General features: G+C 70.3%; 51 protein-coding genes (1 of these 51 running past the window's edge). 34 read left to right on the forward strand and 17 right to left on the reverse strand.

The annotated features are described in order from the left end of the window. The 5 genes from UA75_RS07120 to atpD form a co-directional block, all read left to right on the forward strand. Positions 1-211: the 3' portion of a F0F1 ATP synthase subunit B gene (locus tag UA75_RS07120; protein ID WP_232237661.1), read on the forward strand. Its footprint begins 332 nt before the window's first position; the window shows 211 of its 543 coding nt (coding positions 333-543); its start codon lies beyond the left edge, outside the window; the stop codon is at positions 209-211. A 55-nt stretch (positions 212-266) separates the two neighbouring features. Next, complete coding sequence (locus tag UA75_RS07125) at positions 267-1,094, forward strand: F0F1 ATP synthase subunit delta (RefSeq protein WP_075739577.1); 828 nt, start codon at positions 267-269, stop codon at positions 1,092-1,094. A 70-nt stretch (positions 1,095-1,164) separates the two neighbouring features. Then, positions 1,165-2,814, forward strand: a complete 1,650-nt coding sequence (atpA, locus tag UA75_RS07130; protein WP_075739578.1) for a F0F1 ATP synthase subunit alpha — start codon at positions 1,165-1,167, stop codon at positions 2,812-2,814. 11 nt (positions 2,815-2,825) lie between these two features. Beyond that, positions 2,826-3,764: a F0F1 ATP synthase subunit gamma gene (locus UA75_RS07135; RefSeq protein ID WP_075739579.1), complete on the forward strand. Its 939-nt coding sequence runs from the start codon at positions 2,826-2,828 to the stop codon at positions 3,762-3,764. A 1-nt stretch (position 3,765) separates the two neighbouring features. Next, on the forward strand, positions 3,766-5,187 hold the full coding sequence (atpD, locus tag UA75_RS07140) for a F0F1 ATP synthase subunit beta (RefSeq protein ID WP_075739580.1): 1,422 nt from the start codon (positions 3,766-3,768) through the stop codon (positions 5,185-5,187). A gap of 80 nt (positions 5,188-5,267) precedes the next feature. Here the strand turns inward: atpD and UA75_RS07145 are convergent, their stop codons facing one another. Both UA75_RS07145 and UA75_RS07150 read right to left on the reverse strand, forming a co-directional pair. Next, the gene (locus tag UA75_RS07145; RefSeq protein WP_075739581.1) at positions 5,268-6,671 is read right to left on the reverse strand and encodes a hypothetical protein; all 1,404 of its coding nucleotides are present in this window, start codon (positions 6,669-6,671) and stop codon (positions 5,268-5,270) included. Next, the gene (locus UA75_RS07150) at positions 6,668-7,234 is read right to left on the reverse strand and encodes a SigE family RNA polymerase sigma factor (protein WP_075739582.1); all 567 of its coding nucleotides are present in this window, start codon (positions 7,232-7,234) and stop codon (positions 6,668-6,670) included. The genes UA75_RS07145 and UA75_RS07150 overlap by 4 nt, the downstream gene beginning before the upstream one ends. A 114-nt stretch (positions 7,235-7,348) precedes the next feature. Between UA75_RS07150 and UA75_RS07155 the strand changes: the two genes are divergently transcribed. Next, complete coding sequence (locus UA75_RS07155; protein ID WP_075743507.1) at positions 7,349-7,714, forward strand: F0F1 ATP synthase subunit epsilon; 366 nt, start codon at positions 7,349-7,351, stop codon at positions 7,712-7,714. 30 nt (positions 7,715-7,744) lie between these two features. Further along, positions 7,745-8,179 (forward strand): DUF2550 domain-containing protein, encoded by a 435-nt coding sequence (locus tag UA75_RS07160; RefSeq protein ID WP_232237662.1) that lies wholly within the window; start codon positions 7,745-7,747, stop codon positions 8,177-8,179. Between the two features lie 718 nt (positions 8,180-8,897). Here UA75_RS07160 and UA75_RS07170 read toward each other — a convergent pair. After that, a complete protein-coding gene (locus UA75_RS07170; RefSeq protein ID WP_075739584.1) occupies positions 8,898-9,473 on the reverse strand; it encodes a cob(I)yrinic acid a,c-diamide adenosyltransferase in 576 nt (191 codons plus the stop codon). Between the two features lie 61 nt (positions 9,474-9,534). On the opposite strand from UA75_RS07170, the gene murA reads away from it, so the two are divergent. The 5 genes from murA (at position 9,535) to ehuA (ending at position 14,746) form a co-directional block, all read left to right on the forward strand. Then, positions 9,535-10,803, forward strand: a complete 1,269-nt coding sequence (gene murA / locus UA75_RS07175; protein ID WP_075739585.1) for a UDP-N-acetylglucosamine 1-carboxyvinyltransferase — start codon at positions 9,535-9,537, stop codon at positions 10,801-10,803. Between the two features lie 798 nt (positions 10,804-11,601). Further along, complete coding sequence (gene ehuB / locus UA75_RS07180; protein WP_075743509.1) at positions 11,602-12,519, forward strand: ectoine/hydroxyectoine ABC transporter substrate-binding protein EhuB; 918 nt, start codon at positions 11,602-11,604, stop codon at positions 12,517-12,519. Positions 12,520-12,537: 18 nt separating this feature from the next. Beyond that, on the forward strand, positions 12,538-13,236 hold the full coding sequence (gene ehuC / locus UA75_RS07185; RefSeq protein WP_198042950.1) for an ectoine/hydroxyectoine ABC transporter permease subunit EhuC: 699 nt from the start codon (positions 12,538-12,540) through the stop codon (positions 13,234-13,236). Next, positions 13,233-13,898 carry an ectoine/hydroxyectoine ABC transporter permease subunit EhuD gene (gene ehuD / locus UA75_RS07190; protein WP_075739587.1) on the forward strand — a complete coding sequence of 222 codons (666 nt, stop codon included), beginning with the start codon at positions 13,233-13,235 and terminating at the stop codon, positions 13,896-13,898. The genes ehuC and ehuD overlap by 4 nt, the downstream gene beginning before the upstream one ends. Positions 13,899-13,930: 32 nt before the next feature. Beyond that, the gene (ehuA, locus tag UA75_RS07195) at positions 13,931-14,746 is read left to right on the forward strand and encodes an ectoine/hydroxyectoine ABC transporter ATP-binding protein EhuA (protein ID WP_075743510.1); all 816 of its coding nucleotides are present in this window, start codon (positions 13,931-13,933) and stop codon (positions 14,744-14,746) included. 245 nt (positions 14,747-14,991) lie between these two features. Here ehuA and UA75_RS07200 read toward each other — a convergent pair whose 3' ends face one another. Next, entirely contained in the window at positions 14,992-15,582 is a 591-nt protein-coding gene (locus tag UA75_RS07200; RefSeq protein ID WP_083682996.1) for an NUDIX domain-containing protein, read from the reverse strand. Between the two features lie 154 nt (positions 15,583-15,736). Here UA75_RS07200 and UA75_RS07205 point away from each other — a divergent pair, with 154 nt between their 5' ends. From UA75_RS07205 to dhaM, 9 genes are all read left to right on the forward strand, one after another. Further along, positions 15,737-17,026: a S8 family peptidase gene (locus UA75_RS07205; RefSeq protein WP_232251171.1), complete on the forward strand. Its 1,290-nt coding sequence runs from the start codon at positions 15,737-15,739 to the stop codon at positions 17,024-17,026. Positions 17,027-17,105: 79 nt separating this feature from the next. Then, positions 17,106-17,765, forward strand: a complete 660-nt coding sequence (gene nucS, locus UA75_RS07210) for an endonuclease NucS (protein ID WP_075739589.1) — start codon at positions 17,106-17,108, stop codon at positions 17,763-17,765. A 196-nt stretch (positions 17,766-17,961) separates the two neighbouring features. Continuing rightward, a complete protein-coding gene (locus UA75_RS07215) occupies positions 17,962-19,635 on the forward strand; it encodes a sodium:solute symporter family protein (RefSeq protein ID WP_232237813.1) in 1,674 nt (557 codons plus the stop codon). Positions 19,636-19,681: 46 nt separating this feature from the next. Further along, complete coding sequence (locus UA75_RS07220) at positions 19,682-19,969, forward strand: hypothetical protein (protein ID WP_075739590.1); 288 nt, start codon at positions 19,682-19,684, stop codon at positions 19,967-19,969. Positions 19,970-20,054: 85 nt separating this feature from the next. Beyond that, entirely contained in the window at positions 20,055-21,074 is a 1,020-nt protein-coding gene (locus tag UA75_RS07225) for a DUF3558 family protein (RefSeq protein WP_198044232.1), read from the forward strand. 116 nt (positions 21,075-21,190) lie between these two features. After that, positions 21,191-22,765 carry an aldehyde dehydrogenase family protein gene (locus UA75_RS07230; RefSeq protein ID WP_083682998.1) on the forward strand — a complete coding sequence of 525 codons (1,575 nt, stop codon included), beginning with the start codon at positions 21,191-21,193 and terminating at the stop codon, positions 22,763-22,765. 107 nt (positions 22,766-22,872) lie between these two features. Continuing rightward, positions 22,873-23,871 (forward strand): dihydroxyacetone kinase subunit DhaK, encoded by a 999-nt coding sequence (gene dhaK, locus UA75_RS07235; protein ID WP_075739592.1) that lies wholly within the window; start codon positions 22,873-22,875, stop codon positions 23,869-23,871. Next, a complete protein-coding gene (dhaL, locus tag UA75_RS07240; RefSeq protein ID WP_075739593.1) occupies positions 23,871-24,581 on the forward strand; it encodes a dihydroxyacetone kinase subunit DhaL in 711 nt (236 codons plus the stop codon). The genes dhaK and dhaL overlap by 1 nt, the downstream gene beginning before the upstream one ends. Further along, positions 24,578-25,423 carry a dihydroxyacetone kinase phosphoryl donor subunit DhaM gene (dhaM, locus tag UA75_RS07245; RefSeq protein ID WP_075739594.1) on the forward strand — a complete coding sequence of 282 codons (846 nt, stop codon included), beginning with the start codon at positions 24,578-24,580 and terminating at the stop codon, positions 25,421-25,423. Before dhaL ends, dhaM begins: the two co-directional genes overlap by 4 nt. Before the next feature lie 160 nt (positions 25,424-25,583). Here the strand turns inward: dhaM and UA75_RS07250 are convergent, their stop codons facing one another. Then, positions 25,584-25,898, reverse strand: coding sequence for a hypothetical protein (locus tag UA75_RS07250; protein WP_075739595.1), 315 nt, complete (start codon positions 25,896-25,898; stop codon positions 25,584-25,586). Between the two features lie 207 nt (positions 25,899-26,105). On the opposite strand from UA75_RS07250, the gene UA75_RS07255 reads away from it, so the two are divergent. Both UA75_RS07255 and UA75_RS07260 read left to right on the forward strand, forming a co-directional pair. Then, positions 26,106-26,855 (forward strand): alpha/beta hydrolase, encoded by a 750-nt coding sequence (locus tag UA75_RS07255; RefSeq protein ID WP_075739596.1) that lies wholly within the window; start codon positions 26,106-26,108, stop codon positions 26,853-26,855. Between the two features lie 520 nt (positions 26,856-27,375). Further along, entirely contained in the window at positions 27,376-28,161 is a 786-nt protein-coding gene (locus tag UA75_RS07260; protein ID WP_157434042.1) for an alpha/beta fold hydrolase, read from the forward strand. A 185-nt stretch (positions 28,162-28,346) separates the two neighbouring features. Here UA75_RS07260 and UA75_RS35065 read toward each other — a convergent pair whose 3' ends face one another. Both UA75_RS35065 and mce read right to left on the reverse strand, forming a co-directional pair. Continuing rightward, positions 28,347-29,837 carry a hypothetical protein gene (locus UA75_RS35065; RefSeq protein WP_075739598.1) on the reverse strand — a complete coding sequence of 497 codons (1,491 nt, stop codon included), beginning with the start codon at positions 29,835-29,837 and terminating at the stop codon, positions 28,347-28,349. A gap of 592 nt (positions 29,838-30,429) precedes the next feature. Further along, a complete protein-coding gene (gene mce / locus UA75_RS07270; RefSeq protein WP_075739599.1) occupies positions 30,430-30,900 on the reverse strand; it encodes a methylmalonyl-CoA epimerase in 471 nt (156 codons plus the stop codon). 292 nt (positions 30,901-31,192) lie between these two features. Here mce and UA75_RS07275 point away from each other — a divergent pair, with 292 nt between their 5' ends. The 3 genes from UA75_RS07275 (at position 31,193) to meaB (ending at position 34,737) form a co-directional block, all read left to right on the forward strand. Beyond that, positions 31,193-32,050 (forward strand): DUF1028 domain-containing protein, encoded by an 858-nt coding sequence (locus UA75_RS07275; protein WP_198042952.1) that lies wholly within the window; start codon positions 31,193-31,195, stop codon positions 32,048-32,050. A gap of 526 nt (positions 32,051-32,576) precedes the next feature. Then, the gene (locus UA75_RS07280) at positions 32,577-33,764 is read left to right on the forward strand and encodes an acetyl-CoA C-acetyltransferase (RefSeq protein ID WP_075739601.1); all 1,188 of its coding nucleotides are present in this window, start codon (positions 32,577-32,579) and stop codon (positions 33,762-33,764) included. A gap of 19 nt (positions 33,765-33,783) precedes the next feature. Continuing rightward, the gene (meaB, locus tag UA75_RS07285) at positions 33,784-34,737 is read left to right on the forward strand and encodes a methylmalonyl Co-A mutase-associated GTPase MeaB (RefSeq protein WP_404799964.1); all 954 of its coding nucleotides are present in this window, start codon (positions 33,784-33,786) and stop codon (positions 34,735-34,737) included. A gap of 102 nt (positions 34,738-34,839) precedes the next feature. Here the strand turns inward: meaB and UA75_RS07290 are convergent, their stop codons facing one another. Further along, a complete protein-coding gene (locus UA75_RS07290; RefSeq protein WP_412459535.1) occupies positions 34,840-36,396 on the reverse strand; it encodes a DNA polymerase IV in 1,557 nt (518 codons plus the stop codon). A gap of 276 nt (positions 36,397-36,672) precedes the next feature. Here UA75_RS07290 and UA75_RS34375 point away from each other — a divergent pair, with 276 nt between their 5' ends. Further along, positions 36,673-37,008 (forward strand): DUF3817 domain-containing protein, encoded by a 336-nt coding sequence (locus UA75_RS34375; RefSeq protein WP_075743513.1) that lies wholly within the window; start codon positions 36,673-36,675, stop codon positions 37,006-37,008. A gap of 65 nt (positions 37,009-37,073) precedes the next feature. On the opposite strand, the gene UA75_RS07300 is transcribed toward UA75_RS34375, so the two are convergent. Beyond that, positions 37,074-37,592 (reverse strand): MarR family winged helix-turn-helix transcriptional regulator, encoded by a 519-nt coding sequence (locus UA75_RS07300; protein ID WP_075739603.1) that lies wholly within the window; start codon positions 37,590-37,592, stop codon positions 37,074-37,076. 330 nt (positions 37,593-37,922) lie between these two features. Between UA75_RS07300 and UA75_RS07305 the strand changes: the two genes are divergently transcribed. The 4 genes from UA75_RS07305 to UA75_RS07320 all read left to right on the forward strand — a co-directional run bounded on the left by UA75_RS07305 (position 37,923) and on the right by UA75_RS07320 (position 42,390). Further along, positions 37,923-38,222, forward strand: a complete 300-nt coding sequence (locus tag UA75_RS07305) for an MTH1187 family thiamine-binding protein (RefSeq protein WP_075739604.1) — start codon at positions 37,923-37,925, stop codon at positions 38,220-38,222. 206 nt (positions 38,223-38,428) lie between these two features. Next, on the forward strand, positions 38,429-40,348 hold the full coding sequence (locus tag UA75_RS07310) for a methylmalonyl-CoA mutase (protein ID WP_232237664.1): 1,920 nt from the start codon (positions 38,429-38,431) through the stop codon (positions 40,346-40,348). An 83-nt stretch (positions 40,349-40,431) separates the two neighbouring features. Further along, positions 40,432-41,451 carry a tetratricopeptide repeat protein gene (locus UA75_RS07315; RefSeq protein WP_198042953.1) on the forward strand — a complete coding sequence of 340 codons (1,020 nt, stop codon included), beginning with the start codon at positions 40,432-40,434 and terminating at the stop codon, positions 41,449-41,451. A gap of 96 nt (positions 41,452-41,547) precedes the next feature. Continuing rightward, positions 41,548-42,390, forward strand: coding sequence for a TrmH family RNA methyltransferase (locus tag UA75_RS07320; protein ID WP_075739605.1), 843 nt, complete (start codon positions 41,548-41,550; stop codon positions 42,388-42,390). Positions 42,391-42,607: 217 nt separating this feature from the next. Here the strand turns inward: UA75_RS07320 and UA75_RS07325 are convergent, their stop codons facing one another. From UA75_RS07325 to UA75_RS07340, 4 genes are all read right to left on the reverse strand, one after another. Then, a complete protein-coding gene (locus tag UA75_RS07325) occupies positions 42,608-44,071 on the reverse strand; it encodes a neutral zinc metallopeptidase (protein WP_232237665.1) in 1,464 nt (487 codons plus the stop codon). A 207-nt stretch (positions 44,072-44,278) separates the two neighbouring features. Continuing rightward, complete coding sequence (locus tag UA75_RS07330; protein WP_075739607.1) at positions 44,279-45,757, reverse strand: neutral zinc metallopeptidase; 1,479 nt, start codon at positions 45,755-45,757, stop codon at positions 44,279-44,281. A gap of 16 nt (positions 45,758-45,773) precedes the next feature. Continuing rightward, positions 45,774-47,963 (reverse strand): 1,4-alpha-glucan branching protein GlgB, encoded by a 2,190-nt coding sequence (gene glgB / locus UA75_RS07335; RefSeq protein ID WP_075739608.1) that lies wholly within the window; start codon positions 47,961-47,963, stop codon positions 45,774-45,776. A gap of 600 nt (positions 47,964-48,563) precedes the next feature. Next, positions 48,564-50,534 (reverse strand): maltotransferase domain-containing protein, encoded by a 1,971-nt coding sequence (locus UA75_RS07340; protein WP_075739609.1) that lies wholly within the window; start codon positions 50,532-50,534, stop codon positions 48,564-48,566. Between the two features lie 23 nt (positions 50,535-50,557). Between UA75_RS07340 and UA75_RS32625 the strand changes: the two genes are divergently transcribed. After that, positions 50,558-50,803: a hypothetical protein gene (locus UA75_RS32625; RefSeq protein ID WP_157434044.1), complete on the forward strand. Its 246-nt coding sequence runs from the start codon at positions 50,558-50,560 to the stop codon at positions 50,801-50,803. 108 nt (positions 50,804-50,911) lie between these two features. After that, complete coding sequence (locus tag UA75_RS07345) at positions 50,912-51,541, forward strand: NADPH-dependent F420 reductase (RefSeq protein WP_075739610.1); 630 nt, start codon at positions 50,912-50,914, stop codon at positions 51,539-51,541. Between the two features lie 274 nt (positions 51,542-51,815). Here UA75_RS07345 and UA75_RS07350 read toward each other — a convergent pair whose 3' ends face one another. Next, entirely contained in the window at positions 51,816-53,228 is a 1,413-nt protein-coding gene (locus UA75_RS07350; RefSeq protein ID WP_075739611.1) for an acyltransferase family protein, read from the reverse strand. A gap of 580 nt (positions 53,229-53,808) precedes the next feature. On the opposite strand from UA75_RS07350, the gene UA75_RS07355 reads away from it, so the two are divergent. Beyond that, positions 53,809-54,309, forward strand: coding sequence for an NUDIX hydrolase (locus tag UA75_RS07355; protein ID WP_075739612.1), 501 nt, complete (start codon positions 53,809-53,811; stop codon positions 54,307-54,309). A gap of 213 nt (positions 54,310-54,522) precedes the next feature. Here the strand turns inward: UA75_RS07355 and UA75_RS07360 are convergent, their stop codons facing one another. From UA75_RS07360 to UA75_RS07365, 3 genes are all read right to left on the reverse strand, one after another. Further along, the gene (locus tag UA75_RS07360) at positions 54,523-56,793 is read right to left on the reverse strand and encodes a heavy metal translocating P-type ATPase (protein WP_412459536.1); all 2,271 of its coding nucleotides are present in this window, start codon (positions 56,791-56,793) and stop codon (positions 54,523-54,525) included. A gap of 144 nt (positions 56,794-56,937) precedes the next feature. Beyond that, a complete protein-coding gene (locus UA75_RS32630) occupies positions 56,938-57,102 on the reverse strand; it encodes a hypothetical protein (protein WP_157434045.1) in 165 nt (54 codons plus the stop codon). A gap of 1 nt (position 57,103) precedes the next feature. Continuing rightward, entirely contained in the window at positions 57,104-57,310 is a 207-nt protein-coding gene (locus UA75_RS07365) for a heavy-metal-associated domain-containing protein (RefSeq protein ID WP_157434558.1), read from the reverse strand. Between the last annotated feature and the right edge of the window lie 39 nt (positions 57,311-57,349).

Below are 57,349 nucleotides of genomic sequence, written 5' to 3' on the forward strand. Positions count from 1 at the left end.
GTCCGCGCGCATCCTCGCGCAGGGTCAGCTTCAGCTCGACGCGCAGCGGGCGCAGATCGTCACGGAGCTCCGGGGCGATCTGGGGCGCATCGCGGTCGACCTGGCCGGACGAGTGGTCGGCGAGTCCCTGGAGGACGAGGCCCGGCAGCGGGGGACCGTGGACCGGTTCCTCGACGAGCTGGACTCCGTGTCGGCGCCGGCCAAGTCGTGAACGAATGCCGTGAACAGCGCACGGGCCAGCCAGAGATGAGGACGGTGAGATTGCGGTGACCATACTCAACGCCGCGAGTCGAGACGCCTTCGCCGAAGCCGAGCGACGGCTGTTCGCCGAACTCGACGGCGCGACCGCCGAGGCGGCGGCCGGGCTGGGCGAGGACCTGAGCGCGGTGGCTCGCCTGCTCGGCCGCGAGGCCGGACTGCGGCGGGCCGTGGCGGACGCCTCCGCCGAGTCCGCCACCCGCGAGGGCCTCATCCGGGCAGTGCTCGGCGAGAAGGTCGGCGAGCGGTCGTTCGCGGTGCTGGCCGCTGCGGTCGGCGCTCGCTGGTCCAGCCCGCGTGAGCTGGTCCACGGCATCGTGCTGCTCGGCCGGACCGCGTTGCTGATCAGTGCGGAGAAGAACGGACGCCTCGACGCGGTGGAGGACGAGCTGTTCCGGCTCGGTCGCATCGTGGCGAGCAGGTCCGATCTCGAACAGCTGCTCGCCGATCCGGCTGGGAACGTCGGCGGCAAGACCGCGCTGGTGCGCGGTCTGCTGGCCGACAAGGTCGAGTCGGTGACCCTGGCGCTGGTGGAAGACCTGTTGCACCGCCTGCGCGGCGGTGACGTGGTCGAGGAGATCGACGAGCTCGCCGGTGCGGCTGCCGCCCGGCGAGAGCGCTCGGTCGCCCACGTACGGACTGCCGTGCCCCTCACCGAGGCGCAGCAGACCAGGCTGATCGCGACGCTGAGCCGAATCTATGCACGTCAGGTGGCTTTGCACCTGGAGGTGGACCCGACGGTGGGCGGTGGACTGCTGATCCGAGTCGGCGACGAGGTGATCGACGGCACCGCCGCAGGGCGGCTGGCCGCGCTCGGTCGTCGGCTCGCGGGCTGACCACGACGCCTCGATCACGACCCACCGCAAACCCGACAATGCCTGAGAACGAAGCGAGAGCAGGAACGACATGGCGGAGCTGACGATCTCGTCGGACGAGATCCGCAGTGCGATCGAGAAGTACGTCTCCAGCTACTCCCCGGAGGTCAACCGGGAAGAGGTCGGCGTCGTCGTCGACACCAGCGATGGCATCGCCCATGTCGAGGGCCTGCCCTCGGCGATGACCAACGAGCTGCTGGAGTTCCCCGGCGGCGTGCTCGGCGTGGCGCTGAACCTGGAGGCCAGGGAGATCGGCGCGGTCATCCTCGGTGACTACGACACCATCGAGGAAGGCCAGGAGGTCAAGCGGACCGGACAGGTGCTGTCCGTGCCCGTGGGCGACAACTTCCTCGGCCGGGTGATCGACCCGCTGGGTGCGCCCATCGACGGACTCGGCGAGATCGTCGCCGAGACCACCCGCCCGCTGGAGCTGCAGGCCGCCTCGGTCGTGCAGCGGCAGCCGGTCGGCGAGCCGATGCAGACCGGTATCAAGGCCATCGACGCGATCACCCCGATCGGTCGTGGCCAGCGACAGTTGATCATCGGCGACCGTAAGACCGGCAAGACCACGGTCTGCGTCGACACGATCATCAACCAGAAGGCCAACTGGGCGACCGGCGACCCGACGCAGCAGGTGCGCTGCATCTACGTCGCGATCGGGCAGAAGGGCTCCACCATCGCGGGCGTCAAGGCCGCGCTGGAGGAGGCGGGCGCGCTGGAGTACACCACCATCGTCGCCGCCCCGGCATCGGACTCGGCGGGCTTCAAGTGGATCGCCCCGTACGTCGGCTCGGCCCTCGGCCAGCACTGGATGTACCAGGGCAAGCACGTCCTGATCGTGTTCGACGACCTGACCAAGCAGGCGGAGGCCTACCGCGCCATCTCGCTGCTGCTGCGTCGCCCGCCGGGCCGTGAGGCCTACCCCGGTGACGTGTTCTACCTGCACTCGCGGCTGCTGGAGCGGTGCGCGAAGCTCTCCGACGAGCTCGGCGCAGGCTCGATGACCGGTCTGCCGATCATCGAGACCAAGGCCAACGACGTGTCGGCCTACATCCCGACCAACGTCATCTCCATCACCGACGGTCAGGTCTTCCTCGAGTCCGACCTGTTCAACGCCGGTCAGCGTCCCGCCATCAACGTGGGTGTCTCGGTCTCCCGAGTCGGCGGCGCCGCGCAGACCAAGGCGATGAAGACGGTCGTCGGAACGCTGCGGATCGACCTGTCGCAGTTCCGCGAGCTGGAGGCGTTCTCGGCCTTCGCCTCCGACCTGGACGCCTCCTCCAAGGCACAGCTCGACCGAGGCTCCCGCCTCATGGAGCTGCTGCGGCAGGACGCCTACTCCCCGGTGCCGGTGGCGGAGCAGATCGTCTCGATCTACGCGGGTACCAAGGGTTACCTGGACTCGGTGCCGATCGCGGACGTGCGTCGCTTCGAGTCGGAGCTGCACGACTTCCTCCGTCGCAAGCACGAGGGCATCCTGGGCGAGATCGTCGAGACCAAGAAGCTCTCCTCGGACAACGAGGAGCGGCTCACGGCGGCGATCAACGAGTTCAAGGAGCAGTTCACCGCCTCCGACGGCTCGTCGGTCGTGGTGCGCGAGGCCGAGGCCGAGGCGATGGAAGCCGAGAACGTCGGTCAGGAGTCCGTGAAGGTTCACCGACCGGCTCCGGCCAAGAAGTGACGTGGTGACGGATGGCTGCCCAGATACGTGAGCTGCGTCAGCGGATTCGCTCGACGCAGGCGATGAGGAAGATCACCAAGGCGCAGGAGCTGATCGCCACTTCACGGATCAGCAAGGCCCAGGCGAGAGTCCAGGCGGCCCGTCCCTACTCCGACGAGATCACCAGCGTGTTGTCCGCCCTCGCGGGGGCCGCGACGCTCGACCACCCGATGCTGGTCGAGCGCAAGCAGCCCAAGCGCGCGGGCGTGCTGGTGGTCACCAGCGATCGGGGTCTGTGCGGCGGGTACAACGCCAACGTGATCCGGGCGGCGGAGGAGCTGCAGTCTCTGCTCCGGGAACAGGGCAAGACCCCGGTGCTCTACGTGGTCGGCCGCAAGGGGCTGAAGTACTTCAGCTTCCGGGGCCGTGAGGTCGCCGACTCGTGGACCGGCTTCTCCGAGCGTCCCGAGTACACGGACGCGGCCAAGGTCGGCAACACGCTGGTCGAGGCATTCTTGGCAGGCGCGGACGACGAGGACGACTCGGCGGGCTCCGACGGCGTCCTCGGCGTGGACGAGCTGCACATCGTCTACACCGAGTTCCGGTCGATGCTCACCCAGCGGCCGGTGGCCCACCGGCTGGCGCCGCTGGAGGTCGAGTACGTCGAGGAGGGCGAGACCTCGACCGCCCCGCCTCCCTCGTACGAGTTCGAGCCGGATGCCGAGACGCTGATGGACGCGCTGCTGCCGAAGTACATCAACACGCGGCTGTTCGCCGCGATGCTGGAGGCGGCGGCATCGGAGTCGGCATCACGCCGGACGGCGATGAAGGCGGCGACTGACAACGCCAACGAGCTGATCACAGCGTTGTCGACGCAGGCCAACCAGGCCCGCCAGGCCCAGATCACCCAGGAGATCAGCGAGATCGTCGGTGGCGTTGACGCGCTCGCCGCGGCAGGAAGTGATGAGTGAGATGACGGCTGCTACCGCTGTTGGCACCGGTCGCGTCGTCCGGGTGATCGGCCCGGTCGTCGACGTCGAGTTCCCCCGTGGCGAGGTGCCCGCCCTGTTCAACGCTCTGAAGGTGGAGATCACCTTCGAGCAGATGAAGAAGACCGTGACGCTCGAGGTCGCACAGCACCTCGGTGACAACATGGTTCGCACGATCTCGATGCAGCAGGCCGACGGTCTGGTCCGAGGTGCTCCGGTGCGCGACACCGGCGCGGCCATCTCGGTGCCGGTCGGCGACGCGGTCAAGGGTCACGTGTTCAACGCGCTCGGCGAGTGCCTGGACAAGCCCGGCCACGCCGACGACGTCGAGCGCTGGGGCATCCACCGCAAGCCCCCGGCATTCGACCAGCTCGAGGGCAAGACCGAGGTCCTGGTCACCGGCGTGAAGGTGATCGACCTGCTGACCCCGTACGTCAAGGGCGGCAAGATCGGCCTGTTCGGCGGTGCCGGTGTCGGCAAGACGGTGCTCATCCAGGAGATGATCACCCGTATCGCCCGCAACTTCGGCGGCACCTCGGTGTTCGCAGGCGTCGGCGAGCGGACCCGTGAGGGCACCGACCTCTTCCTCGAGATGGAGGAGATGGGCGTTCTCCCGGACACCGCGCTGGTGTTCGGTCAGATGGACGAGCCGCCCGGCACGCGTATGCGGGTCGCGCTGTCCGCGCTGACCATGGCCGAGTACTTCCGGGACGTCCAGAACCAGGACGTGCTGCTGTTCATCGACAACATCTTCCGGTTCACCCAGGCGGGTTCGGAGGTGTCCACCCTGCTGGGCCGGATGCCCTCGGCCGTGGGTTACCAGCCGACGCTGGCCGACGAGATGGGTGAACTCCAGGAGCGGATCACCTCGACGCGGGGTCGCTCGATCACCTCGATGCAGGCGATCTACGTGCCCGCGGACGACTACACCGACCCGGCCCCGGCGACGACCTTCGCCCACCTGGACGCGACCACGGAGCTGTCCCGGCCGATCTCGCAGAAGGGCATCTACCCGGCGGTCGACCCGCTGACGTCCTCCTCGCGGATTCTGGACCCCTCGGTGGTCGGCGACGAGCACTACCGGGTGGCCCAGGAGGTCAAGCGGATTCTGCAGAAGAACAAGGAGCTGCAGGACATCATCGCGATCCTCGGTCTCGACGAGCTGTCCGAGGAAGACCGCCTGACGGTGAACCGGGCGCGGCGCATCGAGCGGTTCCTGTCGCAGAACTTCTTCGTGGCGCAGAAGTTCACCGGCCAGGAGGGGTCCTTCGTCGACACGAAGGACACCATCGAGGCCTTCGACAAGATCGCCAAGGGCGAGTACGACCACGTTCCGGAGCAGGCCTTCCTCTCCATCGGTGGTCTGGAGGACCTGGAGCGCAGGCACCAGGAGCTCTCCAAGTAAGCCGCACAGCACGCGAGACGGGCCGGACTCCCAATGGGGGTCCGGCCCGTTCGTTCTGTCGGTGATGCCCGGCGGATGCGTCAGTCGTCGAGATCGACGACCACGCTGCCGCCGTCGGCGTCGCGTACCTCGACCTGGACGGCGGTGGGCGGCAGCAGCGCCGCACCCTGTTCGGCCCGGGCGTCCCGCCACTCGGCGTCGGGGCTGTCGCGGTAGCGCAGCTCCGACTCATGGTCGAACACCGCCCAGCCCTGGTCATCGGGCAACCGCAGGGCGACCGGCAGCGGCGACTCGACGTCGATCGGGCCGCCGTAGACGACTTCGTGCTCCGCTCCATCGACGATCACGGCGTAGAGGTGCGGTGCGGTGGGGCCATAGCTCACGTTGGTGATCAGCGCAGTTCGCCCGTCGGGCAGCGCCAATGCGGCCAGTTCGGAAAAGCTAGAAGTTAGGGGGGCGATCACGCCAGCCTCGGTGAGTGCACCGAAGAGGCGCCTACTCGGATTCCTGATCAGGGATCGATCGGCGATCTGGCCGACCTCGATAATCGCCTGCGGGCGACCGTCCTCGTCGGATGAGGTGCCCGCGAGCAGCGGGCCGGGATACGTGGTCTGGTGACCTATCGGCTCATCGTGGTCGCCACGACGGCCCTCGGGAAACATGGGTTGGACGGCCCTGCCTGCGGGCCCGCCGTCGAACATGCTGCCCTCCGGCGTCGGGGACAGATCAAGACCTTCTGGAGGGCTCGGTGAGTCCAGCTCCGCGATCCCGATGTGATCGTCGAGCGGGACCTCCCGCCAGTGGCGGGTGGGCAGGCCGGTGGCGGGGTCGATGTCGATGTGTTCCGACAGCGAGACATGTCCCCAGTCGGCATCGACGACGACGAGTACTCGCGAGTCTGGCCCGACGAAATTCGACAGGAGTCGCCCGCCGTCCGGGTTGGCGCTGAGCACTCGTGTCCGGCCCTGGGCATCCGGCCCCACCACGCCGCTGATCGCCTCCACGTCGTTTCTCGTGATGGCCTGCGTGATGACGGCGACCGGCCCCGCCGGGGTCTCGAAGGCGGCATGGACGTTCGGCTCACCGGTCAGCACGAGCCCGTCGGGGTACCGGAGCCAGGTGATCGCGTCCGCTGCCTGCTCCCGCCAGAGCGCCTCCGCCTCGGCGAGGAATGCCGCATCCTCGGCGAGATCGCCTCGGGGCTCGCCGGTCAGCCGTTCGGTGAGCACCGGCGATGGTTCGCCGAACCTCCCCTGGGCGGGAATGACCGGGTCGGCACCGTCCTCTTGCTCGCGCAGCCAGCCCGTCAGGGCCGTGCCCGCCGCCAGCACCACCGTGAGGGCCGTCGCCGCGCCGAAGATGGTCCGTCGCTTCCTCCTGCGTTCTCTGCCACGAGAGAGCACCCGGTGCGCGAGGCTCGGGTCGGCCTCGACGTCCGAGACGATCTCCTCCAGCCGTTCGGTGAGCCTGGTCGGTTCGGTCATCGGAATGCCCCCCTCAACGGTGTCGCTCGCAGTGATTCCGCGTCGTTCTCGTGCGGGTCGTTCTCTTCCCGGTCGTTCTCGGCGTAGACCCGCCGCAGCCTCGTCAACCCGAGCGAGGTCTGGCTCTTCACCGTTCCGACCGCGCAGCCCAGCGCACGGGCCGTCTCGGCCTCGGTGAGGTCCTCGAAATACCGCAGGACGATCACCGCACGCATCCTCGGCGGCAGCTCCCGCAGCGCCTGCAAGACCGCGTCTCGGTCGGACACCGTCTCGTCGGCCCCGGCGTGCTCGTCCTCATCGGCGCGTTCCGACAGGGGCACCTCCGCGACCCGTCGGGACAGCCGCCGCCAGCGGTTGGCGGCGGTGTTGGCCAGAGCCGCCCTGGCGTAGGCCTCCGGCGAGCCCGTGACCCGTGACCAGCGCACAAACATGCGTTCCAACACGTCCTGGAGGAGGTCCTCGGCGGCGCCCCGGTCACCGCCGCACAGCAGGTATGCCGTGCGTAACAGGGCGGTCGATCTGCTCCTGACGAAGTCCTCGAACTCCGCCTCGGGTCGTCTCACTCATCACTCCCTCGTTCGTTCAGTGAACGTCACAGGTAGAGACACCGGGAGGGGGGAGAAGGTTGGAAGTCCGTTGTCTAGACTGCGGGGAGGCAGCCGACGAAGGAGATGCGTGTGGCAGAGATGTCCGTCCAGCTTGTCGCGGTAGAGCGTCGTCTCTGGTCGGGTACGGCGAGCTTCGTCGTGGCCCAGACCATCGAGGGCGAGATCGGCATCCTGCCCAATCACGAACCGCTGCTGGCCCAGCTTGCCGAGGGCGGCCTGGTCCGCATCACCACCACCTCCGGCGAGGTCCTCCGCGCCGCGGTGCACGGGGGCTTCCTGTCGGTCACCGGCGACGGGGTGAGCGTGCTCGCCGAGGACGCCGACCTGGCCGCCGAGGTGAACGTGGAGCAGGCTCGCGCCGATCTGGAGAGCGAGGACGCCGACATCCGGGGTCGAGCCAAGGCGAGGCTGCGGGCAGCCGGACAGGCAGCCTGAGCCCAGCGCGACGGGGACGGGGGCCGAGCCGTGTGGGTCGTCGAGGCCGTCGGAGTGGGCCTGTTCGCTGCCGCACTGGTACTGGGCTTACTCGTGCTCCGCAGAATCAGACTGCTGCGGCGCGCGGGCGGGATCGACGTGGCGTTGCGGACGCGCCTGGAGGACAGCCCTCGGGGCTGGCACCTCGGGGTGGGCCACTATCGCGGTGACGACTTCCTCTGGTTCCGGGTTCTGAGCCTGCGCTCCGGCCCGGACCAGGTGGTCCAGCGCACCGGCCTGGAGATCTCCAGCCGCCGGGCGCCCTCCGCGCCGGAGGCCTACGCGATGCCCGTCGGCTCGACGGTGCTGCGGTGTGCGGGCAACGAGCGCGAGATCGAACTGGCCATGACGCAGGACGCGTTGACCGGATTCCTGTCCTGGCTGGAGTCGGCGCCGCCCGGCCACAGCGTCCCCTGGGCTTCCTGACTGCCGAGCAGCGTCCCGCTCTTGACGTCTCCCGGCTGAGACTCGCCGCCTTCCGCCTCGCCTCGGTCCGAGGCCTGCGGTGCATCACCCCGGTATGGCGGCCTCTCCCGCCGCCTGATGCCGAGTGTCGACTCCCGCGACCCGGCACGTGTCCGACCACGGCCCCGTTCTCGTGTCTCCGATCATGTCGGGCAGCAAGCCGCGAATCAGCCGTCCGGTGTGATCCACCTTTTCGCCTGCATGGTCGACACTCACCACCGGCAGGCCGTGCACTCACCTGACGCCGCAGCCGCGTGCGCCGTCGGGCGTGGGCGTGCCGTCACCGAGTCGCTCCGAAGTCCGGTCAGCCGAGCAGTCGCCTCGGCACCCTTGCCCTCGCCGTGACCCCTGCCCGCGCCGTGCCGCCGCATCCCCGGGCCGACGGCACGGGCGAGAGGCAGTCCAGCGACACACCGTCTGACTCGCGCGGGACTGGATGAGGACGGCTGCCGTCGTCGTAGCCGCCTCTGGTGAGCCGGCTGTGCTGCCCGTCCGACCGACAGGTCCGAGACGGCTGCGGCTTTCGTGGTCGGACGCTCGTCGGGCACGGCCGGTGGCGACCGATGCGACACCGAACGAGACCACTGCGCCGACGCGCCTGCCGCTGGGGACGGGCATCGCCGCTGCCGGGCAGCCCGAGGTCCACCAGCAGGCGGATCGCATGGGCGCGGCGTCGCCGTTACTGGTCGCCGCCCGGCTTCCACTTCACGTCGCCGTCGGGGTTGGCCACCCGACAGAGGATGAACAGCAGGTCCGAGAGGCGGTTCAGGTACTTGGCGGTGAGGGCGTTGGTCTGCTCGGCCGCATCACTCGCGAGCAGTGCCCAGGTCGTGCGCTCCGCCCGCCGGGTCACGGTGCGGGCCACGTGCAGCAGGGCCGCCGCCGGGGTGCCGCCGGGCAGGATGAAGGAGTCGAGCTTGGGCAGGTCCGCGTTGAACTCGTCGCACCAGCCCTCCAGCCGATCGATGTAGGCCTGCGTGATCCGCAGCGGGGGATACTTCGGATCGGGCACGATCGGCGCGCAGAGGTCGGCTCCGACGTCGAACAGGTCGTTCTGGACCTGGCGGAGCACCGCCACCACCGACTCGCTCGGACTGCCCAGCGCCAACGCCACGCCGATGGCGGAGTTCGCCTCGTCGACGTCGGCGTAGGCGGCCAGCCGCACGTCGGTCTTGTGCACCTGGGAGGCATCGCCCAGGCGAGTCATACCGCCATCGCCCGTTCGCGTGTAGATCTTGGTCAGGTGCACCGACATGCGGGCAGCCTAGCGAACCCGTGGGGCGACGGCGAGGAGTCGACCTCTACCCTGCTTGTCTGTGAGCGAGCACTTCCAGGTCCGGGGCGGTGCCCGGCTAGTCGGCAGGGTCGACGTCGTCGGAGCCAAGAACAGCGTGTTGAAGCTGATGGCGGCTGCGCTGTTGGCCGAGGGCACCACGACCATCACCAACTGTCCCGAGATCCTGGACGTCCCGCTGATGGCGGATGTGCTCCGGGGGCTGGGCTGTGAGGTGTCCATCGAGGGCGACACGGTGTCCATCACCACCCCCGCCGAGCCGAGCCATCGAGCCGACTTCGCGTCGATGAGCAAGCTGCGGGCATCGGTGTGCGTCCTGGGGCCGCTGGTCGGGCGGTGCAGGCGTGCCGTGGTGGCGCTGCCGGGCGGGGACGCGATCGGATCGCGCCCGCTCGACATGCATCAGAACGGCCTGCGTCAGCTCGGCGCCACCAGCGAGATCGAGCACGGTTGTGTGGTGGCCGAGGCCGAGGGCCTGCACGGGGCGCAGATCTGGCTGGACTTCCCGAGCGTGGGCGCCACCGAGAACATCCTGATGGCTGCGGTGCTGGCCGACGGGACGACGGTGATCGACAACGCCGCCAGGGAACCGGACATCGTCGACCTCTGCCTGATGCTCCAGCAGATGGGCGCCAAGATCGAGGGTGCGGGCACCTCGACGCTGACCGTGCACGGCGTCAGTGCGTTGCAGCCCACCGAGCACCGGGTCATCGGCGACCGCATCGTGGGAGCGACCTGGGCCATCGCCGCCGTCGCCACCTGCGGTGACGTCGACGTGCACGGGGTGAACCCGCAGCATCTCGAACTGGTGCTGGACAAGCTGCGCACGGCGGGCGCCGAGGTGACGACCAGGACCGACGGCTTCCGGGTGGTCATGGCCACCCGGCCGCAGTCGGTGGACTTCGTGACGCTGCCCTATCCCGGCTTCCCCACCGACCTCCAGCCGATGGCCATCGTGTTGTCTGCGGTCTCCGAGGGCACCTCGATGATCACCGAGAACGTCTTCGAGGCCCGGTTCCGGTTCGTCGAAGAGATGGTCCGGCTCGGGGCAGACGCGCGGACCGACGGCCATCACGCGGTCGTGCGGGGCGTCGAACGCCTCTCCAGCGCTCCGGTATGGGCCTCGGACATCCGGGCCGGGGCAGGCCTGGTGCTCGCCGGACTGTGCGCCGACGGCGTCACCGAGGTCTGGGACGTCTTCCACATCGACCGGGGCTACCCGAGGTTCGTCGAGAACCTCGTCGCGCTGGGCGCCTCGGTGGAACGAGTGTCGGCCCCGCCGGAGCGCTGAGCCCGAGCGGAGCCGCTCGCGCCGTCGAAGTCAGCGGCAGCGACCCGACCGGGGCGCTGCCTGCTGCTGCGCTGCCCGCCCACGCCCGTCCACGCCCGGCCCCTTCGTCGTGCGGGGCCGGGCGTCGTGCGCTCTCTCGTGCTCTCCGCCTCCGGAGCGGCGGTCTGCCTTTTCGGCGCAGGCGTCGACGGCCGTGGTGCTGCGGCCGCAGAGCGTCCCGTTCGGCACGGCTCGAATCCGGTGTCCCCGATCATCCCTGGCCGCTCACTCGCTCGGGTGAGCCCGAAGCCACGCCTGCTCGGCGGTTCGCGCGCATTTCCGGGAAAAGGCGGTCTCGCGGTCCGGAACGTCCGTTTTTGTTGCGAACACGCAGTAGTCGGTTAATCACTCGACGGCGCAGCGTTGTCGACATTCCCGCCGATCTTTCCCGATCGTGTTAATACTGCTTTACGGCTGGTGAACGGCCTTCCTCGCACACTGCTCGGGGCGCCGGACGAAATCGTGAGGTCCGACACGGGGGCGAGCGCGCGGCCGATCGTGACCTAATAGTGACCCATATAGCACAGTGGTGGCGATCGTGTCAGGCAAACGGGTGAAATCGCTGGTAACCCACAGTTTGCGACTTGATCCGATGGCCGAATGACCGCCGTCACTTCCTATCTCGTTCGTATAACGCCACGCGTTACGGTCAGCGCCTACCTTTGACCGCACCAGGTGTCCCGCCTACGTTCGACACGCCGAGTCGCCGCAGCGTGACGACTCGCATCGTCCTGTCACCGAGTGGGGGAGCGGCCTTCCGTGCTAGCTGCGAACGTCACCCGACGAAACTTCATACGAGGTGCCACCGGCGGCCTTCTGGCGGTCGGGCTCGGCGTCGGCGTCGCCGGGTGCAGCTCGATCGACCTCTCCACTGCGGGCGGTGGTGGCGATCTGCTCGATCAGTTGCGTGATCGCGGCAACGTCCGGATGGGATTCGCCAACGAGACGCCCTTCGCCTACATCGATTCCGAGGGCGACCTGACCGGTCAGGCCGCCGAGGTCGGCAAGGAGATCTTCCGTCGACTCGGGGTCGACAGCTTCGTTCCGAAGCTCGCCGACTTCAGTTCGCTGATTCCCGGCCTCAACGCCGGGCTGTTCGACGTCATCTCCGCAGGCATGTACATCACGCCCGCCCGCTGTGAACAGATCTTGTTCACCAACCCCGACTACAACGCGCCTTACGCCTTCCTGGTCCCCGAGGGCAATCCCTTGGGCCTCACCACGCTGGAGGACGTCGTGGCCAATCCCGACGTCGTGCTCGGCGTGATCGTCGGCGGCGTGGAGGAGTCGGTCGCCACCGGCGTGGGCGTCCCCTCGGATCAGATCGTGGTCTTCCCCGATCAGGTCTCCGGCATCGACGGCGTCGCCGCCGGGCGGGCCGACGCCTTCCTTCTCTCCACCCTCTCGTTGCGCTCGGCGTTGGGCGGCAGACCCGACTCCGGGCTGGAGCTGTCCGAGCCGCCCTTCATTCCGACGGTCGACGGCGTCGACCAGAACGGTGCGGGCGGGTTCGGCTTCCGGCTGGGCGAGGCGAACATCGTCGAGTCCTTCAACAGTGAGCTGGCGACCCTCAAGAGCGAGGGTCTGCTCCTGCCGATCGTGGAGCCCTTCGGCTTCACCGAGGACGAGATGACGGACCTGACCGCCGAAGAACTGTGCCAGGCACCGTTGGCCTGACCGGAAGGAGTTGCCCCGTTGTCTCCGGGACTCTGGCAATACATGATCGAGGGGCTGGTGGTCACCCTCCAGCTCACGGTCTTCGGTGCCCTGCTCGGCCTCGTCTTCGCGTTCGCCGCCGGGCTCGCTCGGGTGAGCAGGAAGAAGTTCCTCCGCGCGCTGGGTTTCCTCTACACCGAGACCTTCCGCGGGATGTCGGCCCTGATCGTGTTGTTCTGGCTGATCTTCGTGATGCCTCGGTTCGGCTACCAGCTGGCACCGTTGTTCGCAGGCGTCCTCGCCCTGGCACTGAACATCGGCGCCTACGGCGCTGAGGTGGTGCGCGGTGCGATCCGCGCGATCCCGCAGAGCCAGCTCGAGGCCGCCACGGCCCTGAACTTCACCCCGTGGCAGCGGACCCGCAAGGTCGTGCTGCCGCAGGCGATCGTCGCGATGATCCCCGCCTTCAGCAACAACCTCATCGAACTGCTCAAGGCCAGCGCGCTGGTGTCGATCGTCTACCTCTCCGACCTGACCTTCGGCGCGCAGCTCGTCCGGGCCTCGACGCAGAACACCGCAGGCGTGTTCGGCGGCCTGCTGGTCGCCTACGGGGTCATCGCGTTGATCTTCACCGTGTTGATGCGCTTTCTGGAACGACGGGCCGCCGCATCGCTCGGCCGGACGGTTCCGCCCGGCATGATCGCCCGCATCTTCCGCAGGACGGAGGCCTCGGCATGACCGGATGGAACTGGGACGTGTTCTGGGACTCGGTCCCTGCCCTGTTGGACGGGCTCGTCGTGGCGTTGCAGGCGACGGTGCTCGGGTATCTGATCGCGCTCGTCCTCGGCCTCGGGTTCGCTCTGCTGCGACGCAGCACGAAGCTGTGGATCAGTGTTCCCGCGTCGATCGTCATCGAGTTCATCCGCTCCACCCCGTTGCTGGTGCAGCTCTTCTTCCTGTTCTACGTGCTGCCCGAGGTGGGCATCAGCTTCTCCACCCTGACGACCGCCGCGATCGGACTCGGCGTGCACTACGCCACGTACGTGTCGGAGGTCTACCGCTCGGGCATCGACGGCGTGCCCGTCGGCCAGTGGGAGGCGGCGCGAGCACTGAACCTGCCGGTCAGGCGGACCTGGACCAGCGTGATCCTGCCGCAGGCCCTGCCTCGGGCGATGCCTGCGCTGGCCAACTACGTGATCGCGATGTTCAAGGACACGCCGACGCTCGTCGCCATCACCGTGGTCGAGATGCTGACCGTGGCCCGTGCGATCGGCTCCGAGACGTTCCTCTACGCGGAGCCGATCACCATGGCCGGAATCCTCTACCTGGTGACCGCACTCGTGATGTCCTGGCTCGCCAGGATCCTGGAACGCCGATTCGGTCAGGTCCGAGCCGCGTGACCGGCGGAAAGAATGAGAAGGGGAGCAAGCCGATGACCGAGGCGACCAGCGCCGTGGCCGAGAAGGGCCCGAAGCAGGCCGACTTCATCCGGTTCGACGACATCAGCAAGCGCTTCGGCAAGAACGTGGTGCTCGACGACCTCTCGTTCTCCGTGGGAGCGGGCGAGCGGGTCACGCTGATCGGGCCGAGCGGATCGGGCAAGACGACGATCCTGCGGATGTTGATGACCCTGCTCAAGCCGGACAGCGGCACCATCAAGGTCGGCGAGGACTACCTCTTCCACGAGGAGCGCAACGGCAGCCTCGCCCCGGCGAGCGAGGCGCACATCCGCAAGGTGCGCGGCCGGATCACCATGGTGTTCCAGCAGTACAACCTGTTTCCGAACATGCGGGTGCTGCGCAACGTCACCGAGGCTCCGGTGCACGTCCTGGGCAAGTCCAAGGACGAGGCCGAGGAGCGGGCCAGGGAACTGCTGGACATGGTGGGGCTGGGCGACAAGGTCTCCGCCTACCCCTCGCAGCTCTCCGGAGGGCAGCAGCAGCGGGTGGCCATCGCCCGTGCGCTGGCGATGGACCCGGACATCCTGCTGCTGGACGAGGTCACCTCGGCGCTGGACCCGGAGCTGGCGGCCGAGGTGCTGGACGTGCTGCGTGACGTCGCCAGGTCCAGCGACATCACCATGCTGTGCGTGACGCACGCGATGAAGTTCGCCAGGGACGTCTCCAACCGCGTGCTGATGTTCGACGCGGGCCGGATCATCGAAGCGGCGCCGCCTGCCGAGATCTTCGACGAGCCCAAGCAGGAGCGGACCCAGAAGTTCCTCCAGTCGGTGCTCGCCGAGAGCTGATCAGACGACGGTCGACGGACCGATCGGATGCCGGGGAGAACACACTCTTCCCGGCGTCCGGCGTCCGGCGTCCGGCGTCCGGCGTCCGGCGTCCGGCGTCCGGCGTCCGGCGTCCGGCGTCCGGCGTCCGGCGTCCGGCGTCCGGCGTCCGGCGTCCGGCGTCCGGCGTCCGCTACCGCGTCGCGGCCTGCTGCCGCAGGCGTGCCGTGCCCGACCGCCGTGTTCTGACCGGTTGTCGGGACGGCTCACTCCGGTCGATCGGTGCGGCTCACCGGCAGCCCGTCGCTCGATGCGGGCATTACGCCTGCCCGCCGGTCGTGCAGCAGCAGCAGCGCGTACGCCGCGATCGATTGCGCATCGGTGATCAGCCCTTCGGCGATCATCTGTTCGAACTCCGTCCGGGTGAACCACCCGCCTCGCATGTCCTGTTCCTCGTGCTCGCGCTGCGCCTCGCCCTCGGTCAGCTCGGTCGCGAGATACACCCGCCCGCGCTGACTGGAGTGGCCCGGCGCCACGTCGAGCAGGCCGATCTCCACCATGCTGGCCGCGCGAAGCCCCGTCTCCTCCCGCAGCTCCCGCTCGGCGAGCACCGCCTGCTCCACCACTGCACGGTCCGGCGCCGTGCCCTGCGGGAACTCCCAGCGTCGGAGGCCGAGCGGATAGCGGAACTGCTCGACCAGGTGCAGCCGGTCCCCGTCCGCCGGGATGATCAACGCGTAGTTCGGCTTGTCCACGACGCCGTACGTGCCCGCCGAGCCGTCCTGTCGCCGGATCGCATCCTCGCGGACCGTCATCCACGGATTGGCGTACACCTGCCGGGAACTCACCGTCTCCATGCCGACAGATGATGCCGCACCCGGGAGTGGTTCCCCGGCGGGGTTTCCACGGGCGGGTGATCGATCGTCGCCATGGCGTGATGTTGCTGGTGGTCGCGATCGGCTGCCGGTACGCAGGAGGTGACGTGTTGATCAGCTCGGGAGGAGACGACAGATGGTGCACCACGATCGGCGGCGCTGGGCCGCCTGTGTGAGCGCGGTGACGGTCGGGCTGATGATCGGCACGGCGTCGGTCGGCACGGCGGCCCCGGACACTGGAGGCGGGGGGACGACGTCGGCGTCGGCGATCCCGACCGGGACGGGCGCAGCGGCCGAGGCAGGCGGGTCGGGCACCGGCCTCGACGAGGAGCGGGGCGGTATCCGCGCGGCGGCCAGCCCGACGGCGATCCGAGACAGCTACCTGGTGGTGCTGCCCGACACGCTGGCGCCCGAATCGGTGCGCACCGCCGTCGACTCCCTGATCGCCGTCTACGGCGGGAAGCTGCGGCACACCTTCGAGCACTCCGTGCGCGGCTTCTCCGTCGAGCTCGACCAGGTCGCCGCCCGCCTGCTCGCCGCCGATCCGGCCGTCGCCTTCGTCGAACAGAACCAGACCGTCTCCCTCACCGACACCCAGCTCGACCCCACGTGGGGTCTCGACCGGATCGATCAGCGGGAGCTGCCGCTCGACCAGTCCTACACCTATGGCAACACGGCCCTCTCGGTGAACGCCTACGTGATCGACACCGGTGTCCAGCCGACGCACGTCGAGTTCGACGGCCGGGCCGTCGCCGCCTTCGACGCGATCGGCGACGGTCGGGACGGGGCGGACTGCAACGGCCACGGCACCCATGTGGCGGGCACGATCGGCGGCACCGAATACGGCGTCGCCAAGGAGGTCGCCATTCAGGGCGTGCGGGTCCTCGACTGCGGGGGCTCGGGCACCATCGAGGGCGTGCTCCAGGGCATCGAGTGGGTCACCGCGAACGCCGAGGCGCCCTCGGTGGCGAACATGAGCCTGGGCGGCGGCGTCTCGGAGGCGCTGGACGCGGCGGTCGCCGAGTCGATCGCCAGCGGCATCACCTACGTGGTCGCGGCGGGCAACGACAATGAGGACGCCTGCAACGCCTCGCCCGCGAGGACGCCTACCGCGCTGACCGTGGCCGCCTCCGACGACGCGGACGTCCGGGCGAGCTTCTCCAACCTCGGCGAGTGCGTCGACCTGTTCGCCCCCGGCGTGGACATCACCTCGGCGTGGATCGGCGCCGATGACGCGATCAACACGATCAACGGAACCTCGATGGCCTCGCCGCACGTCGCGGGCGCGGTGGCGCTCTATCTGGAGGCCGACCCGGACGCGACGCCGGGCGAGGTCGCCGCCGTGACCCTCTCGTGGACCACCAGCGACGTGATCACGGACGCGGGCGAGGGCACGCCGAACCGGCTGCTCTACACCGGCGGCTGACCAGCGCACGTCGGCTGGCGTCGCCGCCGTGTGACGGGGCGTCGGCCGACGAACGATCGCCTTCTCTACGCTGTGCCGCGTGCGTCTCGTCATCGCTCGCTGTCAGGTCGACTACGTCGGCAGGCTCACCGCCCATCTTCCGATGGCCAATCGGCTGCTTCTGATCAAGGCAGACGGGTCGGTGTCGGTGCACTCCGACGACCGGGCCTACAAGCCGCTCAACTGGATGAGTCCGCCCTGCTGGCTGATCGAGGACCCGGACATCTGGACCGTGCAGAACAAGGCGGGCGAGCGGGTCGTGATCACCATCGACGAGGTGCTGCACGACAGCAGGCACGAACTGGGCGTCGAACCGGGGCTGGTCAAGGACGGCGTGGAGGCCCACCTCCAGGAGTTGCTGGCCGAGCACGTCGCCACCCTGGGCGACGGCTGGACCCTGGTGCGTCGGGAGTTCCCGACGGCGATCGGTCCCGTCGACCTGATGTGCCGCGACGCGGGCGGCGCCTCGGTGGCCGTCGAGATCAAGCGGCGGGGCGAGATCGACGGCGTCGAACAGCTCACGCGCTACCTCGAACTGCTCAATCGCGACCCACTGCTCGCCCCGGTGCGGGGCATCTTCGCGGCGCAGCAGATCCGGCCACAGGCCAGGACGCTGGCCGAGGACCGAGGCATTCGTTGCGTCGTCCTGGACTACGACGCCCTGCGGGGCATCGAGCCGGACGAGTTCCGCCTCTTCTGACACCGGCCTTCTCCGGCCGCCACCGACACCCAGACTGACGTCGCACGCGCGCGTGCGAGACCGGCTCCGCTCGAGCCGGTCTCGGCCGCGTCCGATGGCAGAGCGGTTCATCTCGCTCCGGGTTAGTCTTCTGCGAGACAGCCCTGCGACGTTCCGGGCGCGTCGAGTGTTCACCCGTCGAGAGGTGGCTTCGGTGATTCTTGCGCAAGAGACGCTGCGCCTGAATGCGGGTCCGGTGGACTACGCGCTGATCGCCGTCTACTTCGTACTCGTCTTGTTGATCGGTTATCTCGCACGGCGTTCGGTGTCGACCAGTCTGGACTTCTTCCTCTCCGGTCGGTCACTACCCGCGTGGGTGACAGGACTTGCGTTCATCTCGGCGAACCTCGGCGCGATCGAGATCATCGGAATGTCGGCCAACGGCGCCCAGTACGGGATGCCGACGATGCACTACTACTGGATCGGCGCCATTCCGGCGATGGTGTTCCTCGGCATCGTCATGATGCCGTTCTACTACGGCTCCAAGGTGCGCAGTGTTCCCGAGTATCTGCGCCGTCGTTTCGGCAAGGGTGCTCATCTGGTCAACGCGCTCAGCTTCGCCGCCGCCCAGGTGCTGATCGCGGGCGTCAATCTCTTCGCCCTGGCGCTCGTGATCAACGTGTTGCTCGGCTGGCCCATCTGGGTGTCGGTCGTCGTCGCGGCGGCGGTGGTGCTCAGCTACACCACCCTCGGCGGCCTGTCGGCGGCCGTCTACAACGAGGTCCTCCAGTTCTTCGTGATCGTCGCCGCCCTGTTGCCACTGACCATCGTCGGTCTCATCCAGGTCGGCGGCTGGCAGGGGTTGACCGATCGGGTCGCGGCCGAGGCGGGGCGGCAACAGCTCGCCGCCTGGCCGGGAACCGAGCTGACGGGCTTCGGCAGCTCCTTCCTCAGCACGTTGGGAATCGTGTTCGGCCTCGGTTTCGTGCTCTCCTTCGGATACTGGACGACGAACTTCGTCGAGGTACAGCGAGCCATGTCGGCATCCAGCATGTCGGCGGCCCGTCGTACGCCGTTGATCGGCGCGTATCCGAAGATGTTCATTCCGTTCGTGGTGGTGATCCCCGGCATGATCGCCGGTGTGCTCTCCCCGCAGCTCGCCACGTTGAAGGCGGGCGGCGAGAGCGAGTTGACCTATAACGACACGCTGTCGGTCCTGATGCGTGATCTCCTGCCCAACGGCATCCTCGGGGTGGCGATCACCGGTCTGCTCGCCGCGTTCATGGCGGGCATGGCGGCCAACATCAGCGCGTTCAACACGGTGTTCACCTATGACCTCTGGCAGACCTATATTCGTCGTGATCGACCCGACGGCTACTATCTCAAGATCGGCCGTCGAGCAACGGTGATGGGTACGATCATCGCGATCGGAACTGCATTCATCGCAGCGGGCTACAGCAACATCATGGATTACATTCAGCAGCTCTTCTCCTTCTTCAACGCACCATTGTTCGCCACCTTCATCTTGGCCATGTTCTGGAAGCGGATGACACCGGCCGCAGGCTGGATCGGCCTCGTCTCGGGCACCGCAGCCGCCATCACGGTCTCGGTCCTGGCGGAGACGGGGGTGTGGGACCTGCCGGGTCAGGGCGCGAGCTTCCTCGGGGCGGGTGCCGCGTTCGTCGTCGACGTCGTCGTCAGCGTGGTCGTCACGATGCTGACCCGCCCAAAGCCGGAGACGGAGCTGGTGGGGCTGGTCTGGAGCCTGACGCCCAAGGCCGATCGCACGCACTCCACGACCGGGCGGGACGCGGGCTGGTACCGCTCTCCCGCGCTGCTGGGCGGCGGCGCCCTGGTGCTGGTCGCGATCCTGAACGTCATCTTCGGCTGACCGTCGGCGTCCGTCGAGCGGACGACTATTCGTGAGGAGGACGCCCATGGCCGAGCACCACGCGCGGTCGGCACAGGCCCATCGGGGCGCCGGGCTGTTCGACCTCCGGTGGATCCTGGCCTTGCTGTTCGTCCTCTACGGCGGGGTGCTCACCGTGCTCGGCGTCGGCTTCACGACGGACGAGGACCTGGCGAAGGCGGCGGGGGTCGCCATCAATCTGTGGGCAGGCCTGGCGATGCTGTTGGTGGCCGCGCTCTTCGCCCTGTGGGCCAGACTGCGTCCCGTCGTGGTGGACCCTCGGTTGATTGATCGCGGAGATGACGACAATCCGTGAGGGTTGCGCTCCGCAGGGCGACGACCGTCTGAGGGATTGTCTGTTGCTACCTCACTGACCGGTGACTGGCGCTACCGTGCTGTCCGTGCGCCGTCTTCGCCGTCTACGACTCGCCCTGATCCCGGCCGTGCTGCTGCTGGCGGCGGGCTGTGCGGGCAGCACCGATCTCGCCAAGGTCACCTTCGAGCGGACCACCGTGCCCGCTGGGGAGCGGGAGAACGTGGCCCCACCCCCTCCCGACACCGAGACTGATCAGGGCGGCGGCGAGCCACAGACCCAGGACGAGGCGTTCAGCCCGGCGGCTCTTCGCTCGGTCGATCCCTGCGGGCTGCTCGACGAGGAGGAGTTCGCGGGCATCGGCGAGGCCCCCGAGGCCCTCCGCAGCGGCTACAGCAGATGCGGCTTCTACAGCTCCGACGCGCAGGGCGAGTCGGTCGGGCTGACCTTCACCGTCGGCGACTCGGTGTTCTCCGAGGCCGAGCAGGCCACCCAGGAGATCGGCGGCCTCAAGACCCACATCCAGTCCGTTGACGGTGACGGTGGCGGGGTCTGCTTCGTCCGCGTCATCACCACCGACGGGGAGAACGCGAAGTCGCTGACGATCCAGCTGAACGCCAAGGTCGACGACGTCTGCGCCACCGGCAAGGAGTTCGCCGAGCACGCGGTGGAACTCCTCCGTGAGGATCCGCCGCACAACGCCGAGGGCACCGGTCTGCTGGCAGGCCTGGACGCGTGTGAGACGGCCGAGGACGACGAGGTCATCGGCTGGGTCGGCGAGGGATACCGGGAGTACTCCAACGGCCTGCACGACTGCACCTGGTCGCGCGGCGGCGTCGAACTCGAGGTCGACTTCAACACCTACTACGACCCGGCAGGCAGCGACGACGCCGAGGAGATCGACCTGGACGGCACCACCGCCTACCGGGTCCTCGATGAGAACGTGTACCCGGAGTGCGACGTGTCCTGGGCTCACGCGCCCTTCGGCGACACCATCGACTTCGAGGTGGTGACGGTGTCGATGTCCGACATCCTGGAAGAGGGCGTCGACACCTGCGCACTGGCCACCGAGATCGCAGGCGTGGTCAAGGACCGCATCCCGGCCTGATCATCGGCAGGCATCGCCGGGCGGACATCGACCCGCGCTGGTCGGGGGAGCATCGCCTCGACCGTGCGGCGTAATCTTCGCTCTGATCCGACTTCGTCACCGGTGGGAGGACGCTTATGCGACAGAGCGACACCGATCAGCCCGCCGGTCCCACACCCCCCTCATCGGGGGGAACAGACCCCGATCCCGGCCGGGCCCACGAGGACGGTGACCGCCGGGCGTGCGCCGAACCCGCCGAGTTCACCTCCTATGACCCGCGCACCGGAGAGGTCGTCGGCGGGCATCGACTCACCTCGCCCGCCGAGGTCGTCACGGTGGTGGCCGAGGCCCGCACCGCCTCGGCCTGGTGGCGGGAGCTGGGGTTCGCGGGCAGGCGAGCCCGGCTGGACCGCTGGCGGGTCGCTCTGTTCGGACAGATCGAGCAGCTGGCCGCCCTGATCTGTGCCGAGACCGGCAAGCCGCTGGACGATGCCCGACTGGAACTGCTGATGGTGCTCGAACACCTGCGGTGGGCGGCGGAGAACGCCGAGGGAATCCTGCGGCGCAGGCGAGTGGCCACCGGCAGGCTGATGACCAACCACGCCTCCACCGTCGAATATCAGCCGCTGGGGGTGGTCGGCGTCATCGGTCCCGCGAGCCAGCCCGCGTTCGCTCCGATGAGCTCGGTGGTGGGCGCGCTCTCGGCAGGCAACACCGTGGTGCTCAAGCCGAGCGAACTGACGCCGGGAGTTGCGGTCGCCCTCGCGGTCGCCTTCGCGGAGATCGTGCCGGAGCACCCGGTGCTCAGCGTGATCACGGGGGACGGGAGTACCGGTGCGAACCTGTGTTCGGCAGGCGTCGACAAGATCTCCTTCACCGGCAAGGCCGACACGGCCCGACGGGTGCTGATCGACTGTGCCCAGACGCTGACGCCGGTGGTCGTGGAATGCGGCGGCAAGGACGTGATGCTGGTCGACTCCGACGCGGATCTCGTCGACGCGGCCGAGTCCGCCGTGTGGGGCGCGATGTCCAATGCCGGGCAGAGCAGCACCTCCCTGGAACGGGTGTACGTGGTCGACGAGGTCGCGGACCGGTTCGTCGACCTGGTCGAGCAGCGGGCACGCCGGCTGCGGCCCGGCGGTCAGCCGGGCGCCGACTTAGGGCCCGTGCAGCAGTCCAGCCAGGTGGACGTCATCCGGGAACAGCTCGCCGAGGCGATCGACCAGGGCGCGCGCTGCCTGGTGGGCGGACTGGAGTCGCTCCGTCCGCCCTATGTCGAACCGGTGGTCCTGCTGGACGTGCCGGAGGACTCCACCGTGCTCACCGAGCCGACCAGGGGTCCGATGCTGGTGATCAACCGCGTCCCCGACCTGGACACGGCCGTGCGGCTGGCCAACGCCTCCCGGTTCGGCCTCGGCGCCTCGGTGTTCTCCCGAAGCCGGGGGGAGGAGGTCGCGGCGAGCCTGCGGGCGGGTGTGATCGCGGTGAACAGCGCCGGGACCGCAGGCGCCGTGCCCGCATTGCCGCTCGGCGGCGTCGGCGCCTCCGGCTACGGTCGGGTACGTGGCGCGGACGGGCTGCGGGAGTTCGCCACGGTCAAGTCGGTGACCAGGCGACGAGGCAGGCCGCTGATCAATGCTCTGACCTTCGGCAGGAGGTCCGGCACCGTCCGCCGGCTGTTGCGCCTGGTCCGGATGCGTTACGGTCGCTGAGTCCTGGCAGGTCACCCGAAGTCGCGTGTCACGGCCGTCGGACGGCGGTTCGCTCGCGGTGCACGGGCGGCCGACGACTCGGCGGGCTGTCTGGGGGGAGCACGGCAGTGAAGAAGATCATCAATGATCCTGCCACCGTCGTGACCGAGGCGCTGCACGGCATGGCCGCGGCGCATCCCGACCTGCGGGTGCACACCGACCCCGCCTATGTCGTCCGGGCCGATGCTCCGATCCGAGGCCGGGTCGCCGTGATCTCCGGCGGCGGTTCCGGGCACGAACCCCTGCACTGCGGATTCGTCGGGCCGGGCATGTTGACCGCCGCCTGCCCCGGCCCCGTGTTCACCTCGCCGACGCCGGATCAGGTCCAGGCGGCGGTCGCCTCCGCCGACGGCGGTGCGGGCGTACTGCTGCTGGTGAAGAACTACACGGGCGACGTGTTGAACTTCGAGACCGCTGCCGAGTTGCTGGCGGCCGACGGCGTCGACGCCCGCACCGTGATCGTCGACGACGACGTGGCGGTGCGGGACTCGCTGTTCACCGCAGGTCGTCGGGGCGTCGCGGGCACGTTGCCGGTCGAGAAGATCGTGGGCGCCGCCGCCGAGTCCGGCGCCGACCTCGACACCTGTGAACGGCTGGCCAGGACCGTGGTGGCGAGCGTGCGGACCATGGGTCTGGCGTTGACTCCCTGCACTGTCCCGCACGCGGGCGAGCCGAGCTTCACCCTGGGCGAGGACGAGATCGAGATCGGCATCGGCATCCACGGCGAACCCGGCCGAGAGAAGACCCGGCTCGCTCCCGCTCAGGACCTCGTCCGGAAGCTGTTGCAGCCGGTGCTCGACGACCTGGAGTGGCAGCAGGGCGACCGGGTGCTGCTGTTCAGCAACTCGATGGGCGGCACCCCGCTCATCGAGCTGTACCTGGCCCATGGCAGCGCCGCCGCATTGCTGACCGAGCGCGGCCTGCTCGTGGAGCGCAGCCTGGTCGGGCCGTACGTGACAAGCCTGGAGATGCAGGGCATCAGCCTGACGCTGCTACGCCTGACCGATGAGCTGATCGAGTGGTGGGATGCACCCGTCAGCACTCCTGCACTGCGATGGGGGCGTTGATGAGCTGCGACGGGGCGGGCACGGCGGCGGCATGGCTTCGAGTGGCCGAGGTCGTGCGCGAACACCGAGACGAACTCGTCATGCTGGATCGCGAGATCGGCGACGGTGACCACGGCGAGAACCTGCGACGCGGCTTCGACATGGTCGCCGACCGGCTGACCTCGGCGGAGGACGACACTCCCCGCGCCGTCCTACGGCTGGTCGCCTCCACTCTGATCTCCACTGTCGGCGGTGCGGCCGGACCCTTGTACGGCACGGCGTTGCTGCGGGCGGGCAATGCGATCGGCGACCGTCCCGTGCTGGACGCGGCGGCCGTCGCGGCCGCGCTGACGGCCGCAGTGGAGGGCGTCGTGGCGCGGGGCCGGGCCGAGCCCGGCGACAAGACGATGGTGGACGCGTTGCAGCCCGCCGCGTCGGCCGCCGTGGCGGCGAGTGAACGCGGCGCGACGATCGCCGAGGTGCTCGCCGAGGCCTCGGCCGCTGCCGATGCCGGCGCGCACGCCACCGTCCCGCTGATCGCTCGCAAGGGCCGCGCCTCCTACCTGGGAGAGCGCAGCGCGGGACATCTGGACCCCGGCGCCCGGTCGACCGCGCTGATCCTGGCGTCGTTGGCCGCCTCCGCCGCGTCCTGGCGCCCGGCCGGGCAGGCCGAGGGCACCGACCAAGGCGGGCCCACCGGGCCGAGCATCGCACCGGGGGAGGACGCATGACCCTCGTCGGGCTGGTGCTGGTCTCGCACAGCAGGCAGCTTGCCGCAGGCCTCGCCGAACTGGCGGGCCAGATGGCACCGGACGTCCGCATCGAGGCGGCGGGCGGCCTGCCCGGCGGCGAACTGGGCTCCGACCTCGAACTGGTCTCCGCTGCGGTGGACCGGGCCGAACAGGGGCGAGGCGTGGTGCTCCTCTATGACATCGGCAGTGCCCAGATGACGGCCGAACTGGCCGTGGAGGCGCTCGACGACCCAGGCCGGGCCTATGTCGCCGACGCACCCTTCGTCGAGGGCGCCGTCGCGGCGGCCGTCGCCGCCCAGGGCGGCGCGGACCTGGAGTCGGTGGCGTTGACCGCGTCCTCCGCCGCAGCGGACGCGGAATGGCCGCTGGCCGATCCCGGCTTCGGCGCCGCCGACCCGGCGGTCGCGACGACGGCGGTCGCGACGACGGGGGTTGCCGAGACGACGGCGGTGCCCGCAGGCGACGAGGCGCTCGCGCACGCGGCTGGGTCGTCGCCGGGATCGGCCGAGTCGGCGCTCGCGCTCGGCTCGGATTCGGTACTCGCCTCGGAGACTCCCGGCGGCGAGATCGAGGTCGAGCTGCGCAACGACGTCGGCCTGCATGCCCGACCTGCTGCCCTGCTCGCGCGCCGCGTGGCGGGGCTGGACGCGCGGGTGACCGTGCAGTACGGGGAGCGGCTCGCCGATGCCGCCAGCGTGCTCGCGCTGATGGGCCTCGGTGCGGGCGGCGGATCGACCGTGCGGGTCCTGGCCGTCGGTCCGGATGCGGCCGAGGCACTGCGTCGCGTGGCGGACCTGGCGGCACGTCGCTTCGAGGGCTGATCTCGCGTCGCCGTCGGTTCGAGGACCCGACCGGCGTACGCACGTCGGCTGCCGAGCCGGGCGACTCGTCCGCGCCATCGGTTCGTCCCGCTCGCCCGGTGCGATGCCCGGCCTCGTGCCGGTGCCTCGGTTCCGGTTCGGGAGGAGACGGTGGCCGGAGTCAGCGGCGTCGCGCCGTGGGGCCGCGCCTGCCCCGCGCGTTCCAACACCCGGTGTGCCAGTGCCGACGATCCTCGACGCCGCCGTGATCCTCGGCGGGCCAGGCGACGACGTGTGAGATGCCCGCTCTGATCTCGTGATCGCAGCCGGGGCACCGATATATCTTGGCCGCCTGAGCGCCCGGAACGGTGCGGACCAGCCAGTCGCCGTCGGGTGCCGCCACCCGATGGGCGGATCCGAGGGTCGCCCCGATGGTGCGGGACTCGCTCGATGCTGCGGCGGAGCCCGCACGGCGGGGTTGGTTACGGCGTGGCACGGGGGCACAGGCTAGCCGTTCCGCCGATGAGGTCGGTGACCAGCGCGCCGGGGGCACGCGATTCGGCGAGACACACGTCACTGCCGCCGTCCCCTGCTCACGTCGTCGGGAGGGCCGTCGCCGCCCGGTGCGTGCGCAACGGCTCCGGCGACCGGCGGGGGCCGGGTGAGGCTGCCTGGCCTGCGGCGTCGGGCAGTATCGACGGCGATGAGTACTCCCATTCGATCGAGCACCGTGCTGCCCGGCAGGCGGACGGCGATCACTCTGCGCACCGCCGACGGCCTCAGCCTCGTCGGCGAGCTGGCGCTGCCTGCGGATCGACCCCCGCGGGCGACGCTGTTATGCCTGCATCCGCTGCCCACCCACGGCGGGATGATGGATTCGCAGCTCTACCGCAAGGCCGCCTGGCGACTGCCCGCACTGGCCGATCTGGCCGTGCTGCGCTTCAACACGCGCGGGACCGCGAGTGCAGCGGGGCGCAGCGAGGGCGAGTTCGATCACGGCAGACGGGAAGGCCTCGACGTCGCCGCAGCCGTGGCCTGGGCCCTCCGCCACGAGCTGCCCGACATCTGGGCACTGGGCTGGTCGTTCGGCGCGGATCTCGCCCTGATGTACGGCCTCGATCCGGCAGTACGCGGCGCCGTGCTGCTGTCGCCGCCGTTGCGCTTCAGCGGTCCGGAGCATCTCCAGGCCTGGGCGAGCTGGGGCAGGCCCCTGCACGCCCTGGTGCCCGAGCTGGACGATTATCTGCGGCCCGCCGAGGCACGGGAACGACTTGCGGTCGTACCCCAGGCCGAGGTGACCGCGTATCCGGGCGCCCGCCACCTCTGGGTCGGCCGCGCGGATGAGGTTCTCGACGGAGTCGTCTCGATCGTGGCGCCGACGGTACCGACACCGCTGCCGCGCAGCTGGGACGGTCCGTGCGAGTCGGTGCACTTCGCCGTCCACCGGGGCTGAGCCCACTGGGGCGGTGCCGGGGGCCTGCGGCGCAGGCCGACTCACTCGACGCCGCTCGGCGGCCCGGTCTGCGGCGGACGCATCGCCGGAGTCCCACGGTGTCCGATCAGGTGATCGCCGTGCCTGCCCGTGGCGACGGGCCGTCTGGTGAGCACAGGCACCGGGGCAGGACTCGCCGTCGGCCCGCCACCGCCGAACCGGCCTCCTTCCGGCGTTGCGACCGGCCGCCCGAGGCCACCCGCCGGTCGTCGGTGCCCGTCGGTCTTCACCCCGCGCCCTCGCCCGGTACGTCGCGATGGCACGACGACAGTGGAACCAAGTGCCATCACCGAACCTGCTCGGGCCACCGGGGCGCGCCTGCCGTGTCCGGGCCGTCCGATCACGACACCGGGACGGCGAAACCGACGCACCCCACCCGGACCTCGCCGACACACGGTATGAGGTCTCGGTCGTGTCGTTGCAGCGTGCTGCCGGTCTTTCTCGATGAGACGCAGGCGAGCCCGCCGGCAGGATGGCTCTCATGTCCACAGCTGCCGATCACCGCCTGCCCTTGGTCCTTCTGCACGCCTACCCGCTCGACTCGCGGATGTGGGACGACGTCCGTGCCGCGTTGTCGGCGGAGGTCCGACTGATCACCCCGGACCAACGCGGGCTGGGGACCGCACCGCTCGCCGAGGAGGACGCCGAGACGCCCGCTCCCGACCTCGCGGTCGTCGCCGCCGACGTGGTCGCCCTGCTGGACCGGCTTGGGATCGAGCGAGCGATCGTCGGCGGGGCCTCGATGGGCGGCTACGCCGCGATGGCGCTCCTGCGACTGGCACCGGAACGGGTCGCGGGTCTGCTGCTGGTCGACACGAAGTCGGAGGCCGACCAGGAGGCGCCGCGCGCGGCACGCCTCGACGCGGCCGCGCGGGCGGAGACCGAGGGAACCGCCGACTGGATCGCCGCCGCGATGCTGCCCAAACTCGCGGCCGCCTCGACCCATCAGACCCGCCCGGCGGTCGTCGACCGGCTCCGGAGGCTGATCGAGGAGCAGCCTGCCGCCGGGGTCGCCTGGGCGCAGCGTGCGATGGCCGTCCGCCCGGACTCCACCGCAGTGCTGCGGGACTCCGGGCTGCCGACGCTGATCGTGGTCGGCGAGCAGGACGAACTCTCCCCGCCCGACGGGGCGCGGCGGTTGGTGGAGCTGCTCCCGCACGGGCGGTTGGAGATCGTTCCGGATGCGGGGCATCTGGTGCCGATGGAGGCCCCGACCGCGTTCCTCGCCGCAGTGCTCCCGTGGCTGGCCGAGCGGCGGGGCCGATGACTCGGCCCCGCCGCAGACGCCTCAGTGCCGGTCTTCGGTCCCGCGCCGTCGTGCGCGGGGATCGGCGTGGCTGTGCTGCACGGCGACCGGAGGAAGCCACGGCGGTGTCATGGTGACCGACGACTACGCCGCAGATCGCCGCGCTGGCCCTGCGCAACAGGAAAGTGGGGATTAAAGACAGGCTCTCAGGTCTGGCTGCGGTCGGGACGAGGCAGCGTGGCGGTTGCCTGCTCTTCCTGATGCTGACTGAAGGGGGCGGCAGCCGACCCGTTCTCGTCGGTTCGTCCCGACGACTCGGCGGCGGGCTCGCCGGTCCGCTCGGGTTCGACGCCCACCGGCTCCTGAATCCGGGTGCCGCCGCCGACCGAGGACTCCGACCAGCGAAGCGTGATCTCCTGACCTGCGGGCGGGCCCGGCGCCGGCGTCGCCGCGGCGTCCGACAGCTCGGTCTCGTTCGACGACGCCGCGCCGTCGGTGCGCAGTATCTCGGTGGACTCCGCGTTCACCGTCGGCTTCGCGAGGATGGTCGTGTACCCGCCCGCACTCGGCTCGGAGTCGGCACCCTTGCTAGGGCGCCCGGAGCTCGCGGAGAGCGGGCCGTCGGGCAGCCTGAGCTGCTGGGTGGGCGGGTCGAAGCCGGGCGCCGCGGCGGGCGGGGCCGAGGGAGCCTGGCTCGGCTGCTGTTGGGCGGCCTGCTGGTTCTGCGGCTGCTGCTGCGGGGCGGGCGGCGGTGGGGCGAAGTGCGGCCACGGTGCGTCCGCCTCCTCCTCGAACCGCTGGATCAGCGGCAGCGACTCGGCGAGCAGGCCGTTGATCGCCCTGACCTGATCGGAGAGCCGGGCGCGGTGCTTGCGCAGGGTCTCGACCTGGTTCTGTGCCTTGCTGACCCGACGGTTGGACTCCTCGGTGGCCTCGCGGACGCGGCGATGCGACTCGCCCGTGGCCTCCTGAAGTCGCCGGTTCGCCTCATGGGTCGCCTCGCGCACGCGGCGCTCCGCCTCGGCCTTGCTGTGCGCCTCCTGCTCGGCCAGTGCCCGCATCGCGTCGGTCCGGCGGGCGGACATCGCGATCTCGAAGTCCTCGTCGACCTTGACCCGGCGGGCGTCCGCCTCGTCGTCTGCGGCCTTCCTGGCGCGGTCGGCGTCGGCGACCAGCCTGGTCGCCTCGTTCCTCGCCTCCGTCACTGTGCGTTCCGCCTCGCGGTTCGCGTTCTCCAGGACGGTGCGGTGCTCCGACTCCATCTCCTGACGCCGATTCTCATTCTCGGTGATCAGGCGATCGTAATGATTGCGAAGCTCGGCGATCTCGGCCTCGGACTTGGCCTTGACCTCGGCGACGTCGGACTCCGCGCGGGCGCGGATGTCGTTGGCCTCCTCCTGAGCGAGGCGCAGCATCCGCTGCAGCCGTTCGCTCATTCCCTCGAGGCTGGTCGGAGGCTGGCTCAGTCGCTCCACCTGAGCGTGCAGCGTCTCGACCTCGGCGCGGGTGCCCTCCAGCTGCCTGGCCAGGTCGGTGGCCTGCGAGAGAGCCGCGTTGCGGTCGGCTGCCAGGATGCGCAGGTCGGTGTCTAGTCGCTCCAGATGTTCGTCGACCTGGGCACGGTTGTAGCCGCCGCGCCGGACTGTCTCGAAGCCGGAGCCCAACGGGAGAAGATCACGGTCGTCAGCGAGGCCCATGGTTGTCACGCTACCTGCCCAGTACGGTGAATCAGGGTTGACTCTTGGTCAATGTCTACCCGGATTTCGCGATTCTGCTCACCATGTCCGCCGACCTGTTGACGAGACGCGGTTCGGGTTGCCGTTTCGGCGCTCGCGCGTTAGTCGAACTCGACGCGATCGCACGATACGGTCCACAGTGGATGCAGAGAGTGATCCTTTCGGGCGTACCGGCCCCGTCTGCCGTCGGTGACCCTTCGTTCGGGGTGCGGTCGGGACGAGGCGACGACGGCGAGTGTGGACAAGGCTTGGCGGCGCGAGACGGCGATCTGCGGCTGCGGCCCGCCGCCTGCGCCCCGAGGTAGCGGCCACCCCGCCTTCCACGATCGTGGGAGTGAACCGCCCGATGTGGTGACGTTGATCTGCGCAGCGTCAACCCCTGCTGGCGGCGGCGACCCCCGTGGCGGCGAGCCGCGTGGGTACGACTAGCCACAGCGTCCCGGCGGCGCACGCAGGAATGCGTCAACCGGGCGGCGGTCCGTTCCTCGCCGCCGGTCGTCGTCCCGGCGTCTCCTTCGGTCGCGCGGAGCGGCGCGGATCTCGAAAGGGCGCGTCAGGCCTCGGGATCGTGGGCCGCCTCGACCTGGTCCGCGGGCTGGACGAGTTCGACGAGCACGCCTCCCGCGTCCTTGGGATGCACGAAGTTGACCAGGCTGTTCGACGTCCCTCGGCGCGCCGTCTCGTAGAGGACTCGGAGCCCCTTCGCGCGCAGGAGCTCCGCGACGGCGGCGACGTCGGTCACCCGGTAGGCCAACTGCTGGAGCCCGGGACCGCTGCGTTCGAGGAACTTCGCGATGGGCGACTCCGCCGTCAGCGGGGCGAGAAGCTGCACCGCAGTGCCCTCGCCGTCGTCGCCGGGAGCCCGCAGCATCGCCTCCCGCACGCCCTGGGCCTCGTTGACCTCCTGGTGCACCGAAGTGAGGCCGAAATGCTCTCGATGGAAGGCGATGGCGACGTCCAGATCGGGGACCGCGATCCCGACGTGATCGATCGCCGTGACGTAGGACGAGATCTCGCTGTGCATGGTCACCCAGCTTAATGACGCCCGACCGGGGAACCGAGCCCGCGAAGGGGGTGTCGTCTGCTGCTCAGGGGGGCGGATCGGGATGTCGGCAGGACGGCCCACCGTTCGGCCGCGCCGTCCTGCGACCGCCGGTCGATTTCGCGTCCCGCTCCTCGCGGCGGCTCGCGCTCGTGTCGCGGGTGAGCAGGCGAACTCGGCGTCGGCCGGGGTCGATCCGATCGTGACCTGGAGATCGGGCCGAGGTGTACCTGTCGCACCCGCACCACGGGCGCGAGTGAACTACGGTTCCGCCGTGACCTTCTCGATCGTTGCCAGAGACTCGACGACCGGTGAGCTGGGCGCCGCGGTGGCGGGCTGCGTGCTCGCGATCGGGGCCAGGGCGATCGTCGTGGAACCGGGGGTGGCGGCCGTCGCGGTGCTGGCGGCGGGCGGCACCGCCGAGCAGCGGCTGATCATCGACCAGATCGCGGCCGGGGTGAACCCGGAGCAGGCCGTCACGATCGTCGAACCGGGTCCCGAGGTGCAGTGTGGCGCTGTCGGCAAGGACGGCGCAGGCAGCTGGACCGGCGGAGAGACGCCCGCTCACGCGACCGGCCTCGCGGAGGAGCACTACGCCGTGCAGGGCAACCTCTTGGCGTTGCCGAGCGTGTGCGAGGCGATGTCCGAGACGTTCCTGGACACCACCGGTCCGCTGGCGCGGCGGCTGCTGGCCGCCCTGCGCGCCGGGCAGCAGGCAGGCGGCGACGTCCGAGGCCAGCAGTCGGCGGGCCTGGTGGTCCGCAGCGCGGACGGCGCCGAGGTGCTCCCGCTGGACCTGCGAGTCGACGATCACCGGGACCCGCTGCGCGAACTGAGCAGGCTGCTCGACGTGCATCGCGCCCACGATCTGCTCGCCTCCAACGCCAACCGGCTGCACGAGGACGCCGATCTGGCGCGGCGGCTCGTCGAGGCGGCCGAACGCATACCCGGCGATGCGCTGCTCACCGGCTGGGCTGCGGTCGGGGCGGTGACCCACGACTTCGCGGAGGCCCCGATCCTGGCTGCGGCGGCGGATCTGCTCTCGCCCACCTTTCCCGCCTGGTGCGCACACCAGGCCTCGCTCGGCGGGCCGCTGACTCCTGCCTGGCGGAGCCTCGGCGCCGTCGGCTGACGTCGCGAGCCGCCGGGCTCGGCAGCCACGTCGGCCGCCCGCACGCACCCGGTCGCGTCGGCTGCACCCGGTCGCGTCGTCGCCACCGGAGCCGCCCGCCTGCCTGCCGGTTCCGGCACGGTCGGTGTGATCTCCGTCGGATGGCGGGCGATCGCGCGCCCGGATCTGGCTGCGTCGGTCCTGTCTGGGGCGGCCGGTCCTGCCTGGGGCGCGCTGCCGTTGGTCTGCGACCGAACCGAGCCGATACCCCGAACTGCGCCTTCCGTGTGATCCGGCTTCGCGCCGAGAACGCCTGCCGCTCGGCCCGACCGTAGGACCTGGGCAGCGTCGATTCGGCGGCCGTCGTCGCATCGCAGCCCGCTGCCCGACGGGCACCTGCGCAGTGGTACGGCGGATCGAATGCGGCATCGGGACGATCTCGCGGACAGGGACTCCGATGATCTGGTAGAGCCGGGTAGGGTCCGAGCAGAGCCGATGTCACCGCATCCCGCTCGCCGAACTCTCCCCCACACGCAAGGAGACAGTCGTGACCGGTTCCGTCATCGTCGCCGGGGCTAGGACGCCGATCGGCCGCCTGCTCGGATCGCTCAAGGACTTCTCCGCCGCCGAACTCGGCGGCGTCGCCGTGAAGGCGGCCCTCGACCGGGCGCGGGTGACTCCCGACCAGGTGCAGTACGTCATCATGGGCCAGGTCCTCACCGCCGGTGCGGGACAGATCCCGGCGCGGCAGGCCGCCGCAGCAGCGGGCATCCCGATGACCGTGCCCGCGCTGACCGTGAACAAGGTCTGCCTGTCCGGTCTGAACGCCATCGCCCTGGCCGACCAGCTCATCCGGGCGGGTGAATGTGACGTGATCGTGGCGGGCGGCCAGGAGTCGATGAGCCAGGCGCCCCACCTGCTGCCGGGATCGCGGTCGGGCTTCAAGTTCGGTGACGTCCAGCTCGTCGACCACATGGCGCACGACGGGTTGTTCTGCGCGTTCGACCAGGTCGCGATGGGTCTCTCCACCGAGAAGCACAACGCTCGCCACGAGCTGACCAGGGACGAGCAGGACGCCTTCGCCGCCCGGTCCCACCAGACCGCCGAGGCCGCCGCGCGGCGCGGGGTGTTCGCCGAGGAGATCGTTCCGGTGGAGATCCCGCAGCGTAAGGGCGGCGCGGTGGTCTTCGACGCCGACGAGGGCATTCGGGGCGACACCACCGTCGACACGCTGGCGCGGCTCCGACCTGCGTTCGCCGCCGACGGCACCATCACCGCAGGCTCCTCGTCGCAGATCTCCGACGGCGCCGCCGCCGTCGTGGTGATGAGCAAGGCCAAGGCTGAGGAACTCGGACTGGAGTGGATCGCCGAGATCGGCGCGCACGGCATGGTCGCCGGTCCGGACACCAGCCTCCAGGAACAGCCGTCGAACGCCATCGCGGCGGCGTGCTCGAAGGCGGGCATCGCCCCGAACGACCTCGACCTGGTGGAGATCAACGAGGCCTTCGCGGCCGTCGGCGTCGTGTCGAGCCGGGCGCTGGGAGTGCCTGCCGACCGCGTCAACGTCAACGGCGGTGCCATCGCGCTCGGCCATCCGATCGGGATGTCCGGGGCGCGGCTCGTCCTGCATCTCGCCTTGGAACTGCGCAGGCGCGGGGGCGGCGTCGGTGCGGCGGGCCTGTGCGGTGGCGGCGGCCAGGGCGACGCGCTGCTCCTGCGCGTGCCGAAGGCGTAGGCGTCTCATGGTGCGCGGAATGACGGTGTCCGAGCTGGTACGGCGGGCCAGGGACGGACAGCCTCGAGCGTTGGGCAGACTGATCTCGCTGGTGGAGGACGGGAGTCCCGCGCTGGCCGAGGTGGCTGCCGCCCTCGCCCCCCACACCGGCGGGGCGCAGGTCGTCGGACTGACCGGGCCGCCGGGAGTGGGCAAGTCCACCTCGACATCGGCACTGGTCAAGGCGCTGCGCGCCTCGGGACGGCGGGTCGGGGTGCTCGCGGTCGACCCCTCGTCGCCGTTCTCCGGAGGTGCGTTGCTCGGCGACCGGGTGCGGATGCAGGAGCATGCGACCGACGACGGCGTCTTCATCCGGTCGATGGCCACCCGAGGACATCTGGGCGGGCTGGCGTGGTCGACCCCGCAGGCCCTTCGGGTGCTCGACGCGGCGGGCTTCGACGTGGTGCTCATCGAGACGGTCGGCGTCGGGCAGTCGGAGGTGGACGTCGTCTCGCTGGCCGACACGACGTTGGTACTGCTGGCTCCCGGCATGGGCGACGGCATCCAGGCGGCCAAGGCGGGCATCCTCGAGGTCGCCGACGTGTTCGTGGTGAACAAGGCCGATCGGGAGGGCGCCGACCAGACGGTGCGCGAGTTGAAGTACATGATCTCGCTGGGCAGGCGGGAGAAGGAGGGGCCGAGCTGGCGGACCCCGATCGTGCGCACCGTCGCGGCCAAGAGCGAGGGTGTGGACGAGGTCGTCGCGGCCATCACCGACCATCGGGACTGGATGGTCGAGCACGGCGAGCTGGACGCGCGGCGGGTGCGCCGGGCGGAGAACGAGATCCAGGCCGTCACGGCTGCCCGGCTGCGCGCCGAGATGGGCGAACTGCGGGGCGGAGTCGCCCTGGAGAAGCTGGCCAGGCGGGTCGTCGACGGCCGCAGCGATCCCTATTCGGCCGCCGAGGAGCTGATCACGGAGCTGCGGGGCTGAGCGGTGCCCTCGGCAGCTCGGCCGCGTAGCGCGGCTGTCGACGGTTCAGCCTGCGATCGGCACGGCTCGCCGCGGTCAGGACGGTGGTGGACAGCGCCTGCCTCACTCCTCCTCCGGTGACGGCCGGGCTGAGGCCGATCCCGGTCGGAAGGCGGGGCCGAGGCTGTCCAGTGGGTCTGCCGTCGTGATCAGCGGATCGGTCAGCGCGAAAGTCCGGGCCGGCCCAGGGCCGGTCGCCTGGGTCTCGAACCGGACCGTCACCCGACCCACGCCCGCTCCCTGCACCCAGCCGTGCCCGAACTCGGGATGCGACACGTCGTCGCCTGCCCGCCGGGTGACGGCCGCTCCCGGCGGGACGGCGACCGGCCTGCCGCCCGGATGGTGGTCGCCCGACGCCGCCGAGTCCTGGGTGACGACCTCCGACGTCGCGCCCGTCTCTGTCGAGTCATGACGGTCCGCCTGCCCGGCAGGCCGGACGGGCTCGGCCCTGGCGGACACGTCGGCGACGGTCACGTCGGGCGGCTCGGCATCGTCGGGTCCCGGCTCCCATTCCACCCCCGACGGCGCAGGCACCGCCGAGCCGCCGAAGGTCCGACGTGTCGTCGGGCTGACCGGCTCGAACAGCGGCTCCTGCTCTCCCGTGCTGAGTCCGGACAGGGAGACGCCCACCAGCCGCACCTGGGTCCCGAACGGCACCGCGAGTCGGATCAGCCGCAGCGCCATCGCGGTCAGCGTCCCTCGATCGGTCGTGGCGGCGTTGATCGTCTCGGAGCGGCTGATGGTTGTGAAGTCGGCGTCGCGCACCTTCACCGTCACGGTGCGGGCGGCGCGGTGCGCCTTGACCAGCCGGGTGTGCGCCGCCTCGGCCATCGACCGCGCCTCGTCCGCGAGCTGTGCCGGATCGGTCAGGTTCTCGTCGAACGTCGTCTCCGCGCTGACCTGCTTGGTCTCCGCCCGCTCCGCGACCGGGCGACTGTCCCGCCCCTGGGCGAGCGCGTGCAACTCGGTGCCAATCGCCTGACCGAGCAGGGCGGTGACGTCCCCGAGGTCCAGCGCGGCGAACTCGCCGAGTGTCCGCACGCCGATGCGGTGCAGCTTCGCCTCGGAGACCGGGCCGATGCCCCATAGCGCACGCACCGGCAGGTCCCGCAGCGTGGCGCGCTCCCCGCCGGGCGGGACGACCAGCAGTCCGTCCGGCTTGGCGAGATCGGAGGCGATCTTGGCCATGGTCTTGCCGCTCGCCGCGCCGACCGAGGCGACGAGCCCCAACTCGCCTCGGATGCGGTCTCGCAGCGCGCGCACGGCCGCCTCAACCTCGGCCGCCGTCGCTCCCTGGAGGTCCGGCGGCTCGGTGAAGGCCTCGTCGAGCGAGATCCGCTCCAGCACCGGGGAGAAGTCGCGGAGCAGCGCGAAGACGCGTTCGCTGGCGGCGCTGTACACCGCGAACCTCGGCGGCAGCACCGTGGCGACCGGGCAGAGTCTGCGAGCCTGGGCCATCGGCATCGCCGAGCGCGCGCCGTACCGCCGCGACTCGTAGCTCGCCCCGGCGACCGTGCCGCGCGGGCCCGGCCCGCCGACCAGCACGGCCCGGCCGCGCAGGGTGGGTCGGGTGAGCTGTTCGACGGCGGCGAAGAACGCGTCCATGTCGATATGCAGCACCCACCGCGTCACCCGGTCATTCAAGCCCGTCGGGCTGACGGTCGCGGTCAGCACGCTCCCGTCCTGCGGGTGACTTCCCGTCCCGGACCGGACGGACCCCTTCGAGAGGGGGTCGCTCGGCGGGGTGAGTGCCGTTCTACAGTGGCGAGCGCGTCGAGGTGCGCAGGTGCGACGGACGTCCGCAGCCGGGCACGCTCGGCGGTCGTCTTCGCGGCGCGGCTCGGACGACGCCTCGAGATCCGCCGCTCGAGATCCGCCGATCGATGGAGGAAGACCGTGTTCGCCACGATAGCCGCCCGATTCCGCCTCGTCGCCGTCGCGGAGGCACTGTCGTGGACGGGTCTGCTGATCGGCATGTTCTTCAAGTACGTCGTGGTCAACACCGAGATCGGCGTGGAGGTCTTCGGCCCGATCCATGGCGCGTTCTTCGTCCTCTACGTCGCCTCCGTGGTGCTGGTCCGACGTGAGCTGAAGTGGGACACGAAGACGACGGTGTGGGCGCTGATCGCCAGTGTGCCGCCTCTGGGCACGGTCGTCTTCGAGCGGTGGGCGCGACGGACCGGGCGCCTCGGTGAGCAGACTCCGCAGCAGGCGGCCTCGGTCGCGAGCTGAGTCAAGGCGTCACCCGGCGCCGGTGGCGCCCCGCCGACCACGTCGGCAGGGCGCCTGCTCGCGGCTCAGGCCTCGCCGTCGGCGTCGAAGTCGCCCGCGGCCAGCCGGACCTTGGCGAGCAGCCCGGTGAGCTGCGTCAGTTCGGCGTCGTCCAACCCGGTCAGACCGAAGTGCACCTCGGTGACGGCGCTGGTGGCCGCCTGCATCCGCTCACGGCCGGTCTCGGTGATGGCGACCAGCGTGGTACGGCGATCGGTGGGGTGCGGGGTTCGTTTGACCAGGTCGTCCTTCTCCAGTCGGTCCACGATGTTGGTCACGCTGGTGGGGTGTAGTTGGAGTCGCTCGCCCATGACGCGCATGGGCAGCGCTCCCTGGCGGGAGAACGACAGCAGCACGAGGGCCTCGTACCGCGCGAAGGTCAGGTTGAGCGGGCGCAGCGCCGCGTCGGCGGCGGACTGAAGGATCTGCTGGACCCGCATCACGCTGGTCACCGCGGCCATCGTGCTCGACGAGCCGATGCGGTCGGACCAGAGTCGAGCCGCACGGGCGATGGGGTCGAACGGAAGTGGTCGGTGGCCGGTCATGAGGATCGACGCTAGCAGCGTCCGAACCCTGCCAGCGTGACGGCCGTACCGACGGGTAGCTCTAGTGGCGGTGTAGGCCCTGGCTCGGCGACTCGCGAACTCGACACGCCGAGCCACGGCGTGTCGTTCGGGGTGGTCAGGCACGGCGTGTCCGGTGTCGCACCCGTTCACGCCACGGGCGCCCGGCGAGATCATCGTCCGGTGCGGGTGTACTCGGGCGGGTGCGACGCGATCTACTCGGGCAGTCCGGGTACGGGCGTCACCGGATGGTGGCGACGGGTCGAGTCCCGGCGGTGAGCGCCGCAGCGCGGTGCGGAGAAGGAGAGTCACATGTTGATCGCATTCAGTGTCAGCCCGGCGGGCAGTGGTTCGGAGAGCGTCAGCGACGCCGTCGCCGACGCCGTGCGGATCGTCCGCGAGTCGGGTCTGCCCAACGAGACGAACGCGATGTTCACGCTGATCGAGGGGGAGTGGGACGAGGTGATGGACGTGGTGCGCCGGGCGACGGACGCGGTGCTGGCCGCTGCGCCGAGAGCGAGCCTGGTCATCAAGGCCGACATCCGACCAGGGCACGTCGGTCAGCTGCGGGCCAAGGTGGAGCGGGTGGAGGCGCGGCTCGCTCAGGACTGACGGCTCCTTGCAGGCGTCCGCCGGGCGGCGGCCTTCGGGAGGGTCTCTCGGCAGGGCCGCGTCTCGGCAGGCGACGTCTCTCCGCAGACCGCAGCATCGAAGGCGGTGACGGGGCGCCGAGGTCTCGATGGCCATCCGATAGTAGGACGTCCTACTATGGGGTCGTCGGCCACCGCCGACCGTCGGCCACTTTCGGGGAGACAGTCATGGAGCAGGACGGCACGTCGCGTCGCAGGGGGACCGAGGCGGGCAGCCAGGCAGAGGACACCGAGGCGGGCAGCCGAGCAGCGGACACTGCGGCGGGCAGCCCTGCGGAGCGCGCTGTGGCGGGCAGCCCCCTCGTGGGTTCTGCGGCAGGCAGCCCCGTGGCGGGCGCTGCTGCCGGCAGCCAGGGAGCGGACACCGGGACCGAGGCCCGACACCGGGAGGCCGAGGCGGGCCGTGAGCGGTGGGAGAAGCGCTACGCCGAGGCCGAGGCGGCGGGCCGCGTGCGCGACGCCGACTTCACCACCCTCTCCGGCTCACCGGTCGAGCCGCTGTACGGGCCTGCGCCGGGTGAGGAGCCGACCGGCTTCGAGCGGATCGGCTGGCCGGGGGAGTTCCCCTTCACCCGGGGCCTGCACCCGACGGGCTATCGCGGCAAGCCGTGGACCATCCGCCAGTTCGCGGGGTTCGGCAACGCCACCCAGACCAACGAGCGCTACAAGATGATCCTGGCGCAGGGCGGCGGCGGCCTGTCGGTCGCCTTCGACATGCCCACGCTGATGGGACACGACTCCGACGACGCCAAGTCGCTCGGCGAGGTCGGACACTGCGGGGTCGCCGTCGACTCCGCCGCCGACACGGACCTCCTCTTCGCCGACATCCCGCTCGACGAGGTCACGACCTCGATGACCATCTCCGGGCCTGCCGTGCCGGTGTTCTGCATGTATCTGGTGTCGGCCGAGCGGCAGGGCGCCGACATCCGCAGGCTCAACGGCACGCTTCAGACCGACATCTTCAAGGAGTACATCGCCCAGAAGGAGTGGCTGTTCTCCCCGGAGCCGCACCTGCGGCTCATCGGCGACCTCATGGAGTACTGCGCCGGGAACATCCCCGCCTACAAGCCCCTGTCGGTCTCGGGCTACCACATCCGCGAGGCCGGGGCGACGGCCGCGCAGGAGCTCGCGTTCACCCTCGCGGACGGGTTCGGCTACGTCGAGCTGGGCCTGTCCCGAGGCCTGGACGTCGATGCCTTCGCCCCCGGCCTGAGCTTCTTCTTCGACGCCCACATCGACTTCTTCGAGGAGATCGCGAAGTTCCGGGCCGCCCGCCGGATCTGGGCGCGCTGGTTGCGCGACGTCTACGGCGCGAAGACGGCGAAGGCGCAGTCGCTGCGATTCCACACCCAGACGGCGGGGGTGTCGCTGACCGCGCAGCAGCCGGACAACAACATCGTGCGCACCGCAGTGGAGGCCATGGCGGCCGTGCTCGGCGGCACGAACTCCCTGCACACCAACGCGCTGGACGAGGTGCTCGCCCTGCCGAGCGAGAAGTCGGCGCAGATCGCGCTGCGCACCCAACAGGTGATCGCCGAGGAGACCGGGGTCATGAACGTCGCCGACCCGCTGGGCGGTTCCTGGTACGTCGAGGCGCTCACCGACCGCATTGAGGCCGAGGCCGAGCGGGTGTTCGAGCACATCGGCGACCTCGCCGCGATCGCGGTGCCCTCGGGACGGCATCCCATCGGCAAGATGACCTCCGGCATCCTGCGTGGCATCGAGGACGGCTGGTTCACCGGCGAGATCGCCGACTCGGCGTTCGCCTACCAGCAGGCCGTCGAGAAGGGCGAGAAGCAGGTGGTCGGCGTCAACCGGCATACCGGCTCCATCTCTGACGAGTTGGAGATCCTGCGGGTCAGCCACGAGGTGGAGCGCGAGCAGAACCGGATTCTCGGCGAGCGCCGCGCGGCCAGGGACACGCCCGCCGTCGACCGCGCGCTGGCCGATCTCGTGCAGGCCGCGCGCGGGACGGGGAACATGATCGAACCGATGCTGGCCGCCGTCCGGGTGGAGGCCACGCTCGGCGAGATCTGTGACGCGCTGCGCGCCGAATGGGGCGTCTACACCGAGCCCGCACGCTTCTGACCACGCTCGTCGAGCCGGTGTGCTGCGAGCTTCTTCGCGATCTCTGCCACCGGCTCGGCGAGGCTGCGGCCGTTCGTGTCAGGATGGTGAATGTGACGAGGCCAGACCCACGTAAGACCGCCGCCCTGTCCGCCGCCCTGTCCGGCGCGCTGGATCTCTCCGCGCTCAAGGCCAGGGCCGAGTCCACGCGTCCCGGCGCCCGGCCCGCAGGCGCCGCACCTGCGGCGACGCCCGGTGCGGGCAGTGGAGCGGGTGTCGCAGGAAACGGCGGCGATGCCACCGACTCTCCGTACGTCGTCCATGTCACCGAGGCCGAGTTCCAGGCACAGGTCGTCGATCGGTCGATGCAGGTTCCGGTCATCGTCGACCTGTGGGCCACCTGGTGTGAGCCGTGCAAGCAGCTGTCGCCGGTCCTGGAGAAGCTGGCCGCCGAGGGCAAGGGCACGTTCATCCTGGCCAAGGTCGACGTGGACGCCAATCCGCGGATCGCCCAGGTGTTCGGCGTCCAGTCCGTGCCCACCGTGGTGGCCATCGCGGGCGGCCAGCCGGTCGACGCCTTCTCGGGTGTTCAGCCGGAGCCGCAGCTGCGCCAGTGGATCAGCCAGCTGCTCGACGCGCTGCGGGACAAGCTGCCCGGGATCGCCGCCGCCGAGGCCGCGGGCCCGGACGCCGCCGAACCGGAGGAGCCCGCCGAGGACCCGAGGATCGTCGAGGCGGAGGACGCGGTCGAGCGCGGCGACTACGCCGAGGCAGAAGCCGCCTATCAGCGCATCCTCGACGTGGAACCCGCGAACGAGGACGTCAAGGCCGCGCTGATCCAGGTGCGCTTCCTGGCGAGGGCCGAGAACGTCGACCGATCTGCGGTGGCCAGGGCCGATGCCGCACCGGACGACATCGACGCCCAGCTTGCCGCCGCGGATGCCGAGGTGGCCGACCAGGACGCGGAGGCGGCCTTCAAACGCCTGATCGAGACGGTGCGTCGCTCCGCAGGAGACGACCGCAACCGAGTGCGCAGCCACCTGGTGGAGCTGTTCGAGCTGTATCCGGTCGGCGACGAGCGAGTGATCGCCGCCCGCCGTGCGCTGGCCAACGCGCTGTACTGACCTGAGTCGGGTGTCGCCGCGAGGCCCCGCGCCCCTTTCCACGGCGCGGGGTCGCCGCGCGGGCTCCGGTCGATCAGCGCTGTTAGGGTCGACCGCGTGACGGCCCGGCCCACCAAGACGCTTCGCATCACCACGCGCAACGCCGCCTTCCAGCAGTGGCAGGCCCTGGTGACGAATCGGAACAAGCGTCAGCGGCTGGGGGAGTTCCTCGTTCAAGGCGTGCGGCCGATCAGCATCGCCGTGCAGCAGCAGTGGCCGCTGCGATCGCTGCTGCGGGTCTCGGGACGACTGTCCGCCTGGGCGACGGAGATCCTGGCCACCGCCCCCGTCGCGCTGGTCCAAGAACTCTCCCCGGAGCTGATGGCCGAGCTGGGGCAGAAGGACGACAAGCCGCCGGAGCTCATCGCGGTGGCCGAGATCCCCGCCGACGACCTGACGCGAATCCCCGTCCGACCGGACATGCTCGTCGTCGCCTTCGACCGGCCGACCAGTCCCGGCAACCTCGGCACGGTGATCCGCTCCGCCGACGCGCTGGGTGCCTGCGGGGTGCTGATCACCGGGCATGCCGCGGACCTCTACGACCCGAAGACCATCCGGGCCACCACGGGCTCCTTCTTCGCGATGCCCGCCGTGCGGGTCGCCGCAGGCGAACACGCCGCAGCCTGGGTGGACCAGGTGCGGGCGGGCGGCATTGAGCTGCGCGTGATCGGGACGAGCGAGGACGGTGCACACGAGATCGCCGACGCGGAGCTGCGCGGCCCGACGATGCTGGTCATCGGCAACGAGACCACCGGGATGAGCACCGCATGGGCCGCCCGCTGTGACGAGCTGGTCCGCATCCCGATGGTCGGCTCGGCCAGTTCTCTCAACGCCGCCGCCTCGGCCTCCATCGCCCTGTACGAGGCCGCCCGGCAGCGGCGGGCCCCCGAGGCCGGCTGAGGCTGCCTGCGGCTCCGGCGGTGACGGGCCGGACGTGCCTGCGCCTGCCTCGCCTGCCGCCGAGCCCACGGTGGATCACGCCGCTGATCGACCACACTCGCCCGGCTTGTCGCATGGGGCCGCGACGTCCGAGGCAGGCCGCTGCCGAGCTCATGATCCGACATCGCCCCGTCAGCGACCTCGCCGCCGTCGGAGAACCGGGCAGGGGCTCGGCCGATCAGTCGCCGAACTGCTCCGTGCAGGGGTCGTTGCCCTCTTCGAAGCCGACCTGGAAGGCCTCGACGCGGGCGAAGCCGGAGGGCACGCTGGCGCCGTCGACGTCGGCGGCGATGAGACTGTCCTGGCTGAGCAGCTCGGCCACCGCCTCGTCGAGGTCGCCGGGGGAGATGCGCAGGCCTGCGTAGGATGTGGCGTCGGGCGAGCGGTTCGGCATCAGCATGCCCGCCCAGGAACCGGTCAGACACGCCGTCCGCAGCCCGGCCGACTGGCCCTCCAACGACAGTCCGGCCTGTTCCTGCACGGCCATCGTGTATCGCGAGGCGATCTCGGCGAACGCGGCGAAGTCGCCGATGCCCGCTGCCGAGGGGTCGCCGCCGGGGGTCGGCGGGGTGCCGATGGCCGCGAGTTCCGGCATGTCCAGTCCGATGCTGTTGCCCTCGACGCAGTAGGCGGCGGGCTCGGTCTCGCCGCAGTTCGTCCCGGAGAGGTCCAGCGTGGGCGCCTGGTCGAGTTCCTCGGCGAAGACCTCGGCGAGACTCTGCTCCACGAGCGCGACGTGCTGTTCGTTCACCTCGAGCTGGCCGGTCGCGTCGCTCTCGGCGAATTCGAGCTGGGTGATCCGCTGCTGCATCTCCTCGACGTCCATCTCCGCGCAGCGGCTCGCGCCGTCGCTGAAGCCGAAGATGAAGGCGGTGGTGCGATCGAAGGCGTTGCCGTGTGCCTGGGGACCTCGGAAGTCGGTGCCTGCCTGGTCGCGAATGGAGAACAGCGCGGCGAGGATGGCATTGAGTCCCTCACCGGTCGACACCTCGAAATACGGCGAGTCCCCGTCGGCGATGTAGCGGAAGTAGCCGCCCGCGTAGCAGTCGGCCTGCTGCTCGGCCAGGATCGTCGGCATGTCCGCCGTCATGTTGCCGGACTTGTACTGCACCGCGTGCCCCATCTCGTGGGCGAGCACGGTGACCACCGCCATCGGGCCGAACTGCTGATCGAGCATCGGCATCAGCACACCGCGATCCCAGGCGATGGCGTCCTCCGGCGGACAGTAGAACGCGTTGGGCACGCCGCTGGTGTCCATCCCGCAGATCACGATGGGCGACTGCTCGGCGTCGTACGACGCGAGCCTCGCCACCGGTTCGAACGCCAGGCCGTCGAACGTGTCCGGGTACTCGGTCGCCCAGTAGTCGTACAGGTCGGCGACCGCGCTCATCGCGAGCCGATCCATCTCGCCGCCGTTACCGTTCTCGTAGGTGAGATCGATGCGGGGCGCGCCTTCGCGAGGGCCGCTGGGGCCGTGTGTCACCGGAAGCCCGGCGACGGTGGCCGGGTCCAGCCCGCCGAACGGGACGGCGGTACCCGCCACCCGTTGCGGACCGCAGCCGATCAGGAGACTGACGGCGGCGATCAACGCGACGCCCGTCGTCAGTGCCGAGGTGTTTCGTCGGGAGAGGGCCACTCGCACGCTACGTCCTGACCGATCGTGAACCATCACGGATTGGATGACGTCCGCACGGGATGAACCGGACCAGACACCTCACCCGGAGAGCACCATACTGGCCCGGAGAATCTCGTGTGAGGTAATCCGTCTGCTCCGTTCGAGGCGGCCGGTGGACGTCGATCCCGTGCCTGGGACAGGGCGCCCGGCGCGGTCCGACGCGCGATGCGCTGATCAGCGTCGGAGACAGTCTGCGGCGCCGTCGCGGCGGCCGGCCGCGAAATCGAGCACCCGTTGCAGACCACTGCCGTCCCCCGCGAACCCGGTGACATCGCGCGCGGGCTGGTCGTCGGCCAGCAGCAGGAGCACGGCCTCGTCGAGATCGCCCACGCCCCACCACTGCTCCTCGACATGCGCACTCCGCCGACCCTGCCCGTCGTCCGCCGCCGCTTCGGTCCGGTCTGCCTGCGCAGGCCCGGCCGCCGACCACGCGCCTACCAGGCACACCGCCCGCCTACCTGCCGTCGGGTCGTCGATCGGCAGTCCCAGTCGGGTCGTGGCGGCCAGGGCGTGCCTGCCCGCCACCATCGTGGCGGCGGCGTGATCGCCGATCCTGCTGTTCACCTCGGCCAGGTCGCCGTCGGCTCCGATCCCGATCACCACGGCGGGCTCCGCCGGACAGAAGGCCACCGGGCCCTGGCCTGTGCCGCAGTCCGGATCGCCCGCCACCGTGCGGACCACGGGAGCTGGGCCGTGGCCGCCGTGCCGGATCGCCAGGTCGGCGAAGTAGGTGCCGAGGTCCTCGGTACTCAGCTCGGCGAGCGGCCGATTGCGCAACGGTCGATCCTGGCGGGGCGGCGGTGGGGCGAGGTCCTGCGTCGTCAACGCGGCGCAGCGCCGCGCCCCCTGTGAATATCCCTCGTGGAAGGCCAGGACCCGGTCCAGCGCGCCGCCGTGGGTGCGCTCGGGAGGCTCGCCGACGACGATCGGGTCCCGGAATCGCACCAGCGCCGCCAACGCGTCATCTACCTCGGCCGTCGTGAAGCCCGATGCGCCGCCGCCGTCGACCGCCCAGCGGAAGTACGTCCCCGCGTAGCAGTCGGCCATCGCCTCGCTCAACAGCACGGGGTAGCGCTCCGGCATGGTGCGGCGCGCGGCGTCGTCCACCCCGAGCCTGGTGTGCACGCGGTGCCCGAGTTCGTGGGCCAGGACGACGGTCACCCCGGCCGGGCCGTGATCCTCGGCCAGCACCGGCAGCAGGACGCCGCGATCCCAGACCAGCGCGTCGGCCGACTCACAGTAGTAGGCGGAGCCCGCGATCTCGGTGGTCCTCGCGAGGCACGGCGGCGCCTTCCGGCCGACGTCGGCGATGCCGTCGGCGGCGTGCAGCCCGCCGGTCGGCGGCACCCAGGGAAGAGCGAAGGCGGGTTCGAAGGTCTCCGCCCAGTACGCCAGCAGATCCTCGACGGCAGCGTCCGCCAGCCGATCTACCTCGGCGCCTGCTGCTTCTGCCGCCGTCGTGCCGGGTCCCGCTGAGCCTGACCCGGTGTCGTTGCCCTCGGCGGCAACGCTGCCGGCCCCGAGGCCGCCGGCGGCGAGGTCTTCGGGGTCAGTGCCCCACTGCACCGAGCCGTCGGCGACCAGCGCGAGCGCCAGGAGCAGCACCAGCACGGCCGCCGGAAGTCGGCCGCCGAGGGTCGCCGAGCGGCTCACGTCGCCCGACTCGGCGTCACTGTTCGGGCACCAGCCAGATCGCCCCGGCGGGCGGCAGCTGCAAGACCGCCGAGGCGGGCCTGCCGTGCGAGGACACCGGCTCCGCGACGACCTCGCCCGCGTTGCCGACGCCGGAACCGCCGTACGCCGTGGCGTCGGTGTTGAGGATCTCCCGCCATCGCCCCGCCTTCGGCAGGCCGAGTCGGTAGTCGTGTCGAGGGATGCCCGCGAAGTTCACCACGCAGGCCAGTTCGACGGGCCTGCCCTGCTCGTCCTCGCCGTGGCGGAGGAAGGCGAGCACGTTGTTCGCCGCGTCGTCGGCGATCAGCCAGGAGAAGCCCGTCGACGAGGTGTCGCGGGTGAACAGGGCCGGGTGCGCGCGGTAGGCGGCGTTGAGATCGCCGATCAGCCGCCGCAGTCCGGCGTGCAAGGGCTGGTCCAGCAGCTGCCAGTCCAGCGAGTCCGACTCGGACCACTCGGCGATCTGACCGAACTCGCCGCCCATGAAGAGCAGCTGCTTGCCGGGATGCGCCCACATGTAGGTGTAGAGGCTGCGCAGGTTGGCCGCCTTGTTCCAGTCATCGCCGGGCATCCGCGACCACAGCGAGCCCTTGCCGTGCACCACCTCGTCATGCGAGAGCGGCAGCAGGTAGTTCTCGCTCCAGGCGTACATCAGGGAGAACGTCAGCTCGTCGTGGTGATGCGCGCGGTGCACCGGATCGAGCGCGACGTAGCGCAGCGAGTCGTGCATCCAGCCCATGTTCCACTTGAAACCGAAGCCGAGGCCGTCGAGATCGGTGCGGCGGGTGACGCCCGGCCAGGCGGTGGACTCCTCGGCCGCCATCATGATCCCCGGATGGTGCTTGTAGACGGTGGCGTTGAGTTCCTGAAGGAACCGGACGGCGTCGAGGTTCTCCCGGCCGCCGTGCTCGTTGGCCGTCCACTGGCCGTCTTCCCGCGAGTAGTCGAGGTAGAGCATCGAGGCGACGGCGTCGACACGGAGCCCGTCGATGTGGAACTCCTCGGCCCAGTAGAGCGCGTTGGCGATGAGGAAGTTCCGAACCTCGGGCCTGCCGAAGTCGAAGACGTAGGTCCCCCAGTCCGGATGCTCGCCCCGATGGGGATCGGGATGCTCGTAGGTGGGGGTCCCGTCGAACCGGGCCAGCGCCCACTCGTCGCGGGGGAAGTGCGCGGGCACCCAGTCGACGATCACGCCGATGCCCCGCTGATGAAGCACGTCGATCAGATGGCGGAGGTCGTCCGGCGAGCCGAAGCGGGCGGTGGGGGCGTAGTAGGACGTGACCTGGTAGCCCCAGGATCCGCCGTAGGGATGTTCGGCGATGGGTAGCAGTTCGATGTGGGTGAAGCCCAGTTCGACGACGTGGTCGGCGAGCTGTTCGGCGAGCTCGCGGTACCCCAGCCCGCGCCGCCATGAGCCGAGATGCACCTCGTAGACGCTGATCGGGCTTCGGGACAGGTCTGCGGCGTCGCGCCGGGCCACCCAGTCGTCGTCCTGCCAGATGTGGTCGGACACCGTCACGATGGACGCCGTGGCGGGCGGCACCTCGGTGGCGAAGGCCATCGGGTCGGCCTTCTCATGCCAGCGGCCGTCGGCGTCGAGCAGCCGGAACTTGTACCGCGTGCCCGGCTCGACGCCGGGGACGAACACCTCCCACACGCCGGTCGAGCCCAGCGAGCGCAGCGGGGTGCGCACCCCGTGCCAGCCGTCGAAGTCGCCGCAGACCCGCACGCCCTGGGCCCGGGGCGCCCACACGGTGAAGGCGGTGCCCTCCACCACGCCCAGCGACGTCTCATAGCTTTGGAGATGAGCGCCGAGCACATCCCAGAGCCGTTCGTGTCTGCCCTCGGCCAGGAGGTGCAGATCCAGCTCACCGACGGTCGGCATCCAGCGGTAGGGGTCGTCGACCACCTCGGTGTGCGTGCCGTAGCCGACCTCGAGCCGGTAGTCGCCGGGCGGCTCCGGGATCACACCGGAGAAGAGGCCGTCCTCGTGGACGGAGGCCAGCACGTGGCGCTCGCCAGCCGTCACCACGGTCACCGAGTCGGCATGCGGCCGCAGCGTGCGGATCAGCGTCCCGTCGGGATGCGGGTGGGCGCCGAGGATCGAGTGCGGATCGTGGTGGGCCCCCGACAGCAGTCGGCCGGTCTCCTCCGGGTGCGGTGGACAGGACTGCGTGGTCGGCATCAGGCGTCACCTCGGTCACTGGAAGAACGGCCGTCGTGTCGGCGCGAGCGGCGGGCCCGCGCTGGTTGCTGATCGACCGAACGACACCGAGCGGCCTCACCGGTAGTTCGTGGCGTGTCGACGATCTTAGAGCCTGTCTTCGATCCCTGCTTCCTGTTGCGCGGGGCCGGCGCGGCGATCTGCGGCGTTGTCGTCGGTCACCATGGCTCCGCCATGGCTCCCTCCTCCGCCTGGCAGCTCATCCACGCCGATCCCCGCTCACGACGGAGAGGGATCGAAGACAGACTCTTCGGGGCCTGTCTTCGATCCCTGCTTCCTGTTGCGCGGGGCCGGCGCGGCGATCTGCGGCGTTGTCGTCGGTCACCATGGCTCCGCCATGGCTCCCTCCTCCGCCTGGCAGCTCATCCACGCCGATCCCCGCTCACGACGGAGAGGGATCGAAGACAGACTCTTCGGGGCCTGTCTTTGATCCCTGCTTCCTGTTGCGCGGGGCCGGCGCGGCGATCTTCGGCGTTGTCGTCGGTCACCATGGCTCCCTACCGTCGGACCGCCGCTCGCCGCCGTCGCTCGTAGGGTATCGAGGCCGCACGACCGGGATGGTCACGGTCGTCGCACCGAGACGATGTGTGCGACGGCGCTGTGCGGGTCGAGCCGCACGTAGTTCGCCTGGCCCCATTCCCAGCGTGCCCCGGTGACCTCCTCATGGGCGGTGAACCGGTCGTCCCATGCCAGGCCCAGCTCGGGCAGGTCGAGCCACACGGTGCCCTCCTGGGGCACGGCGGGATCGAGGGTGACGACCACGATCACGGCGTCCCCGGTGGCCGGATCGGTCTTGGAGTAGACGATCAGCGCGTCGTTGTCGACGTGATGGAAGCGCAGGGTGCGCAGTGTTGCCAGCGCGCGATTCCGGCGTCGGATCTCGTTGAGGGTGTGCAGCCAGGGTTCGAGCGATCGACCCTCCCGCAGCGCCCTGGTGTGATCGCGGGGCCGCAGTTCGTACTTCTCCGAGTTCAGATATTCCTCGGAGCCGGGCCGGACGGGTTCGTTCTCGAAGAGTTCGAAGCCTGCGTAGACGCCCCAGGTGGGCGCCAGCGTGGCGGCGAGGGCCGCGCGGATCGCGAACGCGGCCGAACTCGCGTGGGCCAGGGAGGTCGGCAGGATGTCGGGGGTGTTGACGAAGAGGTTGGGCCGCGCCTCGTGGGCGTGGGCGACGAGATCGCTGCCGAATTCGGTGAGTTCGTGTTTGGTGGTGCGCCAGGTGAAGTAGGTGTAGTGCTGGGTGAAGCCGAGTCGGGAGAGTCCGTACATGCGGGCGGGTCTGGTGAAGGCTTCGGAGAGGAACAGGACGTCCGGGTGTCTGGTCTTGAGGTCGGTGATGAGGCGGTGCCAGAACTCGGGCGGCTTGGTGTGGGGGTTGTCCACCCGGAAGATGCGGATGCCGTGGTCGATCCAGTGGATGACGACGCGACGGATCTCCTGGTATAGCCCGGTGGGGTCGTTGTCGAAGTTGAGGGGGTAGATGTCCTGGTATTTCTTGGGTGGGTTCTCGGCGTAGGCGATGGTGCCGTCGGGTCGGGTGGTGAACCATTCGGGGTGGTCGCGGACCCAGGGGTGGTCGGGGGCGCATTGGAGGGCGAGGTCGAGGGCGACCTCGAGGTTCAATTCGGTGGCGCGGGCCACGAACTGATCGAAGTCCGCGAGGGTCCCCAGGTCCGGGTGGACGGCGTCGTGTCCGCCGTCGGGTGATCCGATGGCCCACGGCGATCCGACGTCGTCGGGTCCCGGGGTGAGGGTGTTGTTGCGTCCTTTGCGGTGTACGTGGCCGATGGGGTGGATCGGCGGCAGATAGACGACGTCGAAGCCGAGGTCCGCGACTCGCTCCAGCTCGGCGGCGGCGGTGCGGAACGTTCCGTGCACCGGTCTGCCCAGCTCGTCGCGCCCGCCGGTCGACCGAGGAAAGAACTCATACCAGGAACCGACCAGCGCCCGCTCCCGATCCACCCAGAGCTGGTGCACGACCCCCTTGGTGACCAGTTCGCGCACCGGCTGCTCGGTCATCACGGTGTCGGCGGGCTCGTCGAACGCGGGTGCCACCCGCTGCGGCAGCGGTCTGCCCGCGTCGCGCAGGGCCGACACCGCCGTGGTCAGCGCCGCGCGCACGGCTCTACTGCCCGGTCTCCTGGCCACCCGTTCCAGCAGCCGGGCGCCGGTCTCCAGGTCGTTGGCCAGCTCGGCGGCGCCCTGACCAGCGCCGATCTTCGTCTCCACCGCATGGCGCCAGGTCGCCCATGGATCAGACCAGGTGTCCACTCGGAACGTCCACATGCCCGGTTGATCGGGTCGGATCACCGCCGACCAGCGGTCCAAGCCGGGATCGGTCAACACCATGCGGGTCTGCCGTGCGACGCGGTCGGCCGGACCTCGCCAGGAGACGTTCGCGGCCTGTCGATCGTGCCCGTCCCGCCACAGGGTGGCCTGCACCGGAACATGCTCGCCGACCACCGCCTTGGCCGGATACCGACCGAGGCTGATCACTGGCGACACCTCGTCGACGACCAGTCGTCCGCTCACCGCGACGTCCCTTCCGTGGTGGGTTGACGGTCTCATCCTGCCTGCTGGAGATCGTGGTGATCGCAACGGGGCCGCGCCGACCGGTCGCCTCACCGGTGATCAATCCTGCGTCAACCGGCTGTCTTCTGCCTGTTGAACTGAAAACCACTGAATCGGTGGACGACGGCCGCGCCGCTGTGGCGAATGCGTTGTCGGACATCCGCCATCGGCATGAGTTTCAGGCACACCCGTGGCACGGCACCGTCGCCCACGGCTCACAGACGGTGTGAACCACGCGGTGCACTCTCGATGCTCGTCGGGCGCGCTCCGGCCGTCAAGGGTTGGCTGGCATAGCGCGAAAGCGCCCCTCGACAAGGCTCAGGAGCGGGAGGTCGGCGATGCGGATCGCGATCGTCGGAACCGGTGCCCTGGCGGGTGGGCTCGGTGATCGGCTGCTGCGCGGTCAGCACGAGGTCGTCGTGTTCGGCAGGACGACTGAACGGGCCGAACGCCTCGCAGCCCTGCTCGGCGCGGCGGGGGCGGGCGTCGTGACCGCGAGCACCATCGGCGATCCGCTGCCTGCGGTCGACCTCGTGATCCTGGCCGTGCCCGGCGCCGCCGTGCCCGACCTGATGGAGCAGTACGGTGAGCAGCTGCCGGGACAGATCGTCGTCGACGCGACCAATCCGGCCGGACCGCTGGTGGAGCTGCACAGTCCCGCCGGGTTCTCGATGGCGGAGCGGATCGCCGCACTCGCGCCGATGGGCACCTCGGTGGTCAAGGCCTTCAACACCACCTTCGCGGGCACCCTCGCGGGGGACGAGTCGCTCGACGTCTTCATCGCCACCGACGATCCCGAGGCGCGGATGACGATGGTGCGGCTCGTGCAGAGCATCGGCTGCGTGCCGATCGACGCCGGTCCGCTGCATCACGCGAGAGCGCTGGAGACCATGCAATGGCTGCATCACAGCCTGCAGAGTCTGCTCGGCACCCGAAACACCACGACGATCTCGCTGCGGGTGGTCTGACCGCTCCTACACAGTGCGTCTCGACGTGGTGGCCGATCGTGGGGGCAGGGGGCCGGGCGGGGCACCGATGCTCGACGAGCGGGTGTGTTCGACCAGCGGCTCCTCGGGAGCTGGACCGATTCCGGGGCTGGTCGTGGGTAAAGGTGGCGGCGTTCGGCGGTCGGTCGATCCGAGATCACCGGTACGCCGAGCACCCGTCCGGCGGCGGGACCAGCGGTTTCCCAGCGTGGACGGTCGTGCGTGAGCTGCGGTTTGTCCCGGCCCGACGCCCCGGTCAGCGGTACAGCGCCGCCTCCGAGTCGGCTCGACGCGCCGCCCGCTCCGACGACGGCAGCTCATCCTCCGAGCGGCCGTCCTCCCGGCCTGCGGCGTAGTCCAGGCCGCCTGCCTGCCGCCGCGCCTCGGTCTCGGGAGCCTGCCGCGGGCCGGCGTCGACCGCCTCGTCCCTGGTCGTCGAGACGGTGTGTGCGGGCGCGGTCGTGCCGGACTCGACGAGCCGCGTGGCGGGATCGGACCGTGCTCCCGACTCCACGGTGTCGTGCGCGGTCGACGTGCCGTGCGGGTCGATCCGATGCGCTTCGGAACTGTTCGTCTCGATCGTCGCCGGGGCCGCCGCCTTCTTGCGGCGATACCGGAATCGCCGGGCGATCGGCTCCTCCACGAGCCTGGTCAGTAGCCAGCCCAGCATCACCGAGCACACGATCATCGCGGCGGACTGTGCCATCGGCGGCACCCCGGCCTCCGACAGCCGGTACATCACGCTGTAACCGATGTTGTGGTTGACCAGGTAGACGCCGTAGGAGATGCCTGCCAGCCAGACCACCGGCCGCAGGACCGGGTGATTCCAGTCCGGTCCTCGCGCCGCCGCGCCGATGGCCACGGTTGCCACGGCCATGGCGACCGCGCCCGCGACGTCGGACGAGGTGAGGAACTGAGTCATGATCGAGGCCGCGACGATGGTGAGCACGCCGTTGCCGGAGCGATGCGTGCCCCACAGCCACAACGCCGCACCCGCCGCCAGCAGGTGCACCCGCCCGGCGCCCACGGTCTCGGCGATCTCGATGCCTCGGGTGAGGCTCGGTCCCGGCCCGGCGCTCTTGACGAGTTCCAGCGCGACGGGCACCACCGCCGCGATGGCCAGCGTCATCCGCAGCCGGAGGCCGTGGCGCCAGCGGCGCGGCCACAGCAGTGCCGTGACCAGGAACGCGGTGACCTGGAGTGGAATGGTCCAGTAACTGCCGTCGGTGCGGCTGATGCCCTCGATCAGGCCCGGCGGATACACCAGGATCGTGCCGATCAGCGAGGCGAAGCTGCGCTCCAGCGACTCCGGACCCCAGAGATGGACGATCACGTGAGTGAGGACGGCGGCGGCGACCATCGGCGGGATCACCCGGACCAGCCGGTTCTGCAACAGTGCCCTCGGGCCGCTGGAGCTGAGCGTCTGGCAGATGAAGTACCCGGAGATGATCATCAGGATCGAGGCGCCCGCCTGGAGGCTCAGGAAGACCGGGCGTTCCTCCAGCTCCGGCACGAGGAACGGGCCGCCCCAGGTGGCGTGCTGCACCACCACGAGCGCGATGGCGACGGCCCGCAGCACGTCCCAGCTCGCCCGGCGGGTCCCGGGTCGCGACGTGCTGTTCTTCGTGGCAGTGTTCTTGCCGTTCTCGCCGTTCTCGCCGACCGTCATACGCGTGTCGTCTCCTCGTCGTCACCTCGGATGCCTGACAGAAGGTGTTGGTCTGTCACCCGATGATCGGACCAGCAGCCCTACGGGAACGTGTGCTTCGCCCGCGTTGTGAGCGGCCGTCGGACGGTCGTCGTGTGCGCCGTCAAGACCGTTCATGAACCCGATTCCGGACGCGGCATCGGCCGAGGGAGTGAAGCACTTCGGCGGTGCTTCCCGCAGGCGGACTGCGGGGTCGAGACGTGTCCGGGACGTCCGTGACGCGGTCGTCCCCATACTCTACCGGCCCGAAGTTCGCCCGATCCCGCCGATGGCAGCCTGAGCCGGCTGCCACGGCCCTCGTGTTCTCCGTCACCCGGCCGAGTCAGAGTGACCAAGGACACGGCAGGTCGGCTTCCGGAGGTCTACCGTGATCGCGAACACGGGCGCCGACGGCCGGGATCGGCGCAGGCCTACCCCGATCCGGTGGGCCGGGTGCGGATCGTCACGTCCGGCAGGGCGCGCCTCGATAGCGTCCGAAGCGGGCGTGGGCGGACGGTGCCGTGCGACCACCGACCGAACGCGGCCGAGAGTGGGGGTGCGTATGGATGTCGTCGAGAATGACTCCGCCGCGACGCGCGAGGTGCGAGTCGGGTCCTACGCGGTGTGCCGTCAGGGTGATCGGATCCTGCTTGCCAGATGGGTGGGGCGCAGCGGCGTTCGGTGGACGCTGCCGGGGGGTGGGCTGGACCACGCCGAGGACCCGCTCGACGCGGTTCGACGGGAGGTCGAGGAGGAGACCGGCTACCAGGTCGAGGTCGACGCGCTACTGGGCGTGAACAGTCAACGGCGGCAGGTGGTCCGCGGCGGTGCGCCGGTCGATCACCACGCCTTCCAGGTCTTCTACGCCGTGCACATCGTCGGCGGCGAACTGCGGCACGAGGTCGGCGGTTCCACGGATCAGGCCCGCTGGTTCGACGTCGCCGAGGTGGACGCGCTCGACTGTTTCGAACTCGTCGGCATCGCCCTGGAACTGGATCGACGGCGCCCCGCGAGCGGACGCCTTGCCGCACAGCCGGTGTCGGTCCGTTCCGGGGACGGCTGATCCGGCCCAGGTCGATCCGCGCCATGGCGGCGAGCAGTCGGGCGGCGACCCGATCTGACGGCCTCGCAGAAGCCCGCTTCGGCCCGCCGGAGGCTCCCGAGGCTGCCTCGGCGGACGTCCCTGGTCCACCGGATCGACGAGGTTCGTCCGAGTCGCGCCGCCCGCGGTGCCGGTGATCGGACCTGCACCGCGTCGGCGACCCGGACTCCGGCGTCAGCGGACCGCCGACGCAGTGGAGCGCGGCCGCGTCGGGGCGGGCGAGTCCGCCGTAGGCCGCAGCGGGCTGAAGCCGCGCAACCGGAGACTGTTGCTGACCACGAACACCGAGCTGACGGCCATCGCCGCCCCCGCGATCATCGGGTTCAGCAGCCCGGCCGCCGCCAGCGGCAGCGCGGCGAGGTTGTAGGCGAAGGCCCAGAACAGATTGCCCTTGATGGTGCTCAGGGTGCGGCGGGCCAGGCGGATGGCGTCGGCGGCCGACATCAGGTCGCCGCCGACCAGGGTCAGGTCGCTCGCCTCGATGGCCACGTCCGTTCCGGTGCCCATCGCCAGTCCGAGGTCGGCCTTCGCCAGGGCTGCCGCGTCGTTGACTCCGTCGCCGACCATGGCGACCACGCGTCCCTCGGCCTGCAAGCGGGCGATCACCTCGACCTTCTCGGCGGGCAGCACCTCGGCGTGCACCTGCTCGATGCCCACCTCGTCGGCGACGGCCCGAGCCGAGGTCTCGTTGTCGCCGGTCAACAGCACCGGGGTCAACCCGAGGGCACGCAGCTCTCGGACCGCCGCCGCGCTGTTCGGCTTGACGGTGTCGGCCACCATGAGCAGACCTCGGGCCCGGCCGTCCCAGCCGATGGCGACCGTGGTGCGTCCCTGCTGCTGTGCGGCGTCCTGTGCGGCGACCAGCTCGGCGGGCAGCGGCATCGACCGCTCCGCGAGCAGCGCGGGCCGACCGACCACGACCGAGCGGTCGTCGACCCGGCCGGTCACGCCCAGCCCTGCGGAGTTGGCGAACTCGGCGACCGGGGGGAGCGTGGCCGTCTTCTCGCGGGCGCCTGCGGTGATCGCCACGGCGATCGGGTGCTCGGAGGCGTCCTCCAGCGCGCCCGCCAGCCGCAGCACCTCGTCCGCGTCCTCACCAGGCGCGGCGACGACGTCGACCAGGGTCATCCGGCCGGTCGTGACGGTCCCGGTCTTGTCGATCACCACGGTGTCCACCCGGCGGGTCGACTCCAGGATCTGCGGACCCTTGATCAGGATGCCCAGCTGGGCGCCCCGGCCGGTGCCCACGAGCAGCGCCGTCGGAGTGGCCAGCCCGAGCGCGCACGGGCAGGCGATGATCAGCACGGCGACGGCGGCGGTGAACGCCCCGGCCGCGCCCGCTCCCGCGCCCAGCCAGAAGCCCAGCGTCGCGGCGGCCAGCACGATCACGATCGGTACGAAGACGGCGGAGATCCGGTCGGCCAGCCGCTGCACCTCGGCCTTGCCGGTCTGAGCGTCCTCGACGAGCCGCGCCATCTGCGCGAGCTTCGTGTCCGCGCCGACACGGGCGGCCCGGACGACCAGCCTGCCTGCGGCGTTGACGGTGGCGCCGGTCACGGCATCGCCCGCGACGACCTCCACCGGTACGGACTCGCCGGTGATCATGGAGAGGTCGACGGCAGAGGAGCCCTCGGTGATCACGCCGTCGGTGGCGATCTTCTCGCCCGGCCGCACCACGAAGTGGTCCCCGACCGCGAGCTGATCGACGGGAATCCGCAGCTCGCTGCCGTCCCGCAGGACTGCGACGTCCTTCGCACCGAGTTCCAGCAGCGCCCGAAGGGCCGCTCCGCTGCGTCGCTTGGCCCTGGCCTCGAAGTAGCGACCCATGAGGATGAAGGTGGTGACCCCGGCGGCGACCTCAAGGTAGATGTTCCCCGCGCCGGAGGTGCGCTCGATGGTCAGCTCGAACGGGTGGATCATGCCCGGCACGCCCGCCGTGCCGAAGAACAGCGCGTACACCGACCAGGCCAGAGCCGCCAGCGTGCCCATCGAGATGAGCGTGTCCATGGTGGCGGCGCCGTGGCGCAGGTTCGTCCAGGCGGCCCGGTGGAACGGCAGCGCGCCCCAGGCGACCACCGGCGCGGCCAGCGTCAGCGAGGCCCACTGCCAGTAGGTGAACTGCAGCGCAGGCACCATCGCCAGCAGGATGACCGGCACCGACAGCGCTGCGCTCACCAGCATCCGCTGCCGCAGGACCGCGAGCGTGGCATCCTCGGCCCTCGGTTCCTGTTCATCGGGGGAGGTCGCAGCGGCGGCGGGAGCGGGCGGCGGCGGGACGGCGGCCGTATAGCCCGCCTGCTCGACGGTCGCGATCAGTTCGTCAGGGGAGAGCGAGACCGGGAAGTGGACCCGCGCCTTCTCGGTCGCGTAGTTCACGCTGGCCTGCACACCCGTCATCCGGTTGAGCTTGCGCTCGATCCGGGCGGCGCAGGAGGCACAGGTCATGCCGCCGATGATCAGCTCGATCTGCGCGTCCTGCTCTCCACGCGCGTTCTCGACGTCCGTCGTCTGCTGCTCGCCGTGCGCGACTGCGGCCATCACCATTCCCCTGGAGTCTCTCGGTGCCGTGAATCGGCGGTTCGACGGCCGTCAGCGGCCGGGATCGTGGACTTCGTGCGGCGCGCCGCCGGGGACCTCGTGGGCGGGCGGCGGGGCCTCGCCCACGGGGCCCGCGAACTGCCCCGCCGCGTAGGCGAGGCCGAACGCGGCGGCCACGGCCAGCAGGAACGCGCCCAGGCGCGTGGCGACGTTCATCTCAGGCGGTCACCTCATATCCGGCTTCCTGCACGGCTGCCCGCACGGCCTCGGCGTCGAGCGCGGTCACACTGGTGACGGTGACCTGGCCGGTGGGCAGGTCGACGGCGACGTCGGTGACCCCGGCCAGCTCCCCGACCTCCTCCTTCACCGAGCTGACGCAGTGCCCGCAGGTCATGCCGGTGACGGTGTAGGTGCTGGTGTTCAACTGCTCGGTGGTCATCGCGGTCTCCTCGGCCTGGGTGTG

The sequence above is a fragment of the Actinoalloteichus sp. GBA129-24 genome, from assembly GCF_001941645.1.
Lineage (GTDB): Bacteria > Actinomycetota > Actinomycetes > Mycobacteriales > Pseudonocardiaceae > Actinoalloteichus_A > Actinoalloteichus_A fjordicus.

Coding starts and splice junctions, on each gene's coding strand:
- atpA (WP_075739578.1), top strand. CDS start 1,165: ATGGCGGAGCTGACGATCTCGTCGGACGAGATCCGCAGTGCGATCGAG.
- UA75_RS07135 (WP_075739579.1), top strand. CDS start 2,826: ATGGCTGCCCAGATACGTGAGCTGCGTCAGCGGATTCGCTCGACGCAG.
- atpD (WP_075739580.1), top strand. CDS start 3,766: ATGACGGCTGCTACCGCTGTTGGCACCGGTCGCGTCGTCCGGGTGATC.
- UA75_RS07145 (WP_075739581.1), bottom strand. CDS start 6,671: ATGACCGAACCGACCAGGCTCACCGAACGGCTGGAGGAGATCGTCTCG.
- UA75_RS07170 (WP_075739584.1), bottom strand. CDS start 9,473: ATGTCGGTGCACCTGACCAAGATCTACACGCGAACGGGCGATGGCGGT.
- ehuD (WP_075739587.1), top strand. CDS start 13,233: ATGACCGGATGGAACTGGGACGTGTTCTGGGACTCGGTCCCTGCCCTG.
- ehuA (WP_075743510.1), top strand. CDS start 13,931: ATGACCGAGGCGACCAGCGCCGTGGCCGAGAAGGGCCCGAAGCAGGCC.
- UA75_RS07200 (WP_083682996.1), bottom strand. CDS start 15,582: ATGGAGACGGTGAGTTCCCGGCAGGTGTACGCCAATCCGTGGATGACG.
- UA75_RS07205 (WP_232251171.1), top strand. CDS start 15,737: ATGGTGCACCACGATCGGCGGCGCTGGGCCGCCTGTGTGAGCGCGGTG.
- UA75_RS07220 (WP_075739590.1), top strand. CDS start 19,682: ATGGCCGAGCACCACGCGCGGTCGGCACAGGCCCATCGGGGCGCCGGG.
- UA75_RS07230 (WP_083682998.1), top strand. CDS start 21,191: ATGCGACAGAGCGACACCGATCAGCCCGCCGGTCCCACACCCCCCTCA.
- dhaL (WP_075739593.1), top strand. CDS start 23,871: ATGAGCTGCGACGGGGCGGGCACGGCGGCGGCATGGCTTCGAGTGGCC.
- dhaM (WP_075739594.1), top strand. CDS start 24,578: ATGACCCTCGTCGGGCTGGTGCTGGTCTCGCACAGCAGGCAGCTTGCC.
- UA75_RS07255 (WP_075739596.1), top strand. CDS start 26,106: ATGAGTACTCCCATTCGATCGAGCACCGTGCTGCCCGGCAGGCGGACG.
- UA75_RS07260 (WP_157434042.1), top strand. CDS start 27,376: ATGTCCACAGCTGCCGATCACCGCCTGCCCTTGGTCCTTCTGCACGCC.
- UA75_RS35065 (WP_075739598.1), bottom strand. CDS start 29,837: ATGGGCCTCGCTGACGACCGTGATCTTCTCCCGTTGGGCTCCGGCTTC.
- mce (WP_075739599.1), bottom strand. CDS start 30,900: ATGCACAGCGAGATCTCGTCCTACGTCACGGCGATCGATCACGTCGGG.
- meaB (WP_404799964.1), top strand. CDS start 33,784: ATGACGGTGTCCGAGCTGGTACGGCGGGCCAGGGACGGACAGCCTCGA.
- UA75_RS07300 (WP_075739603.1), bottom strand. CDS start 37,592: ATGACCGGCCACCGACCACTTCCGTTCGACCCCATCGCCCGTGCGGCT.
- UA75_RS07305 (WP_075739604.1), top strand. CDS start 37,923: ATGTTGATCGCATTCAGTGTCAGCCCGGCGGGCAGTGGTTCGGAGAGC.
- UA75_RS07310 (WP_232237664.1), top strand. CDS start 38,429: ATGGAGCAGGACGGCACGTCGCGTCGCAGGGGGACCGAGGCGGGCAGC.
- UA75_RS07315 (WP_198042953.1), top strand. CDS start 40,432: ATGGTGAATGTGACGAGGCCAGACCCACGTAAGACCGCCGCCCTGTCC.
- glgB (WP_075739608.1), bottom strand. CDS start 47,963: ATGCCGACCACGCAGTCCTGTCCACCGCACCCGGAGGAGACCGGCCGA.
- UA75_RS07345 (WP_075739610.1), top strand. CDS start 50,912: ATGCGGATCGCGATCGTCGGAACCGGTGCCCTGGCGGGTGGGCTCGGT.
- UA75_RS07350 (WP_075739611.1), bottom strand. CDS start 53,228: ATGACGGTCGGCGAGAACGGCGAGAACGGCAAGAACACTGCCACGAAG.
- UA75_RS07355 (WP_075739612.1), top strand. CDS start 53,809: ATGGATGTCGTCGAGAATGACTCCGCCGCGACGCGCGAGGTGCGAGTC.
- UA75_RS07360 (WP_412459536.1), bottom strand. CDS start 56,793: ATGACCTGTGCCTCCTGCGCCGCCCGGATCGAGCGCAAGCTCAACCGG.
- UA75_RS32630 (WP_157434045.1), bottom strand. CDS start 57,102: ATGAACGTCGCCACGCGCCTGGGCGCGTTCCTGCTGGCCGTGGCCGCC.